Raw genomic sequence first — 56142 nt, forward strand, 5'->3', positions numbered from 1 at the left:
CCGGCTCCATTGCGCGTCGGTCAGCACCGCAGAACGAGACACCAGCCAACAATCCCAGCCAACCACGCCGACCTTTAGGAGACACGCCCTAGCCGACGGTCCCGGATCGAGGTGAGCACGGCGGTCGTGTACGCCGCGGTCTGCAACAGGCCGGGCACCATGGTTTGGCAGTAGGAGCGGTACTGCCTCGTGCGCTCATAGAGATCGCGCACGGAAGCGTTGAGGTGGCGTAGCCCGGTTCGTTCGGCCCGCCGCCAATCCAGCCACATCGAGTCGACGGACCGCAGTTCCGCAATGAGGTCCGCTAGGAGCTCGGGTGAAGAGCAGACAGCACACCACGTGCGCAGATCCGCCTCGGACGGCTGCTGTTTGCCATGCTCGATCTTGGACGTCTTGGCTTCATGCCAACCGGCCGCGGTGGACAGTCCCCGCGCGGTCAGTCCCGCGTCGAGCCGGATATCCCGCAGCCGGTCGGCAAGAGCCTGGCGCGCGCTCTGGGCACTCGAGAATTGCGACGCAGGCATCCAACTGGCTAACGACGAGAAGGCAGGGCTTTACACGGTAACGGAGTAGTCCACGTGGTCGATGCCACGCTCCCAGCTTGCCTCGAACGCCGAGCGACACAGCTTCACCACATCGGGGTCGGTGCTTACCTCATTGCCGACGAACCGCCCGTCACCGGCGAAGAGGCAGAACTGAACGGTGGCTTCATCGAAGATCCAGACGTCGTTACCTGGCAGGGCAACCGCGGACACGCGCGGGCGCGGTACCCAGCGGATCGCCTCTCCGGCAATGACGTTGACGCGCGAAGTCACTGCGTGTTCAAAGGCGATGTAATCCGAGACCGGTTCACTGACGACTCGTACCCGCTTGAGCTCGACGCCTCGCGCAGTTGCGGTGCTGGCCGTCTCCGTCCAGCCGGCGTACTCGCGGACCGCCTGGTCGACGTCACCAGCCTGCCACGCTGCATAGGCGGGGTCTTCGGTCATGTACTGGTCGCGAAACTCCAGCTTCAGCGCAGTTCGACTGGAGCCGGCGAGCAGTTCATCGAACGATGGCTCCAGCACGACAGGCCTCCACAATGATCTCCGCCATCCTGGCGGGTAGCTTCACGACGGACTCCGAGTCCTCGAGCCCACAGTCCTTCGACAGCCTGGCCAGCATCGCCAGATCGACGACCGTCTCACCCTGAAAGTACAGATCGCCGGTCTCCTCGTCTCGGAAGACCGCTGGACAGTTGTTCCCCGGGCAGTTCGGGTCTTTGCCGTAGAACAGTAGTGCCATGATGACCTCCTGTATCAGGTAGCACACTGTGGGTGGTGCTGACCCATCATCGAGGGGACTTCCGTCCGTAGCCAAGCCTTCGGGGCAGCACGCGCAAGTTTGCGCAAGTTGCTTGCGAAAGCCCTGACGGGCTGCACCCTCAGCGTCGGGCTAGCAAGGTTGCTCGTGGCGCTTCACTCGCCGAGCCCGAGTCCTGGCCCGGTCGCAAGGTGCCGGTGGGCCAGCCTGCATCCCCATGGCGTTCCATCCGCCACCGGAGCCGGTGCTCGAGTCCAGTGCCTCGGTCCACAGCTCGTCCGCCGCTCCCAGGTGGGGCGAAGGCCAGTTCGCGGCGCCGCCGGAGGTGGCCGACAGGACAGCCGCCGCGGAGCGGTGTCCTTTGGGGCGGTGTGCTTCGGGTGGTTAGGTGGGGTCGAGGGGGAGGGTGACGGTTACTTGTAGGCCGCCGGATTCTCGGGGGATCGCTGTGACGGTGCCGTGGTGGGCTTCGGCTACTGAGCGGACGATGGAGAGGCCTAGGCCGGCGCCCTTTCCGGTGACCAGGCGTTCGGCGCCCAGGCGGTAGAAGGGTTTGAAGAGGGATTCGACTTCGTACGGCGGGATCTCGGGTCCGGTGTTGGTGACGACCAGTTCCACGTGGTCGTGGGTTGTCCGGCTGACTACTCGGACCCAGGCGGCGGACTCCAGGGCCATCACATTCGCGGAGTCCAGTGCGTGCCCCGCGGCGCCGGTCGGGCGGTGGGCAGTTGTGATGGCCTGGCGGTCCGCGGTGGTGACGTTGTGGCGGATGCCGTTTTCGACGAGGTTGTGGACCAGGCGTTCGAGGAGCAGGGCGTCGCCGGACACGGGGGCGTCGGCGGGAGCGCGGATGAGGTCGACGTGGGCGGCGGTGGCTTCGGGGGTCAGCTGGGTGGCTACGTGGTTGACGATGTCGGCCAGGTTGACGGGGTAGACGGTGGTCAGGGCCTTCTCGGAGTCGGCGAGGATCAGGAGGCCGTCGATGAGTTGTTCGTGGCGGGCGTTGATGGTGAGGAGGCTCTCGCCGAGCTCCTTGACATCACTGGATGCCGTACGGCGATGCATCGCGACCTCGACCAGCGCGCGGCCGAGCGTCAGTGGGGTGCGGAGCTCGTGGGAGGCGTTGGCGACGAAGCGGCGTTGGCCGTCGAAGGAGTGGCCGAGCCGCTCGACCATGGTGTCGAAGGCGTCGGCCAGCTTCACCTCGTCCTGAGGGCCGTCCAGTGCGATCCGCTCATGGAGCGCCGCGGGTGCCGCAGCGATGCGGCGCGCGGTGTCGGTGACTCGGTGCAGGGGTGCCAGGACTCGGCCCGCGACCAGCCAGCCGAAGCCGGCTGCCAGCCCGCCCACCACGACCAGTGCGACGCTGCCCTGGGTCAGGAACGACTTGATCGCGGCCTGGCGGACCTGTTGGCGCTGCTGGTCCAGCACCCGCTCGGCGTCCGAGCCGGTGAGCACATCACCGTCCTTGTTCATCACATAAACCTGGTCCGGCTTCGGTGACGCACCCGCGGACGGCGGCGGGTTGAGGTACGTGCCTTGCACGATCACCCGGTACTGCTGGCCCAGGTTGTTGGTGAACAGCGCATAGGTGACACCGAGCAGCAGTACGCCGGCAACCATGAACAGACCGCCATAGATCAGCGTGAGCCGCCCCCGCAGCGTCAGCCGTCTCACGGGATGCGGTACCCGACGCCAGTGACGGTCTCGACCAGTCCCGGCTCCCCCAGCTTCCTGCGCAGCTTGAGGATGGTCAGCCGGACCGCTCCGGTGAATGGATCCACGTGCTCGTCCCATGCCTTCTCCAGGAGTTGTTCGGCCGACACCGTGGCGCCATCGGCTCGGAGTAGTTCCGCGAGTACGGCGAACTCCTTCTTCGACAGCGGCACGTACCGACCGTCCCGGAACACCTCGTGCCGGGCCGGATCCAGCGTGAGCCCCGCGCGACGCAGTACTGGCGGGTCAGCCGGACGACTCCGCCGCCCGAGCGCCAGCACCCGGGCCGCCAACTCGGCGAAGGCGAACGGTTTGGTCAGATAGTCGTCCGCACCGAGCCCAAGCCCTTCCACTCGGTCCGTCACCGCAGCCGCGGCCGTCAGCATCAGTACTCGCGTGGCCGAGCCGGAGTCCACCAACTGTCGGCACACGTCGTCGCCATGTACGACGGGAATGTCACGGTCCAGGACCAGTACGTCGTACGCGTTCACAGCCAGCCGTTCGAGCGCGGCGCCGCCGTCACCCGCCACATCGACGGCATGCGAGTCGTCGCGCAGCCACTCCGCGATCGCTGCCGCCAGCAACGGTTCGTCCTCGACCACCAGCACACGCACGCCTCCCATGATCCCCGATGCCCGTGTTTCCCCAGCGTTAGCGACTGCGGAAACCGTCTGGAAACGGCATCCGGCGAAGGCTGTCAGCCTGAACCGATCCAAGGAGAGATGATGCGCAAGACCACCCTGGCCGTCGTCCTGGCGGCCGCCCTACTGACGGCCACAGGGCTGACCGGATGCGGCGCGAAGGACCCCGACACCCAGGTCGCCTCGGGCAGTGGCGCCCAGCCTCAGTCCACCGCACCGAGCAGTGCGCCGCCCAGCCTCAGCCGGGACGAGATGGCGGTCAAGTTCACCCAGTGCCTGCGGGAACAGGGTCTCAACGTGCCGGACCCCGAACCGGGCAAGGGTCCGCTGCTCAAGTTCGACAAGAGCTCCGGTGTCAGCCCGGAGCAGGTCCAGAAGGCGATGGAAGCCTGCCAGCAGTACAACCCGCAGGGCGAGAGCAGTGCGAACCCGCAGCAGGACGAGAACGGGCGCAAGTTCGCCGAGTGCATGCGCAAGAATGGCGTGGAGAAGTTCCCGGACCCGACGCCTGGCCAGCGCGGCGTGATGATCGGTCCGGAGGTCGGTGACGACCCCGACTTCCAGAAGGCACAGCAGACGTGCCAGCCGATCCTGGCAGGCCAGTGATGCGCAGAGCCTGGACGGCTGTGGTCGTCCTGGCCGCCGGAGGGGCCGTCAGCGCCTTCCTGGTGAACCGGGGCGACACCAGCCAAGCAGCGAACCAAACCGCGCAGGCACTGCCGGTCAACACCGCCAGAGTCACGCAGCAGACCCTCAAGGACACCGAGACCGAAGACGGCGACCTCGGCTTCGGTACGACGTCCACCGCGGTCAACAGGTCCGCGGGGACGATCACCGGCCTGCCCGACAGCGGACAGGAACTCAGGCGCGGCAACACCGTCTACAGCCTCGACAACAAGCCGACCACACTCCTGTACGGCGCACTCCCGGCGTACCGGCGACTCGCGAACGGCAGCGCGGGCACTGACGTCCTGCAACTCGAGCAGAACCTCAGAGCGCTGGGCTACACCGGCTTCACCGTCGACGACGAGTACACCGCTGCCACAGCGGAGGCTGTCGAGGAGTGGCAGGAGGACCGCGGCCTGGACGAGACCGGTGTCGTCGAACTCGGCAGTGTCCTCTTCGCACCCGGTCACATCCGGGTGGACAGTGTGGACGCACAAGAGGGCGCGCCGCTCGGCCCGGAGCAGAAGGTCCTTACCTACACCGGCACCACCAAGGCCGTCACGGTCGAGCTCGACGTCGCGGACCAGCGCCTGGCCAAGCCCGACGCGGCGGTCACCGTCGCGCTACCGGACGGCAAGACCGTGCCCGGCCGGGTGGACAAGGTGTCGACGAAGATCGTCCCGGCCGAGAGCCCGGACAAGGACCCGGAGACCAAGGTCGAGGTGGTCGTTGCCATCGACAACCAGAAGGCGGTCGCGGCCTGGTCGCTCGCGGCCGTCGACGTCACCTTCACCGCCTCGGAACGCAAGAACGTGCTCACGGTTCCGGTAGCCGCGCTGGTCGCCCTGCGCGAGGGCGGCTTCGGAGTCGAGGTCACCGACGGTACGTCGTCGCACTACGCGCCGGTGAAGACCGGACTGTTCGCGAGCGGTCAGGTCGAGATCAGCGGCACCGGGGTCAAGGCCGGTATCGCGGTGGGGATCCCGAAGTGATCGAACTGACCGAGGTGACCAAGGTGTACCCGGGCGGCGTGACGGCCCTCGGCGGGGTCAGCCTGCGGATCGACCGCGGTGAGCTGGTCGCGATCGTCGGGCCGTCGGGGTCCGGCAAGTCGACGATGCTCAACGTCCTCGGCACTCTCGATCGGCCGACCGCCGGCACGGTCCGGATCGACCGGTACGACGTGGCGCGGCTGTCGGACTCGGGTCTGTCCGCGCTCCGGGCGACCCGGATCGGGTTCGTGTTCCAGCAGTTCCACTTGGCATCCGGCGTACGGGCGCTGGACAACGTCGCGGACGGGCTCCTCTACTCCGGGCTGCGGCCAGCGGTACGGCGGAAGCGGGCGGCGGCTGCGTTGGAGCGCGTGGGGCTCGGCCACCGGATGGATCACGAACCGCATGAGCTGTCCGGCGGCGAGCGGCAACGGGTCGCCGTGGCACGGGCGGTCTCGGGTGAACCCGCCGTACTGCTGGCCGATGAGCCGACCGGAGCACTCGACTCGGCGTCGGGTGCCGGAGTGATGGAACTGCTCCGGGACCTGCACGCCGCCGGTACGACGATCGTCGTCATCACGCACGACCGCGACATCGCCGCGTCCCTGCCCCGCCAGGTGCGAATGCGCGACGGCGTAATCCTCGAGGAGGTCCACGCATGACCGGCGAGCAGAAGCCGGCCGGAGGTGGGCGCAGGAGCGGCGAGCTCAAACCCGCAAGACTCGGGCTACGCGATGTCGTCCGGGTGGGCGCGGTCGGCCTGCGGACCCGGCCGACGCGGGCGTTCCTGTCCGCCTTGGGGATCGCGATCGGGATCGCGGCGATGGTCGCAGTGGTCGGCATCTCGTCGTCCTCGCGAGCCGAGCTCGACGGTCAACTCGATGCCCTGGGCACCAATCTGCTCACCGTCGCGCCGGGCGTCCGGCTGACCGGCGAGCAGGCCCAGCTGCCGCTCACCGCCGAGGCGATGGTCCGCCGGATCGCCCCGGTCCGGGCCGAGTCGGCGGTCGGCAAGGTGGACGACGCCGCGGTGTACCGGAGCAACAAGATCCCGGCCGTCGAGACGAACGGCATCATCGCGTACGCCGCTCGTACCAACCTGCTCGACACCATCGGAGCAACCCTGCGCAGTGGCAAGTGGATCGACGCGGCCACCGGCCACTACCCGGCGACCGTCCTCGGCGCCAGCGCCGCCGACCGGCTGGGCATCACGAAGGCCGGCCCGGACACGCAGGTGCTGATCGGGAACACGTGGTTCACCGTGCTCGGGATTCTCGAGCCGGCCGCGCTGGCGCCGGAGCTGGACAGCGCCGCGCTGATGGGATGGCCCGCGGCGGACACCACGCTGGACTTCGACGGGCACCCGACCACGATCTACACCCGGTCCGACGACGCCCAGGTGGAGGCGGTCCGCTCGGTGCTCGGGGCAACGGCCAACCCAGAGGCGCCGAACGAGGTCGACGTGTCCCGGCCGTCCGACGCACTCGCCGCGAAGCAGGCCGCGGGCCAGGCGTTCACCGGGCTGCTGCTCGGGCTCGGCGCGGTCGCGTTGCTGGTCGGCGGGGTCGGGGTGGCCAACATCATGGTGATCTCGGTGCTCGAACGCCGGGCGGAGATCGGGCTGCGCCGCTCACTCGGGGCGACTCGAGGGCAGATCCGGACCCAGTTCCTCACCGAGTCCTTGCTGCTGTCCGCGTTAGGTGGCGCCGGCGGGGCATTACTGGGATCCGCGGTCACCGCGGCGTACTCGTCGTACCAGAACTGGCTGACGGTCATCCCCGTCTGGTCCCTGGCCGGCGGCGTCGCAGCCACCCTGGTGATCGGCGGACTCGCCGGCCTTTATCCGGCCATCCGGGCTGCCCGCCTGTCGCCTACAGAAGCTCTCAGAACAGGGTGACGCCGATGCCGGTGAGCGCTAGCTGGAGGAGCGCCACCGGCACCAGGCCCTGCCAAGCGAGCTTCTGGAGCTGGTCGGCGCGCATCCGCGGGAACGACACACGGACCCAGATCACCACGACCGACACGAAGGCGACCTTCAGCAGAGTCCAGATCCAGCCGATCGACTCCGGTCCCGGCCCGCTCCAACCACCCAGGAACAGCACCGTCGTCAGACCCGCGAGGATCACGATCCCGGCGTACTCGGCGAGCAGGAACATCGCGAACCGGAGCCCGGTGTACTCGGTGTAAGGCCCGAAGATGACCTCGGAGTCCGCAACCGGCATGTCGAACGGCGGCCGCTGCAACTCGGCCAGTCCGGCGATGAAGAACACGATCATCCCGGGCAGCTGCCAGAGCAGCCACCACGGGTTCCAGGCGTGGGCGATGCCGGTCAGGCTGAGGGTGCCGGCCGCGACCGCGACGCTCGCCGCGGAGAGTACGAACGGGAGTTCGTAGCTCATCAGCTGCGCCGCGACCCGGAGCCCGCCGAGCAGGCTGTACTTGTTGCCGCTCCCCCAGCCGGCCATCAGCGATCCGAGGACGCCGATGCTCATCACCGCGAGGACGAAGAACAGACCGGAGTCGAGGTCCGCGCCGACGATGCCGGGCGCGAGCGGGATCGCGGCGAGCGCGGCCATGTACGGCAGGATCGCCACGATCGGCGCCCACTCGAAGACCCGCCGGTCCGCGGCGGCCGGAACCACGCTCTCCTTCTGCACGAACTTCACGCCGTCCGCGACCAACTGCGCCCAGCCGTGGAACGCACCGGCGTACATCGGGCCGAGCCGCGACTGCATGTGCGCCATCACCTTGTGCTCGGCCTGACCGACCAGCAGAGGCGCCACCAGGAAGGCGACCAGGACGCCCACCACCCGCACCACGAACTCCAGCATGACCGCACCCTATCGACTCCGACTTGACCTCAACCAACGTTGAGGTCGAAAGGTGGGTCGCAGTTACCCAGGTTGAGGAGAATTCAGATGACCACCGTTCTAGTCACCGGAGCCACCGGGCGCGTCGGCCGGCACGTCGTCGAGGGCCTGCGCGCGGCGGGCGTGACCGTCCGGGCCCTCGTGCGTACGCCGGACCTCGCCGGACTGCCGACGGACGTCGAACTCGTGCGCGGTGATCTCTACGACGCGGACGCCGTACGACGAGCCGCGGCCGACGTGGATGCGGCATTCCTGCTGTGGCCGTCGTTCGACGCGTCGGGCGCGGCGGCCGTGGTCGGCCAGTTGCCGCGGCGGGTGGTGTACCTGTCCTCGCTCAACGCCTCGGATGGTGGCGTCTGGGGCGAGGTCGAGGAGCTGCTGCGGAACGCGGGCAAGGAGTGGACGTTCGTACGGCCGGGTGGGTTCGCGGTGAACGCGCAGGCTTGGGCTCGGGAGTTCCGCGAGGGTGACGTGGTCAGGCTGCCGTACCCGGAGGCCGGCCGATCGCTGATTCACGAGCGGGATATCGCCGCGGTCGCCGTACTCGCGCTGCTGGATGATCGGCACGTTGGCCAGAGCTATGAGCTCACGGGGCCGGAGGTGCTGACGCAGGCCGAGCAGGTCGAGACGATCGCGCTGGCCGTCGGCAAGCAACTGCGGATCGAGGGACTCACCGGCGCCGACGCTCGGCAGGCGATGCTCGACCAGGGCGCTCCGCCCGCGATCGCCGACAGCGCAGTCAGCTACTGGTCCACCCTCGTCGACAATCCTGAGCCCGTCACGAACACGGTTGTGCAGCTCACCGGGCGCCCGGCTCTGACGTTTGCCGCCTGGGCCGAAGAACACGCCGACGAGTTCTGCGTGCTGACCACGGCTGAGGTCGCCGACCGCTACGTCAACGCGCTCAGCACCGGCCGTCTCGACCAGGCACTTGCGCTGTCCGCTCCGGAAGTCGTCCGGGTCGCCCCACTCGAAACCGGCGGCGAAGAGATCGAGGTCAAGGGCGTCGACGCCATCCTCGAGAACGCCCGCCGGCTCAACGCCGACGTCGAGTACCTGGCGGTCCAACTGGTCGGCCCACTACTCCTCGACGACCGCTTCGCCGTCCGCTTCAGCTTCGACCAACTCAACGTCCGCACCGGCATCCGCTCCCGCACCACCAAGCTCTCCCTCTGCACGGTGCAGTCCGGCCAAATCACCCGTGAGGAAGTCTTCTACTACACCCCAGTTCACTCCTGAGGCGAGTCCGCAGCCGGCGGGTCGGCGGCGGGTGGTGCCTCGGCTGCTGGTGCCTCGGCTGCTGGCGCCTCGGCTGCTGGTGCCTCGGCTGCTGGTGCCTCGGCTTGTGGTGCCTCGGCTTGTTTGCGGGCTCGTCGTTCCCCAGGAGCTCGGCGGGGGCGAGCCGGTGTCGCGGCGGCCTCGGCGGGGGCCAGCGGGCTGGGGTCGGGGGATCCGGGTGGGCGGGGACCCCAGGTTTCGGGGTCGGGGACGCCGGGGGGAAGGGTGCGGCGGCGGCTGGGGGCGCCGGCGGGGGCGTGGTCGGACTCGCCGGGTTCCTTGGCACCGGGCCACGGCTTGGCGACCCGGGAGGCGAGGATGAACTCCTTGCGGAGCGGGTTGCCTTCGAAGCCGTCGGGGAGCAGCAGCGGGATCAGGTTCGGGTGGCCGGCGAAGGTGATGCCGAACATCTCGAACGTCTCGCGCTCATGCCAGTTCGCACCGGCGTAGAGCTCCGACAAAGTCGCCAGTACCGGCAGGTCGCGCGGGACCAGCGTCCGGACGAGCAGATGGTCGACATGCGATCCGCCCCAGAAATCGGCAAGGTGTGACACCACCCGGAACCCGTCGCCGAGCTCGTCGGAAGCACTCAGGAAATCGAAGAACGTGAACCCGACCGCGTCCCGCAGCACCTCGTGCGCCGCCACCCACGACTCCAGCGGTACGTCGATCGCCGTCGGACCGAAGCTGTCCACCGAAGTCGCGGCGATCCCGGCGCTGGTCAGCGCGTTGAGGGCGTCGTCACTCAAGGCTTCACCAGGCCGCGGGTCAGCGCCGCGGCGGACGGCTCGTCGTACCGGCTTGTCATGTCCTCGCCGGCGATCTTCTCCTGCAGCTTGAGGATCCCCTGCAGCAACGCCTCCGGCCGCGGCGGGCAGCCGGGCACGTACACGTCGACCGGGATGATCTGGTCGACGCCCTTGGTCACGCAGTACGAGTCCCAGTACGGGCCGCCGGAGTTCGAGCAGGAGCCGAACGAGATGACGTACTTCGGCTCCGGCATCTGGTCGTAGAGCCGCTTGATCGCGGGCGCCATCTTGTCCGTCACGGTGCCCGACACCACCATCAGGTCGGCCTGCCGCGGCCCGGGCGCGAACGGGATCACGCCCAGCCGGATGAAGTCGTGCCGGCCCATCGATGCCGCGATGAACTCGATCGCGCAGCAGGCCAGGCCGAAGTTGAACACCCACAGCGAGTACTTGCGGCCCCAGTTCAGCAGGTACCGGACCGGCTCGGGCGCGAGCTTCGCCAGCGCACCCACCGCCGGCCGCACCGTCGGCATCCCCAGCTCGGTCATGGTCTCAGCCTAGTCCGACAATCTCTTCCGCGAGGATCTCCGGGTACTCCAGCGGCGCGTAGTGCCCGACGCCGTCGACATGCCGCAGCCGTACGTCGCTGAAGAAGTCGTCGATCCGGTCCGACCAGGCCCGCGGGAACAGCGGATCGAACTCCGGCCACAGCACCACCGTCGGTACGGCGATCCGGTCGTACGACGGCGGCGCCATCTCCGCCGCTGACACGGCGACCGACCCGGCGCCGGCCCGGTACCAGCTGATCGACGCCGTGAATGCACCCGGCACCGAGTAGACCTCGACCAGGTGATCCAGCTCCGGCTCGAACCCGGGCCCGGACCAATGGGTCCAGAAGTGCCGCAGGTACTTGCGGACCGCGTCCGGGTTGCCGTCGATCAGCTCCTCGATCACGGGCAGCCGGTGAAAGGCCTGGTACCAGAACTCGGCCTGCGCGTGCTCGGAGAACACCCGCTTCCCGATCCCCGGCAAGGGTGGCGCGATCACCATCCCGTCGATGAGATCAGGCCGGCTCCGGGCGATCCCCTGGGCGATCCGGCTGCCGATGTCGTATCCGGCGAGCACCGGCCGATCCAGCCCGAGCTCCTCGATCAGCCCGAGCACGCTCCGCCCCTGCGCGGCGACGCCGTACTCCATCGGATCGATGGACTGTTTGTCCGACTCGCCGAACCCGCGCAGATCCGGGACGACCACCTCGAACCCACGCTCGGCCAGCATCGGCGCCAGCACCCGGTAATCGGTGCGATCACCCGGCCAGCCGTGCAGCAGGATCACCGCCGGGCCGTCGCCGATCCGGTCGTACGCCAGTTGGAACCCGTCCACCGCGTTGCTCAGCATGATTCATTCTTGACCACGTCCGTGCCCGGGCCTACCGTGATTGAACAGGACTGAACAGGTCCATTCTGGGTGGGAGACACCATGGCTGACCAGCTCGAGGTGCAACAGACCCGCGCGCTCTCGGTGGAGAGCAACGGGCTCAACGTGATCGCGGAGGCCGAACGGAAGGGCCGGCCGGCGCAGCTGTTCTGGCCGTGGTTCGCGGCGAACGTCTCCGTGCTCGGCATCAGCTACGGCGCGTTCACGCTCGCGTTCGGGATCTCGTTCTGGCAGGCGGTGATCGCCGGGCTGATCGGGGTCGTCTTCTCGTTCCTGCTCTGCGGGCTGGTCGCGCTGGCCGGCAAGCGTGGTTCGGCGCCGACGATGGTGCTCAGCCGGGCCGCGTTCGGTGTCCGGGGCAACAAGCTGCCGTCGCTGGTGTCGTGGTTGCTGACGGTCGGCTGGGAGACCGTGCTGACGATCCTCGCGACGCTGGCCACGGCGACCGTGTTCGAGCGCCTCGGCTGGGGCGGCGGCAACCTGACGAAGGTGGTCGCGCTGCTCGTGGTCGGCGTACTGATCGTGGCCTGTGGCGTGCTCGGGTTCGACCTGATCATGCGGGCGCAGACCGTGATCACCGTGGTCACCGGCGTGCTGACGGTCGTCTACATCATCCTGGTCGCCGACCAGATCCACTGGAGCACCGTGTCCGCGCTGCCGAGCGGATCTGCCCAGCAGGTGATCGGCGCGCTGGTCTTCCTGATGACCGGCTTCGGGCTCGGCTGGGTGAACGCGGCCGCGGACTACTCCCGGTACCTCCCGCGCCGCGCGTCGAGCCGAGGCGTGGTCGGCTGGACCACGTTCGGCGGCTCGGTGGCTCCCGTCGTACTGCTGATCTTCGGTCTGCTGCTGGCGGGGTCGTCGGAGGACCTGAGCAAGGCGATCGCCGCCGACCCGATCGGTGCGCTGGCGGAGGCGTTGCCGACGTGGTTCCTGGTGCCGTTCGTGATCGTGGCGGTGCTCGGTCTGGTCGGCGGCGCGGTGCTGGACATCTACTCGTCCGGGCTGGCTCTGCTGTCGCTCGGCGTACCCGTGAAGCGGTATGTCGCGGCCTTCATCGACGGCCTGGTGATGATCGCGGGCACCGTCTACGTGGTGTTCTACGGCGGTGAGTTCCTAGGCGAGTTCCAAGGCTTCCTGATCACGCTCGGCGTCCCGATCGCGGCCTGGTGCGGCATCATGCTCGCCGACATCGCGACCCGCCGGCGCGACTACACCGACGACGACCTCTACGCCCCGAACGGCCGGTACGGCGACATCCGGTGGCTGCCGGTGGTCACGATGCTCGTTGCCACCGGCATCGGCTGGGGCCTGGTCACGAACACGCTGGCGTCCTGGCTGACCTGGCAGGGGTACCTGCTCGATCCGCTCGGGCTCGGCGGCAAGACGGGTGACTGGGCATACGCCAACCTCGGTGTCCTGGTCGCGCTGGTGGCCGGGTTCGTCGTACAGCGGTTCGCCGGGGCGGCCGCCGTACGGCAACAGGAGACGATCGCCTGATGGTGCTCGCCCTCATCGACCTGCAGCGGATCTTCGCCGACCCGGCGTCCGGCTGGGCCACGCCGGACTTCGACCGGGTGGTCGAGCCGACCAAGCAGCTGATCGAGCGCTTCGCACCGAACGTCGTCTTCACCCGTTTCGTGGCGCCGGCGCAACCGACCGGTGCCTGGGTGCCGTACTACGAAGAGTTCCCGTTCGCCCTGCAGCCGCCGGATGCGGACGACTACCAGCTCGTCGACGAGTTCAAGGGCGCTCCAACGCTGGACAAGACCACGTTCGGCGCGTGGGGCCCCGAACTCGCGGCCCGGTCGAACGGACAGCTGGTCCTGGGTGGCGTGACCACGGACTGCTGCGTGATCAGTACGGCGCTCGCCGCGGTCGACGCCGGCGTCCACGTGCAAGTGGTCGAAGAGGCGTGCGCCGGGTCCACCGACGACAACCATCGCAAGGCGATCGACATCATGCGGTTGTACGCACCGATGCTGGAGATCGTCAGCCTCGACCAGTGGTGATGATGCGCCGAATCACGTTGAAGCACGAGCGGGTCGCGGCGGTGCTGGCCCGGGAGATCAAGTCGGGCATCGTACGGCGTGGTGCTCAGCTGCCCGGGGAAGTCGAGCTGGCGCGGCGGTTCTCGGTCAGCCGGAACACGGTCCGGGCGGCCCTCGCCGTACTGGCCGACGACGAGTTGATCACCACCCGCACCGGCAAGGGGTCGTTCGTGCTCTTCGACGGAAGGCCGTTGGACGGACGGCTCGGCTGGACCCACGCGCTGTCGGAGCAAGGCGTGGAGACCCGGATGCGGACCGTCCGGATCGAGCTGGCACAGGATCCCGCCCTGGCCGAACGCCTCGGGCTCGACTCCCCGGACGTGATCGTGATCGAACGCGTGCGGCAACTGCTGGACGGTACGGCGATCTCCCTCGAACACAGCCGGATCCCGGCGCTGGACTCACTACGCTCGCTGCCCGACCGGGGCCTGGACAACGGTTCGATCAGCACCACCCTCAACCGCGCCGGGTTGTACCTGGACCACTGCGAGCAGCGCCTCCGCGGCCGCCCCCTGAGCCCCGGCGAAGCCGACCTGCTGAGCCGTCCGGAAGGTGCCTGGTTCCTGCACACCACCCGAACCAGCTGGACCGCCGACGAACGCTTCGCCGAGTACGCCGACGAACTCCTCGACCCCGAACACTACGAACTAAGCCTCTCCTACGGCACCTAACCACGGGGAAAGCCCCCCGCGTGCTACGCAGCCACTCCTCGTCGCCCCGCTCCTCGTCGCAGCCGCTCCGCGCGCTCCCACCCACCCTCCGGCTCATCGCCGGCGCATCCTTGCCAGCTGCCGCCGGCGGGTTTGCTCGCTCCCGCTCGCATCTACAGCCCCGTGGTGGCGAATTCCCGATGCGCCGGGCAATTGGTCGCGGTTATGGTCCGTTCGTGGCCCCGACCGACGATGAGCTCGATGCTTTGCGCCCGGTCTCGATCAAGGACGGGATCGTCACCAGACCCGCCTCTTCCTGGTCGCCGACCGTCCATGCGTTCCTGCGGTACTTGCGCGGCCAAGGACTCACGTGCGTACCAGAACCGATCGCTGTCGACGGTGATGTCGAACGGCTCGTGGTCATCGAGGGTGACGCCGGCGCGGACGGCTGGGCGCACCAGCACTCCGAGGCTGGGCTACGTTCTGCGGCCCGGCTGCTGCGGACACTCCACGACGCGTCCATCGGCTGGGAGCCACCACCGGATGCGGTCTTCTGCGCGCCCGACGTGGAATCCAAGGCGGAGACGGTCTGGTGCCACGGTGATGTCGGCCCCTGGAACATGGTGTGGCACGGCGACGAGGCAGTAGGTCTTATCGACTGGGACTTTCTGCATCGCGGACCGCGGCTCGATGACGTTGCCTACGCACTTCAATGGTTCACACCCGCCCGCAGCGACGAGATGGCGCTGACCTGGCACCACTTCCCGACCGTGCCCGATCGGGCGGCGCGAGTACGCGTCTTCCTGCAAACCTATGGCGGATTGCCTTCCTTCGACGTCGCCGAGGCGATCGCCACCCGGATGGAGGCAACCATGGCCATGGAGTTGTCGCTGGCCGAGGCCCGGTGTCGAGCCACAGAAGACTTGGGTCGCCGAGGGCAGCCAGGAGTGGGCGGCCGGCAAGGCACGATGGGTACGCGAGCACGCCAACCTGCTGACGCCCTGACAACGACATGGTCGGGCGTCCGATCATCGAAGGTACGGACATGCCGCCTATTTCTTGATCTCGTAGCGCAGAAGTGCCACGCCGTTGTCGAACGAGGTGGCCTCGACCAGTTTCAGGTCTTGCCGATCCTCGAAGACGCGCGTTCCCTTGCCGCGGGCCGCCGGGCAGACAAGCATTCGGACCTCGTCCACGACGCCGACGGCCAGCAGGGAGTGCATGAGTTTCAAGCTCCCCCACAGCCAGATGTCCTTGCCGCTCTGCTCCTTGAGCTCCCGGATGGTGGCGACCGGGTCGCGAGTCACGGTAGCGGCGGGAAAGTCGCCCCAGTGGGCGTCATCCAGCTTCGACGAGGCGACGAACTTGGTGAGGTTGTTGAGCTTCTCGCCGTACTCGCCCTGGTCCTTGGCGTACGGCCAGTAGCCCTTCGACTGGTTGTAGGTGTTGGCGCCGAGAATCATCGTGTCGACCGAGTCGATGAAGCCCATCATGTTGTTCTTGAAGGGGTCGTCGGTGACCTCGTCGTCGAACGGTTCCCCCGACACGAAGCTGAGGCCACCGTCCTCCTCCGCGGCGATGTTGTCGACGGTAACCCACTGCTGGACTATGAGCTTTCGCATGACTGTCCTCCCGGTACGTGCCAGGTGCGGCCAAGCTGACCGCATCTACCCCTGGGACGTAGCCGGCACGCCGGTCTCGACATCCCCCGGCCACATCTGACGACCACGAGCAGATCTGACCACGCGGCGGTCGACGCGAGCGGCAGCGAGCAACCCGCCGGCGGGTAGCCGGGAGGGATGCGCCGGCGGTGAGCCGGAGGGTGGGTGGGAGCGCGCGGAGCGGCTGCGACGAGGAGCGGGGCGACGAGGAGTGGCTGCGTAGCACGCGAGGGCTTCCCCGCGGCGAGGAGTGGCTGTGTAGTGCGCGGGGGCTGCGTCTAAGGGGTTTGTTGCCTTGGGCGTAGGGATATGTGCCGATGTGGGGTGGGTCCTCAGGCGCGCACTGTCTTCTCATCGACAAGCTCGCGGAGGAGATCATGCTTTACCACTCACTCGACTCACTCCAGGCTGAGATTCGCTACCGGCAGGACCGTATCCGGCGCGACTTCCAGCGCCCGGCCTGGTTCCAGCGCAAGCCCAAGCAGCAGGCTCCCGAGCCCTGCGCGCCCGAGCTCCGAGCCCGTCCCGCGATGTGACGGCTCGAGCACCGCCCGAAACCCCTTCCCACCCGGCGCGGCCGGCTCTTCCCGAGCCGGTCGCGCCGCCGTCATTTCCGGCAGCAGCCTGCCGCGCGCGAACCGGCATCAGAACCGCTTTCCAGGGTCCCTAGGCGCGGCGTACGGCGTACCTAGGGCGCCTAAGGCCCCCTGGGAGGCGGACATAGGGAGGAGTTCCGATGTGCGTGCCTACCTCAGACGAGCAGATTACGGGTGTCGGCAGGAAGCCGGCAGCAAACAAGGAGAAGCAGATGTTCACCGTAGACACCGCCAAGGCAGAGGTCGACTACCGCAGGGAGCGCCTCGCCCGTGACTACCGGCACCACCGGACCACCCGGACCCGCCGGAACCTCACCCACCTGTTCGGCCGGAAAGCCTGAAGGGAGGCACACCATGTACATCACACCTCAGCTGATCCAGGCGGAGACCGCCTACAAGCAGGAGCGGACCAAGCGTGAGTTCCGGGCGGGGACCCGCCGGCAGCGCGCTGAGCGGCACCAGCCGCGGTACGCGCGCAAGACCGTCCACTACACCACGGCCGCATGAGCGCCCGAACCGCCGTCCCTGATCCCGCAGCTGCGATCAGGGACGGCGTTTTCATGTCAGAGAAGCCACACCGGACGGGATGCCGTCGATTTGTGTCGGCGCCAGGGGCGAAGATGGACGACGTGCCCTGGACTTCGACACCTCTCGTCGGCCGCTCGACCGAGATGGCCGCGCTGCTGAGCGCCGTGGACGACGCCAAAACGCGTCGTGCCGGTGCCGTTCTGCTGTCCGGTGACGCCGGCGTCGGCAAGACCCGACTGCTGGATGAGGTGGCGACCGGCGCGCACGAGCGCGGCTTCGGCGTCCTCGTCGGGCACTGCACCGACTTCGGCGACGCCGGCCTGCCGTATCTGGCGTTCACCGAGATCTTCGGCCGGTTGGCCGGTGACCGGCCCGACCTGGTCGAGAGCGTGCTGACCAACTTCCCGGCGATCGGGCGGCTGCTGCCCACCCACCGCCTGATCGGCGCTCAGCCTGCGCCGCAGGACGGCCAGCTGGACCGCGCCGCGCTGTTCGACGCCGTCCTCGGCGCGTTCACCGCGCTGTCGACGAGCGAGCCGTTGCTGGTGATCATCGAGGACGCGCACTGGGCCGACGACTCGACCCGGGACCTGATCGGTTTCCTGATCACCCGGCTGACCTCGCAGCGCCTGGCCCTGATCGTCTCCTATCGCAGTGACGACCTGCACCGACGGCATCCGTTGCGCCGCCCGATCGCCGAGTGGTCCCGCAACCCGCGGGTGCGTCGGGTCAACCTGCTCCCCCTGGACGCCGACGAGTCCCGCGTCCTGCTGAATTCGCTGATCACCGAGCCGCTCCCGGAGACCGAAGTACGGCGCATCCTCGACCGCGCCGGAGGGAACGCGTTCTTCACCGAGGAGCTGGTCGCCGCGGCGTCGATGGGCGACGGCGACGCCGTGCCGCCGGATCTGGCCGATCTGCTGCTGGTCAGGCTCGACCCGCTGTCCGACGGGGCCCGGCAACTCGCCAAGGTGATCGCGGTCGCGGGCCGGCGCGTCCCGCACGATCTGCTCACGGCCGTCGCCGACCTGCCCGACCGCGAGCTCGACGACGCTCTGCGTGAGCTGATCGACGCCCACATCATCGACGTACCGACCAGCGATCGGTACTACTTCCGCCACGCCCTGCTGGCCGAGGCTGTGTACGACGACCTCCTGCCCGGTGAGCGGGTCCGCCAGCACTCGGCGTACGTCCAGGCGCTGAAGGACCAGACCGTCGCGGGTACGGCGGCCGAGCTCGCCGGGCACGCCACCCGGTCGCACGACCTGGCGACCGCGTTCGAAGCGCGCGTGCGGGCCGGCCAGGAGGCGATCTCGGTCGCCGCTCCGCAGGAGGCTCTGAAGCACTACGAGATGGCCCTCGAGCTGTTCCCGAACGCCTCGCCGGACAACACCATCGACAAGACCTGGTTGATCGTCGACACCGCGTTGGCGGCCACGCTGTCCTCACAGCACCTGCGGGCGCTCAAGCTGCTCCGGAAGGCACTCGCGGACCTGCCTCCCGACGCGCCCAAGCTGCAGCGCGCCCAGTTGTTGTTGCCGCTGGCCGACATCGCGCTGATCATCGACCAGGATCAGGAGGCGAACGAAGCGGTCTCGCAGGCGCTCAAGCTGGTGCACGACGAGCCGTCCACCGTCTTCAAGGCCCAGGTCGCCTCGCTGTACGCGCGGGTGTCCGACGCGCTCGGCCGTCCGCTGGAGGCCGAACGCTGGGCGCACAAGGCGCTGGAGATCGCTCGCGAGGCCGGGCAGGAGTCCGCGGCCAGTGACGCCGGCATCACGCTCGCCCAGCTGCGCCGCCGGGCCGGTGATCCGGAGACCGCCGCGAAGCAGCTGGAGGAGGCCGCCGTCCGGGCGCAGCTCCTCGGAGACCCGGCCGCCGAGGTGCGGAGCCGGTTCCTGCTCGGGTCGACGCATTACGAGCAGGGCGATCTGCTCAACGCGAAGTCCGCGCTGGCGTTCGCGACGAAGCGCGCCGGTGAGCTCGGCCGGCAGTGGGCGGCGTACGGGTTCGACGCGCGGCGGATGCTGGCGCTGACACAGTTCATCCTCGGCGAGTGGAACGACGCGACCGAGACGGCTCGGACGGACTCGATGACTCCGGCCGCGGCCGGAGCGGCGCTAAGGGCGGTGGAGTTCGCGGTCCGGGGCGGGCGCGGTGACACCGCGGTCGCCGAGGAGCTCGAGCGGATGCGCAAGTGGTGGGACCTCGACGTGATGCTGCCGATCCTCGGTCTGCAGCCGGCGGTCGACGCCTACCGGCAGCTGGATCAGCCCGCCGAGGCGGAGAAGCTGATCGCTGATGTGTCCGCGCTGTGTGCCGACATCTTCCAGACCGAGTGGTTCCTGGCCCGGATCCGGTTCGCCACGCTCGGGTTGCAACTGTTGTGCCATCGAGCGGTCGGCGAGCCGGCGGCCGCCGAGGCCCTGGTCGCACGCGGCGCCGAGTTGCTCGCCAGGGGCCAGGCGACGGCGGAGAAGGGTCTGCCGCCTGGCCGGTTGATGGGCGTGGAGGGACTGGCCTGGCTGGCGCGGCTGGAGTCGGAGTGGGAGCGGCTTCGGTGGCTGGCCGGGATCGACCCGCCGACGCCTGAGGAACACGTGGCCGCGTGGGAGCGGACCGTGGACGCCTTCGGGTACGGATACATCTTCGAGCAGGCCTGGTCGCGAGTGCGGTTGTCGGCCGCGTTGCGCGCTGCCGGCCGGGTTGCCGAGGCCAACGAGCAGGCCACACTGGCCGCCGAGGTGGGTCGCGAGCTGGGCGCCAAGCCGTTGCTTGACGAGATCGGCGGCGTCGACACGGGTGGCGCGGGTGCGCTGACGTCGCGAGAGACCGAAGTACTGGCGCTGCTGGCCGAGGGGCGGACCAACCGGCAGCTGGCGCGCGAGCTGTACATCAGCGAGAAGACGGTCAGCGTGCACGTCTCTAACATCCTGGCCAAGCTGGGCGTTCGCTCCCGCACCGAAGCGGCCGCGGTAGCCCGCCGCGACGGCCTGCTGGATCAGTAGACCTACCCACGGCCGCTCACCTTCGGCGCTGTGCGGGCCACCGAACGTGAGCGGCACTGGGCGGAACCCGGGTGGGGACCGGGCGATCGCGGTTGTTGGTGCTAGCCGTGCTTGCGGTGCCGGTCGGGCTCGGGCGGCACGCGGCGCTCCCGGGCTCGAGCGAGCTCGTCACGGGGAAGGTCTGTGCGGCGGTGCTGCGACGGACGGTCGAGACGGACGATGTCGTCGAAGACCTCGCGGGCGTGCCGCATTCGCACCGCGGCCAGCAGCACCAGCCCGGTCGCCGCGAGTGCAATCAACACCCACAGTTGCCACGACATAGCCTCACCACCCCGTACTCACCCCGTATCCCCGCGTAATCACCATAACTCCGAACTGACCGCTTGGCGACCAGCTGTACGCATTCTGTTATCCCCGAGCGATTCAAACTCGCGTTTGTTGCCAACTGCAATCACATACGGTGATCAAGCAACGAAGTCGTGACTCCGAACGCACCTACTCTCAGTTATCGTGGGGCGGGGAATCACTTGCCTCGCCAAAGATACGTCGCGCGACGAGCACCTGGTTCAGATACGCCGCGCGACGAAGACTCGGTTCCCGCAACGCCGGCTTTTCATGCACTCCCCCGCAGCCGCCATATGCTCGGGCCGGTGAAGGTTCTCTCTGCCGAAGACGTCCGCCGTGCGGTTCCGATGAGTACGGCGATCGACGCCGTGCGGGACGCGTTCCGGGAGCTCGCCGCAGGGAACTTCGTGCTCCCGCCGCGGCAGATCTTCGGGGACGGGACGGTGCTGGTGATGTCGGCGTACCACTCGCCGACCGGGACCGCGGTGGTGAAGAAGATCGGCATCGCGCTCGACCAGGTGCCGGCCATCCGGGCGACCGTGATCTGGACCGGCGCCGGTGAGCAACTCGTCGCCGACGGCAGCTCGATCACCACCTTGCGGACCGGCGCGGTCGTCGGGGTCGCCACCGACCTGCTCGCATCGGCTGACGCGTCTCGCCTCACGCTGATCGGGACCGGCGCTCAGGCTCCCGACCAGGTCCGCGCGGTCCTCGCCGTACGACGGATCGCCGCGGTCACCGTCACCGGACGCTCGGCCGATCGCGCGGCGACCCTCAGCCGAGAGCTGGCCCACGAGTTCCCCGACGTGAAGTTCACCCCGAGTACGTCGATCGACGAGGCGATCGCCGACGCCGACGTCGTCTGCTGCGCCACCTCGTCGGCCACCCCACTCTTCACCGCCGACGCTCTCCCGGCCCGCGTTCACGTCAACGCCATCGGCGCCTTCCGCCCCACCATGCGCGAACTCCCCCGCGACCTCCTCACCACCGCGACCACAGTGCTCGTCGACCAGCGGGAAGCCGCACTCGAGGAATCCGGCGAGATCGTCGACGCAATCACCTCAGGCGAACTGGAGACCGCCGACCTGGTCGAACTCGGCCCCGCCCTGTCGGCGCCCCCACCCGCAACCGGCCGCACGGTCTTCAAGTCCGTCGGCATCGGCCCCCAAGACTGGGCCATCGCCGCAGCCCTCGCCCGCGCCTAGACGGCAGACGCGGCTCAGGTCCAGCGGAGGACGCCCTTGCGGTAGGCGTAGAGGAGGCCTACCGCGACGAAGGCCAGGAAGACGAACATCTCGATCAGCGTCGCGAAGCCCAGCTCGGCGAAGATGGTCGCCCACGGGAACAGGTAGATCGCGTCGACGGCGAAGATCACGTAGAGGTAGGCGAACAGGTAGTACCTGATGTGGACCTGCGCCCAGCCCTCGCCGACCGGGTCGACGCCCGACTCGTAGGTCTTGAGCTTGCCCTCGGTCGGATAGGTGACGGTGAGCGCCTTGTTCAGCGCGAGGGCACCGAGTAGCCCGACCAGGCCGAGCGCGACCACCGCGAGGACGACGCCATAGCTCTCCGACACGGACAGCAGCTTAGTTGGTACAGAGCAGGATGGAGTCGACCGCGACGTACGGGCCGTAGCCGGAGCGAACGTCGGCGACCTGCAAGCGCAGCCGGGTCACGCCGAGGATCTTGTAGTTGAGCCAGGTCTCGGTCTCCTGCTTCTGCAGCACCGAGGTCATCGCCTTGGTCCCGTTGTGCAGCGACACCCGGACGGTCCCGTCGGTCAGGTTGCCGAGCCAGTTCCGCACGTAACTGCAGCCGGTCGAGTCGACGTCACCCCAGACGTAGCCGCCCCGGTCGGCCAGTAGGTCGGCCTCGGCGCGCCGTGGCCCCTCCTTCGGCGGCACGACGTTGAACTGCGGCTGTCCCTGACCACCCGCGGCGAGCAGCCCCTTCTTGAAGATCCCGCGCCACACGTAGTGCTTGAAGCTGATCATCGGCGAGATGGCCGCCCCGTACGGCGCTTGCGCACCGATCGCGATGCGATACGTCCGGACCGACCCCGGCTGGACCGTGGTGATCGTCACGCTGCTGCCGGACGAGTACCCGTGCGCGACCTCCCGCCACCGCTTGGCGGACGGAATCCACTGGTGCAGCGGGATCCGGGTCCCGGTCTTCGGCGCCGGCGAGAGCGTGCCGATCACCGTGATCACGCCCTTGGTCGCGTCCGTCGTCCGGATGCTGTAGATCTTCGCGGTCCGCGGTGTCGCGGTCACGGACGCCGGCACCGCCGCGGCCGCCGTACTGCCGAGACTCAGCGCACTGTCCGCCGGGGCCGCAGGAGCGGCGCATCCGGCCGGCCCGAAGGCCAGCAGCGCGACAAGAACACGGATACGGCGAGGGCGACGGCCCATGGGAGAACTCCAACCAGGTGGATCACAACTTGATGCCGACACCCTGCCGTCTCGCACTGCTGATCGCAAGCGAGCGGCTGCGCAGTGTGACACTGGGAGATTTCGTCCTATCCCACGGATGCGGTCCTCTAACACTGCGTCCCAGGCTGTGGACCACCGGGGCTTCTGCATGGTTCTGTTCTAAGGGCGAACTAATATTGGGGTTATCGCCCTGTATGGGGGGATCGACGTGTCGCCCACAACGCGGCAGGCCGACCCAAGCTTCGACTTGGAGATGAAAAGAACAGTGACCATCGAGGTCAAGCAGCTCGACCGCGTGGTGATCCGGTTCGCCGGCGACTCCGGCGACGGGATGCAGCTCACGGGGGACAGGTTCACAGCGGAAACGGCATCGTTCGGCAATGATCTGTCGACGCTGCCCAACTTCCCCGCCGAGATCCGGGCACCAGCCGGGACTCTGCCGGGAGTGTCGTCGTTCCAGCTCCACTTCGCCGACCACGACATCCTGACGCCTGGTGATGCGCCCGATGTGCTGATCGCGATGAACCCCGCGGCTCTCAAGGCGAACCTGCGCGACGTTCCGCGCGGCGCGACCCTCATCGTCGATACCGCCGACTTCACCGCCCGCAACCTGAAGCGGATCGGCTACGACGAGAACCCACTGGAGACCGGCGAGCTCGACGCGTACCACCTGATCGCGTTGAACCTGACCGGCATGACGGTGGAGTCGGTCAAGGAGTTCGGCCTGACCCGCAAGGACGCGTCCCGGGCGAAGAACATGTACGCCCTCGGCCTGGTGTCCTGGCTGTTCCAGCGGCCGGTCGAGTCGACGATCACGTTCCTGCAGACCAAGTTCGCGTCGAAGCCGGCCATCCGGGACGCGAACATCGCGGCCTTCCGAGCCGGCTACAACTTCGGCGAGACCGCCGAGGAGTTCTCGGTCCGGTACGAGGTGAAGCCGGCCAAGATGGCCACCGGCACCTACCGGAACATCTCCGGCAACCTCGCGCTGGCGTACGGCCTGGTGGCGGGCGCCGAGCGGGCCGGCCTGCCGCTGGTGCTCGGCGCGTATCCGATCACCCCGGCATCCGACGTACTGCACGAGTTGTCCAAGCTCAAGCGGTTCAACGTCACCACGATCCAGGCCGAGGACGAGATCGCCGGTGTCGGCGCCGCCCTGGGAGCGTCGTTCGGTGGGGCGCTCGGAGTGACGACGTCGTCCGGCCCGGGCATCAGCCTGAAGTCGGAGACGATCGGTCTCGGCGTGATGCTCGAGCTGCCGCTGGTCGTCTGCGACATCCAGCGCGCCGGGCCCTCGACGGGGATGCCGACCAAGACCGAGCAGGCCGACCTGCTGCAGGTGATGTTCGGCCGCAACGGTGAAGCCCCGCTGCCGGTGCTCGCGGCGCAGTCCCCCGCGGACTGCTTCGCGATCGCGGTCGAGGCGGCCCGGATCGCGATCACCTATCGCACGCCGGTGATCGTGCTGTCCGACGGCTACCTGGCCAACGGCTCCGAGCCGTGGCAGATCCCGGTGATCGAGGACCTGGCGACGATCGACCCGGACTTCACCCTCGAGCCGAACGCGACCAACGACAAGGGCGAGCCGACGTACCTCCCCTACCTGCGCGACCCGGAGACCCTGGCCCGCGCCTGGGCCGTCCCCGGTACGGCGGGCCTGGACCACCGGATCGGTGGTCTGGAGAAGGAGGACAAGACCGGCAACATCTCCTACGACCCGGCCAACCACGACCTGATGATCCGCACCCGGCAGGCGAAGGTGGACGGCATCGCCCGGTCCATCCCGCCGATCGAGGTCGACGACCCGGACGGTACTGCGAAGGTGCTGGTGCTCGGGTGGGGTTCGACGTACGGGCCGATCGGTGCCGGCGTCCGCCGGGTCCGCAAGGTCGGCGGCAAGGTCGCGCAGGCCCATCTGCGGCACCTGAACCCGTTCCCGGACAACCTCGGCGACCTGCTGAACAGCTACGAGAAGGTCCTGGTCCCGGAGATGAACCTGGGCCAGCTGGCGATGCTGCTGCGGTCGAAGTACCTGGTCGACGTGGTGTCCTACGCCCAGGTCCGCGGCATGCCTCTGGGTGCGGCCGAGCTGGCCGAGGTGATCGGCAACCTGGTCGAGGAGACCGAGGGCATCGACGACGACGCCCGGCACATGGGCGAGGCCGCGGCCAGCCTGACGCACGGCGAAGCGCTGCACACCGAGCCGAACGGCCGCTCCAACGGCCAGTTGCACCACCCGGAGGGAGCACGATGAGCACGGTCGACCTCGGCCTGCCGAGTCTGCCCGGCGGCCTGCGCGGCGTACCGGCCGCGACCGAACCGCAGAACCGCAAGGAGTACGTGTCGGACCAGGAGGTCCGCTGGTGCCCCGGCTGCGGTGACTACGCCGTACTCGCGGCCTTCCAGGGCTTCCTGCCCGAGCTCGGGATCAAGCGCGAGAACGTCGCGATGGTGTCCGGGATCGGCTGCTCGTCCCGGTTCCCGTACTACCTGTCGACGTACGGCATGCACTCGATCCACGGCCGCGCGCCGGCGATCGCGACCGGCCTCGCGGTGTCCCGGCCCGACCTCAGCGTGTGGGTCGTGACCGGTGACGGCGACGCGCTGTCGATCGGTGGCAACCACCTGATCCACACTCTGCGCCGCAACGTGAACATGAAGATCCTGCTGTTCAACAACCGGATCTACGGGCTGACCAAGGGCCAGTACTCGCCGACCTCCGAGCCGGGCAAGGTGACGAAGTCGACGCCGATGGGCTCGGTGGACAACCCGTTCAACCCGGTCTCGCTGGCGCTCGGCGCGGAGGCGACGTTCGTGGCCCGCACGGTCGACTCCGACCGCAAGCATCTGACCTCGGTGCTGCGCGCGGCCGCGGAACACCGCGGTACGGCGTTCGTGGAGATCTACCAGAACTGCCCGATCTTCAACGACAACGCGTTCGAGGCGTTCAAGGACCCGGAGACACGGGACGACGCGATCATCCCGCTGGTGCACGGCGAGCCGATCCGGTTCGGCACCGACGGCCGGCTGGGTGTCGTCCGTGATGGCTTCGCTTCGCTGGCCGTGCGCGAGGTCGCCGACCTGCCTGGCGGCGAGGCGGATCTCGTTGTCCACGACGCGCACACCGAGGACCCGGCGTACGCGTTCGCCCTGTCCCGGCTGACGGACGCCGGCGTTCTGCACCGCGCTCCGATCGGCGTGTTCCGCTCGGTCGACCGCCCGGCGTACGACGACATGGTCCGGCAGCAGATCAGCACCGCTCAGGAAGCCCAGGGAACCGGGGACCTTCAGGCCCTCGTCACCGGGGCGGACACCTGGACCGTCAACTGATGCTGAGTTTTTAGCTCAGGAAGGACCCGACGGCTTTCTGAAAGCCGTCGGGATCCTCCACCCACGGGTAGTGCGCGACGCCGTCGAGCACTACCCGTTCTGCGTCCGGGAGCGCTTCGAGGAGGCTGTCGGTCACGTACGGCGGCCTGAGGTCGTCGGAGCCGTGGATCAGCAGCGTCGGTACGGCGATCCGTCGGCAAGCACCCGCCCGGTCGGGCACGGTGAGGAGCTCGGCGCGGAGGGCGTCGGCGCATTCCTGGTTGGGCTCGAAGCGCGGGGTGTTGAGCCGGCGGGCCACGTCGAGTGCGGTCGTTCGGTCGGCGAAACCCGTGGAGAAGCGGGCGATCCAGGGGTCGTCGGACGGTGTGTCCGCGAGGATCTCCGCGACGCGTTGGCGGTAGGTGGGTGGCGGGCCGTCGAGGCCGGTGCTCGAGACCAGGATCAGGTGGCTGAGGTGGTCGAGGTGCGCGTCGGCGTACTGCAGGGCGAGTGCGGCGCCCCAGGAGTGGCCGATGAGGGTGACCTGGTCATGGCCGGTGGTCTTGCGGATTGTTTCGAGGTCGGCGACAAAGCGGTCGAGGACGTAGGGGCCGCGGCGGTCCGAGCGGCCGCAGCCTCGTTGGTCCCAGCGGTGGATGGCGACGTCGGGCAGGGTGAGGTCCTGGAAGACGTCCCACCAACCGGGGCCGCCGTGCACGAGTACGACGGGAGGGCCGTCACCGGTGACCTGAGTCCAGAGGTGGCAGCCGTCGTCGGTCGTCGAGTAGGGCACGGCGGTGTCAGTCGTCGAGCGACGCATACACAGCGGCGCGCAGTTCGCGGCGGACCGGGTAGCTGGCCGAGGGGCGCAGCTGGGTGAGGAAGACTACGACCAGCTCGTCGGCCGGGGAGACGAAGAACGCGGTCGAGGCTGCGCCGCCCCAGAAGTACTCGCCCGGCGTGCCGATGGTCTGGGCGACCACCGGATCGAGCAGCACCCCGAAGCCCAGGCCGAAGCCTTGTCCCGCCCGCTTGGTCTCACCGCCGAAGTCGGCGTACGCCGCGAGATCCTGACCGCCCGGGAGATGGTTGGCGGTCATGAACCGCAGCGTCCGCGGTCCGATGATCCGCACGCCGTCGAGCGAACCGCCACCGGCCAGCATCCGCGTGAACCGCAGGTAGTCCCCCGCCGTCGACACCAGCCCGGCGACCCCGGACAGGAACGACCGCGGCCGGGTGTAGGCACTCGTCAGCGGATCATCGATGAGCCTGAAGCCACCGTCGTCGTACGCATAGTTCGCGGCGAGCCGGGAAATGCTTGCCTCAGGCACCGAAAACCCGGAGTCGACCATCCCGAGCGGCTCGAAGATCCTGGTCCGCAGATAGCGGTCCAGCGGCAGTCCACTGATCACCTCGCACAGCAACCCGACCAGGTCGGTGGAGATCCCGTAGATCCAGCGCGACCCCGGATCCGCCTGCAGCGGCAGCCCGGCCAGCCGCGCCGGCAGCTCCGACACTGATGCGTCCGAATCCATGCCGGTCAGCCCAGCCTCTTGGTACAGCAGGCTGACTGGATGTCTGCCGTTCGACGCCGCGAGGCCGGACGTGTGCATCAGCAGGTCTCGCACCGTCATCTCGCGACTCGATTCCCGCAGGCCGCCGTCGTCGTACACCTTCGGCCGGCCGAGTGCGGGCAGGTAGTTCACCACCGGGTCGTCCAGCTGGAACAGGCCGTCTTCGTAGAGCTGCATCAGCCCGAGACTCACGATCGGCTTGGTCATCGAGTAGATGCGGAAGATCGTGTCCGGGCGCATCGCGCGATCCCGCTCGGCGTCGGCCCGCCCGTACGCGTCGAACAGCAGCACCTCGTCCCGATGGGCGACGACGGTCACCGTGCCCGGATACCGTCCCGCGTCGACGTACCGCCGTACCACCGCCGCGACCCGCTCCATCAGCCCTCCTCTGTAACAAACATTTCAGAGAAGACGATAGCTGGAATAGACGCTACACGGCAATGGCTCGCGAATCCTCAGAGGAGCTCAGTGAGCGTGATCCCGGCGGCGCGGTCCAGGTGCCGTGCGGTCAGACCCGCGGCCTGTGCGGCCACGACGTCCAGTTCGAGGTTGTCGCCGATCATCAACGTGTCCGCCGGATCCACGCCCAGCGCCGCGCACGTGCGCAGGTATGACTCCGGCGCCGGCTTGCTGACGCCGAGGGACTCCGACGTACAGACGACGTCGACGAGGTCGGCCAGCCCGATCGCGGCCAGTTTCGCGTTCTGCTGCGTCGTACTCCCGTTGGTCAGTACGCCGATCCGCCAACCGTTGCTGCGGGCAACTTCCAGCGCGGCCCGGGCGTCCGGGAACGCGGTCCAGCTGCCCTGATAGTGGCGCAGGTAGCCGGTGAACAGCTGGTCCAGCTCCGCGTCGGTCGGCGGTACCGGACGATCGATCAGCGGCAGGAAGTCGCGAAGCCGGCCGCGGCGCTGACCTTGGTGGGTGAGCGCACCGGCCAGCCACTGTGGGTAGATGCGGTCCTCGATCACGAACCACTGCGCGACCAGCTCGTCCGACGGCGTGCCACCGAGCTCCGGGATCCACGCGCGGATCGCGTACGTCGCCGACCCGATATGGTCGAACAGCGTGTCGTCCAGGTCGAAGATGACCGCCTTCACGCCCGAACCACCGAATCCCGGTTCAGCTCGCGATGGTTCGCGTACCCGGCCAGCGCCAGCGTGAGGTCGAGCTCAGCCAGGAAGCACCGCAGAACATGCTCGACCCCCGCCTGCCCAGCCAGCGCGAGACCGTAGAGCAGCGGACGACCGAGCAGCACCGCCTTCGCACCAAGCGCGAGCGCCTTCGCCGCATCGGCACCAGTCCGTACGCCGGAGTCGAACAGAACCGTCAGTTGCTCCCCCACCGCATCCGCGATCGCCGGCAAGGCATCCAGTGAGGCGATCGCGCCATCCACCTGGCGGCCACCGTGGTTCGAGACCACGATGCCATCCACACCGTGCTCGGCCGCGAGCTTGGCGTCCTCGACGGCGGTGATCCCCTTCAGCACGATCGGGCGGTCCCAGTTGTCGCGCAGGAACGACAGGTCGTCCCAGGCCAGACCGACGTTCGGGAACATCTGCGCCCACTGCATCACCGCCGCACCCGGATCCTCGGCGACCGGCTTGGCCAGCTTCGCCTGGAATGCCGGGTCACTGAAGTAGTTCGCCAGCCCTTCACCCTTCAGGAACGGCAGGAATCCGCGGTCCAGATCGGCCGGCCGCCAGCCGATCGTTCCGGTGTCGAGGGTGACGACGAGTACGCCGTACCCGCTGGCCTTCGCGCGTTGCAGGAAGCTGAGGCAGACGTCGCGGTCGGTCGGGTAGTAGAGCTGGAACCACTTGTTGCTCGCCTCGATCTGCTCGATCGCGTGGCTGGCCTGGGTGGAGTGCGTGTAGGTCAGGCCGAGGGTGTCGGCGGCGCGGGCAGTCGCAAGCTCGCCGTCGGCGTGGGCCAAGGTCTGGACACCGATCGGTGCGACCAGCACCGGCGCGGGCATCGCCGTACCGAGGATGGTGCAGGAGAGGTCGCGTTCGGTGCTGCCGCGGAGCATCCGGGGCACCAGCCGCCAGCGATCGAACGCCACCTGGTTGGCTCGCGCCGTCGCTCCGCTGCCCGCGCTCGGCACGATGTACCCCATCGCCTCCACCGGCAGCTTCCCGGCCGCCTGCGACTCCAGCCGGGCCAGGTCGGTCGTGATCTCCGGCCGCGTCCCCTGCAACATCCCCTGCAGGTAGATCTGCAGCTGAAAGTCCCCAAAGTTGGCCATGCCGGATGCTCCCACAACGGCATGACATCCGTCAGCCGTGGATCGGGATGGATCGCATCGGTACGGACACTCGCCGGCCGCGAGAGTTGTCAGCGTGACCGATGAGAGAGGTGTGGGAGTGATGAAGCGGACCCTGCCGGCGCTTGGACTGTTCTTCCTGTCGCCGTTGGTAGCTGAGTTCCTGCTGGGGAACATCCCGATCAGCAAGCTGTTCGCGCTGCTGTTCCTGGCACCGCTGTACGGCGGCGGCGCGGTGGTGATCCGTGAGGTCGTCCGGCGACGCGGCTGGGGTTATCCCAGTGTCATGGTGCTCGCCCTGGCGTACGCCGTACTCGAGGAAGGCATCACCACGCAGTCGTTGTTCAACCCGAACTACGCCGACCTGCGACTCCTGGACCCCGGCCACATCGGGTTCCTCGGCATGGGTGCGCCGTGGACCCTGTTCGTACTCGCGCTGCACACGGTGTGGAGCATCACCGTGCCGATCGTGATCGTGGAGTCGATGTCGCGCCGATCGCGGGAGCCCTGGCTGGGGAAGATCGGCTTCAGCGCGTACATCGCCGTCTTCCTGGCCGGGATCGTCGCGACCACCGCCTTCGGGATGAGCAGTGACTCGTTCGTCGCGTCACCGGCCCAGTTCGCCGGCGTCGGCGTCGCGATCGTCGTACTCGTTGCCCTCGGCGCCTGGATCGGTGGCCGCACACCTCGTCACACTGCCGGTACGGCGCCGAAAGGCGTGGCTGGTCGGGATCACCGGGCTGGTGCTGACCTCGGCGTTCATGCTGGTGGACGATCTGGTCTCGAACGGGTGGCTCGAGGCCGGCCTGATTGCGGCGATCCAGGTCCTCGGGGCGATCGTGATCGTGCGCTGGTCCCGGCGTACCGGCTGGACTCAGCTGCACTCGCTCGCCCTCGCGGGTGGTGCGCTGCTCACCTACGCGTGGCACGCGTTCCCCGAGGCGCCGGTGATGGATGCCTCGCACACGGTCGACCTGATCGGGAACGCGGTCTTCGGCCTGTTGGCGGTGATCCTGCTGGTGAATGCGACAATCATGCGTGAAAAGTTCGGTAACTCCTGACACTCGCATCACCACGCGGCACGTCGGGCTGGCGTTGTTCGCGCTGGCGACCGGTGGTTTCGCGATAGGGACCACCGAGTTCGTCACGATGGGGCTGCTGCCGCAGATCGCCGACGGGGTGAACATCTCGATCCCGACGGCCGGCCACGTCATCTCGGCGTACGCGCTGGGTGTGGTGGTCGGCGCGCCCGTGATCGCAGCACTGGCCGCGCGGACCGGGCGGAAGCGGTTGCTGCTCGGGCTGATGGCCGTCTTCGTGCTCGGCAACGTACTCTCGGCCGTTGCCTCCAGCTACGAGTTCCTGCTGGCCGCCCGGTTCCTGACCGGCCTGCCGCACGGCGCGTTCTTCGGGATCGGCGCGGTCGTCGGCGCCTCGCTGGTGCCTGCCAACCGGCGGGCCTGGGCGGTCTCGATGTCGATGCTCGGACTCCCGGTCGCCAACATCATCGGCGTACCGGTCACCACGCTGATGGGCCAGCGGCTCGGCTGGCAGGCACCGTTTCTCGCGGTCGGCGTACTCGGACTGCTCACCCTGGTGGCGGTCTGGTTCTGGGTCGCACCGCAGCCGGTCGGCAGCGACGTCAACATCCGCAGCGAACTGAGTGCGCTGTCCCGGCCGCAGGTGTGGATGGCTCTGCTGGTCGGGATGGTCGGCTTCGGCGGCATGTTCGCCACCTACTCCTACATCACCCCGACGATGACGGAACTGGCCGGTTTCTCCGAGGCCGCGGTCACCATCGTGCTGGCCGTGTACGGCGTGGGCATGACGTGCGGGACCGTGGTCGGCGGCCGGCTCGCCGACCGCAACCTGATGGCGAGCGTGTACGGCGGACTGGTCGCGGTCGGCGTGGTCCTCGGTACGTTCGGGTGGCTGGCGCAGTCCAAGCCGGGTGCGTTGATCGGGGTGTTCGCGATGGGCTTCTCCGCCAGCATCCTGGTCCCGGCGCTGCAGACCCGCTTGATGGACGTCGCCCACGAGGGCCAGTCGCTGGCGGCGTCGCTCAACCACTCCACCCTGAACATCGCCAACGCACTCGGGGCCTGGCTCGGCGGCGTCGTACTGGCCGCCGGCTTCGGCTACGAATGGCCCAGCCGACTCGGCGCCGCGCTCGCCGCTGCCGGCCTGGTCCTCGCGCTGATCTCGGGCCTGATGGATCGCCGGGGTTCGAATCAGGTGCTTGCCTGAGGGTTTGATCACCAGCGACTTGGTTAGATCAAGGTATGGCGACCATGACTTTGGGCGCCGCTGACCTGGTTCGGCGGCGTGGGCTGCGGCAGATGCGGTTGGTGGCGTTGTCGCTGCTGATACTCGCCGCGGTGATCTACGTGGCCACCTTGCACCTCAGCGGCGGCTGGGCGTACCTGAACGCGGCGTCCGAGGCGGCGATGGTCGGTGCGCTGGCGGACTGGTTCGCGGTCACCGCGCTGTTCCGGCGACCGCTCGGGCTGCCGATCCCGCACACCGCGATCGTGCCGACCCGCAAGGACAGCCTGGCCGAGAGCCTGGAGCAGTTCGTCACCGAGAACTTCCTCTCCGAACAGGTAGTCGCCGAGAAGATGCGTACCGCCGAGGTGAGCCGCCGGGCCGGTGAGTGGCTGGCCGACGGTACTCATGCCGAGCGGATCGTGGCCGAGGGCGCCCGGACCATCGGCGCGGCGTTGCCGAGACTCGGCGACGACGACGTGACCACGTTCGTCCGCGGCTCGTTGCTGCCCCGGTTCGTACAGGAGCCGCTGAGCCCGATCGCCGGGCATTTCCTGCAGGGCGTGGTCGAAGACGGCGCCCACCACGCCCTGTTCGACCTGCTCATGGTCGAGGCGTACGACTGGCTGCGGGACAACCGCGACCTGCTCGCCGACGTGGTCGGCCCGCGGGCGCCGCGCTGGTCACCGCAGTGGGTGGACCGGTTGGTGATCGACCGGATCCACCGCGAGGCGCTCGCCTGGCTGGCCGACGTACGGGACAACCAGTCGCACCCGGCCCGCAAGGCCATCGACCGGCTGCTCAGCCAACTCGCCGACGACCTGCAGCACGACCCCGAGATGATGGCCCGGTTCGAGGCGTTCAAGGCCCGGATGCTCACCCATCCGGACATGGGCTCCAGCCTGACTGCCGTCTGGGACGCCGTACGCACGGCGCTGATCGAGGCGATCGCGGACCCGTCGAGCACGCTGCAGGTCCGCGCCACGGCGGCCCTGCAGGATCTGGGCAAACGGCTCCAGAACGACGATGGCCTGCGGTCGAAGGTCGACGCCCGCGCCGCCGAGGCCGTCGGGTACGTCGTCCGCACCTACGGCAACGAGATCGTCTCGGTCATCTCCGACACGATCGAGCGCTGGGACGGCCGCGAAGCCTCCGCGCGGATCGAACTGCACGTCGGCCGCGACCTGCAGTTCATCCGCATCAACGGCACCGTCGTCGGCGCCCTCGTCGGCCTGGTCATCCACACCGTCAGCCAACTGCTCTAGATTCCGCAGTTCGGGGCGCTCCAGGAGTTCGAGGTCCTGATGTCCACGTGGGTGTGGTCGTCGTGGCCGGGGTAGCCGGGGCCGAAGATTCCGCCGAAGCCGTGGTTGCGGGCCTGCTTGGCGAGCGTGCAGAACGAGTGGACGCCGGTGAGGTCTGCGGAGCGCCCGTACAGGTGCTGGCTGTTGCTGGCGCCGCCGACCGAGTTGTTGCACGGGATGCTGCGGAAGCCGCTGGAGATGTTCAGCGCCTGGTCACCTAGTGCGTGCCGCATCGCTTCCAGCTGCCACATGGTCTGCAACGCGTTCGCCTTCGTCGCCGCCGCGGACAGCGGCCCGCCGTCCCACCCGGATCCACCGCAGCCGTCGTCCAGCTCGGCGTAGGTGAAGTGGATCGGCGTGCAGTCGTCGTCCTGCAGCGCGTAGATCTTGGTGAACGTGGCTGGTCCGGCGACGCCGTCCGCCCCCAGCCCGTACGCCGACTGGAACCGCTGCACCGCCGCCTTCGTGGCCGGCCCGAAATCACCGTCGGTGGCCAGGTGAGCGCCGTACCCGGGATACCCGGCGACCCGGATCTGCAACTGCCGCACATCCTCGCCGGTCATCCCCTGACTGAGCGTGCGCCCCCAGGTATAACACCCGTCCGCGTGCGCCTCGATCGTCGTGACGACCTGGCTGGTGGTGAGTGTCGCGGCGAACAGCAGCAGTACGGCGAGCAACCTGGGCAGCGGCTTGAGCATGGGCTTGAGCAGTGGCTTGAGCAGTGGCTTGAGCAGTGGCTTGAGCATGGGCTTGGCGATGGACATCGAGACCTCCGGGGCGGTGAAGGAACCTGTCACCGGCCAGCATTCCGTCACCATCCACCGCTTGGCCAGTACTCAGCGGAACTTTCTGACAACCCGCGGCGACCGGCAAGGCAACCATCGGGCGGACCCAGCCGGTCCAGGAGGATGTGAGCACCGAGAGCGGCACGTTGTGTGCACGGGAGACGGGGGTGCGGGTGCGGGCTGCGGAGAGCTTCGACGCGTTCGTCGCGGCGCGATCGCGGGCTCTCGTGCGGACGGCGTACCTGCTGACGCGCGATCACTCGCTCTCCGAGGACCTCGTGCAGACCGCGCTGGCCAAGGCCTGGTTCCAGTGGTCGCGGATCCGTGCGGACAACCCGGAGCCGTACGTACGGCGGATCCTCCTCACGACGTACTCGTCCTGGTGGCGACGCCGCTGGACCGGCGAGATCCCGACCGAGGAACTCCCGGAGTCCGTGGCTCCGGCCGGTGAAGACCGGATCGACCTGTGGGACGCCATCGGGCGGTTGCCTCGCCGCCAACGGGCTGTCGTGGTGCTCCGGTTCTACGAGGACCTGACCGAGGCCGAGACCGCGCGCCTGATGGGCAGCACGGTCGGCACCGTGAAGAGCCAGACCGCCAAGGCCCTCGCCAAGCTCCGCCTCGACCCGGCGCTCGCCTCGTCCACCCCTGCAGACCTGGAGACCCCGCGATGAACCTCCAAGACCTGCGCGACGAACTGACCACCCGCGCCACCACCACCGACGAGCGTCCAACCGACCTCCTCCCCGGCATCAAGACCAAGATCCGCCGTATCCGCCGGCGCCGGGTCGTCACCGCCACGGGCATGGCGGCGGCCGCCGTGGCGCTGGCTGTGACGATCGTGCCCGGCGCGCTGACGAACTCGTCCCCCGAGCCCGCCGAGCCGACGCCGTACACCCAGAACGGCTTCACCGTGCCGGGCCGGCTCAACGCCGGGCCGCTCCTCAAGGGCTGGGTGGGCACGCTCGGGGAGAGCCGGGTCGAGTTCGACTGGACGCCGACGACCAAGGCGATCAACTTCGTCGGCCTCTGCCGGGTCAGCAGCGAGGCGCTGATCTGGGTTCGCGTCAACGGCTTCACCGTCGACCACAGGCCTTGCACGAGCGAGCCCGCGCCGATCACGAACGGACTGACGAGCGAGAGCGCGCTCTGGGCCGATGCACCGGTCGGCCGACCCGCCAAAGTCACGCTGGACCTGCTCAGCCTGCAGGGCCGCCCGCTGCACGACGCGGCGCAACAACTCGCGGTCGGCATCTACTCCGACGAGACCCAGTACGGCTCCGCGCCTTGGGGACCGACGCAGCCGGACGATTACGTGCGTGACGGTTTGCGGTTCCGGCAGCGGGTCGGCCTGCAGACCCGGCTCGCCGCGACAATCGGCGACCGCGGCGCGATGCAGGTCGGCACCAGCTTCGTCGCCCCCAGCCGGTCCGTCGTCGTGCAGACGCTCGGGACCCCGGAGGACTACGTTGTGAACGACGTCGAGTACCGGATCCAGGTGCGGCTCAGCGACGGGAACTCGGTCAACGGTTACCCCGCGATCGGCGACCAGGGCCAGCTCGACACGAGTCAGCCCATCCAGCTGTCCGTGCCGGCCGGTCGGCGCGTTCAGGTGACAGCACGCCTGGTGGACAAATTCGGCACGGCAGTTTCGGTTCCGAGGGCAAGGATCGGGGTGGCGATCTACGACTCAGGCCCGCAGGTCACCGTGAACGGGATCGACCTCGACCAGGAGAAGGAGGTCGACGGAACCCGTTACCGGTTCGACCACGCGGTGGTCGTCCCTGCCACCCAGGGCAAGGTGCAGCTCACCACACCGGTCGGAAAGCCGTTCTTGTGGGCCTACGGCAACACGAATCTCGGCCCCGGGGTGACGACCCGGTTCGACGGGCTGACCGCGCACCAGGACGGTCCGCCCGCGAGCAGTGGGTTCGGCTGGATGACCGAGGACGCGCGGCCGGCGCCGAAGACGGTCAGCTACCAGATCAACGCGGGCCGCCCCACCGGCGGCAAGCTCGTCATCGCGCTGTATCTGCCCGTGCCCTAGTGTCCTGAGGACACTAGATCCAGCTGTGCAGGTCGGCTGCATCCTTGGCGAGTTGTTCCGGGGAGTCGTCGGCGACGAACTCGAGGAGGGCGTTGATCTCTCGGGGTTCGGCGGCGAGGCGGTCGATGACCGGGCGCCAGAGCGACGCCCGCCCCGCGAGCGGTAGGCGGTTGTTGGACGGCCACCAGGAGAAGACGTGCACGGTGCTCAGCCACGGCATCAGGGACTCGAGCTGTTCGAGACACTCGGCGTCGCCCAGGTCGACCGGCGGCTGCCAGTAGGTCTTGAGATTCGGCGCACCGACGTCGAGCAGCAGGGTGATGGTCGAGTCGACCTCGTCGGTGAGCGTGTTGCGGTGGAACTCCAGCGCGATCTCGATCCCCGACGACGCTGCCACGTCGGCCAGCTCGGCCAGCCCGCGGGTCACCGCCATCCGGTCCCCTACGCCGGCTTCCGCCGTACCGACGTTGCCGGCCCAGACCCGGATCCGGGGCGCCCCGAGCGCGACCGCCGTGGCGACCGCGGACCGCATCTCCTCGCGGTCGACGCTGCCGGCCCGCAGGTACGAGCCGTACGCCGCGATCTGCAGCCCGTGGATCTCGGACAGCGCCTTCACCCGCTTGGCGGTGACCAGATTGCCGAGCGGGACATGCACGTCACCACCCCACTCGATCGCCGCGAGCCCGGCCTTCGCGGCCACTTCCACCACCTCGTCGGCCGGCAACTGGCGGAACGTCACCGAGACCAGACCGGTCCTCACACCCACGCGAGCCTCCTCGTATCCACCTCTCTATCCAACCGCATGGCACCAGCCAGCCAACCCGCTGGCGCCAGCCCGTCTCACGTCATGAGCAAAGCAATTGGATGCCACTGTCACGCGGGCTTAGTCTGACGGCGTGCCAGAACAGCGAAGAGGATTCACCTACGGCTTCACCGCGTACCTGATCTGGGGTCTCTTCCCGCTGTACTGGAAGCTGCTGGACCACTCCGAAGCGATCGAACTCCTCGCCCATCGTGTCCTCTGGTCACTGGTGACCATCGCGATCCTGGTCGCCGTACTGCGGAAGTTCGGCCAGGTGAAGGCACTCCTGCGCGAGCCGCGCCGGCGCTGGCCGCTGATCGCGGCGGCGTTCCTGATCTCGGTGAACTGGGGCACCTACATCTGGGCCGTGAACCACGGCCGGGTCGTGGAGACCTCGCTGGGGTACTTCATCACTCCGCTGTTCACGGTGCTGCTCGGCGTCGTCGTACTGAAGGAGCGGCTTCGGCCCGCGCAGTGGACCGCGCTGGCGATCGCGTTCGTCGCGGTTGTCGGGCTGACCATCGAGAACGGGCGGCCGCCATGGGTGGCGATCACGCTGACGTTCTCGTTCGGGTTGTACGGGCTGGCGAAGAAGCAGGCCGGCGCCGGGGCGATCGAGGGGATGGCGATCGAGTCCGGCACCGTGGTCCCGCTCGCGCTGGCGGCGATCGTCGTACTCGGACTGCAGGGTGACGCGACGGTCACGCACCTCGGGACCGGATACCTGGTGCTCGTGTTGCTGACCGGGCCGATCACCGCCGTACCGCTGCTGCTCTTCGGCGCTGCGGCCACGCGGGTCTCGATGACGACGCTGGGACTGCTGAACTACATCGCGCCGATCATGCAGTTCACCGTCGGGGTGCTGGTGTTCCACGAAGCCATGTCGTCGATGCGGTGGGCCGGCTTCGGGCTGGTGTGGATCGCGCTGGTGATCTTCACCTGGGACAGCATGAACCGCCGTCGCCGCTCGATCGCCCTCGAACGAGCCGCGATGACCGCCTCCGCCGTCTGAGGTTGACGTCGGGCATTCAGGATATTTAGTATCCAGGTTATGAAGATGAACGAGGGCGTCGAGTGGGCGATGCACAGCTGCGTGAACCTCAGCTGGCTGCCCGGCGAGGCGGTCACCGCCAAGCGACTCGCCGCCTTCTACGACCTTCCCACGGCGTACCTGAACAAGCAGCTCCAGGCGCTGACCCGAGCCGGCATCCTCTCCTCGGTGTCCGGACCGAAGGGCGGCTTCCAGCTGGCCCGCGATCCCCGCAACATCACGCTGCTGGACATCGTCGTCGCGATCGACGGGCCCGACGACGCATTCCGCTGCACCCAGATCCTGAAGGCCGGCCCCGGTGCCGATCCGCACGTCGATTACCGCAAGACCTGCGTTGTTTCCCAGGCGATGCGAGCCGCGGAGCTGACCTACCGCCGCGAGCTGGCCGGTACGACGATCGCCGACATCGCCGGCCGCGTCGAGAAACAGTTCCCGGCTACCCCCGACAGCACCCGCGCCCGGTTCGCCAACCTCAAGTCCTGACCCCTCTCAGTTCCGTCCAGACCCAGGAGCTAATTCAAGATGTCTAATGTCCAGAACTCTTCCATCGTTCTTGTCCGCGCGACCGACGCCGAGGTCCTGTCGGCCAGCGGTGTCACCCTGTTCGCCGACGTACCCGAGACCGGCGGCCACCTCACCAGCCACCGCTCGATCTTCCAACCCGGCAAGGAAGGCGCTCCCCCGCACCTGCATCACGAGGCGTCCGAGCTCTTCTTCGTCCTCACTGGCACCCTCCGCGTCCTGACCGGCGACGACCTCATCACCCTGGCGCAGGGCGACTTCCTCGTCGTCCCGCCGAACACCCCGCACGCCTTCGAAGCCGCCGGCCCTTCGGCCACCGAGGTCCTCTTCGTCCTCACCCACGCCAAGCCGCGCTTCGACTACTACCGCCTCCTCGAGTCCGTCTACCGAGGCGAAACCAACCCCGCCGAACTAGCCAAGACCAGCAACCTCTACGACAACCACTACGTAGAAAGCCCCACCTGGCAAAACCGCTGACGCCTACCCGTTTCGGGCTGCTGATCGGTGTGACATTAGTTTCTGTGGACAGCCAGAATCCCCTTGTTTTACAGGGGATTCCGGCTTGGGAACTGTCCGTGGGGGTGTCTAGAGTTGCGGGCATGGAGATCCTCGGCGAGCGGCCCGCGTGGTCGATGACCGACAGCGAGAAGCTGTCGCGACTCGATGCGACCGTCGCCGAGATCGCTCGCCAGAAGACCTACTACCTGCAGCTGACGGCCGACCTCGACGCTTCCGGCTACGCCAAGGATATCGGCGCCGGCGACACCGCCCGCTTCCTGTCCACGCGCTACCGCATCGACCCGGCCGAGGCCCGCCGCGATGTCCGCCTCGCCAGAGCCCTCAGCAAGTACGACGCTGTCGCCGCCGCGCTACCGGTCCCAGGCGGCTCGCCCGAGGACTCGGACAGCACCGCACCGACCCGTCCGATGCATCCCGCCCAGGCCGCCGTCATCGTCTCCGAGCTAGAGAAGGCTCCGGCAGACACCCCACCAGAGAACCTCGCTGTCGCCGAGCAGCAGCTGATCAATCTCGCCCGCACCTTCACCCCCGCCGAACTGCGCCGCGCCGGCCACCGCATCCGCGCCATCCTCGACCCCGACGGCCCCGAACCCGACGAGAACCGCGCCTACAAACGCGAATCCCTCACCCTCAACTCCGCCGACAACGGCGTCACCTTCCGCGGCTACCTCGCCAACGACAACGCCGAGCTCTTCCGCACCCTCATCCACGCCGGCGCCAAACCCCACAGAACCGTCGACGGCGCCCGAGACCCTCGCGCCCGAGACAAGCGCCAAGCCGACGCCCTCACCACCCTCCTCAACGTTGCTGCCGGCGTCATTCACACCAATAGCAAAGGCACGCAGGACAGCGGGATCGTGGCGAGCACCAGCGGTGCGGTGAGGAGTACGAACGACGAGGCTTCGAAGGTCACAGAGGACAACATTCCCGGCCACGGACCGAAGGCCCACCTCACGATCACTATCGACTACGAAGCCTTGAAGGCCGCGACGGCGGACGCGCTCGGCGACACCGTCTTCGGCGACGACCTCTCCGCAGCTGCGGTGCGGAGGCTGGCCTGCGACGCACAGGTCATCCCAGTGGTTCTCGGCTCAAAATCCCAACCCCTTGACGTCGGCACAACCAAACGCCTCGTCACCGGCCCCATGCGCTTAGCTCTGAACGCCCGAGACCGCGGCTGCGTCGTCTGCGGCGCCCCGCCGATCCAGTGCGAGGCACACCACCTCGTCCACTGGATCGACGGCGGCCGGACGTGCATCTCCAACCTCGTACTGCTCTGCAAACGCCACCACATCGACCTCCACGCCGGCCACTGGACAATCGCCGTCATCGACGACGTCGTACAGGTCACCCGGCCCACCTGGGCAACCCCCGACCCGCCACCACCCGGCAGATACAAACCCACTACCTACAACGATGCGGCGCGCGAACCCTCGCCCTCCGCGACCCGAACCTGGGCGCCCAACCACCTCACCGCCCACAACGCCACCCGGGACGTCACCCGCCACTCCATCTGGGGCAACGACAACCCACCACCTACCCTCCAACCCGATCAACCAGAACCAGCCCCACCACCCACGACGACCAGCACGTCCGGCTCAGGTTCCGGTTCCGAGAGCCCGCGGGGCGAACGCGCTACACCCCAAGCAGCCTTGCGGGTGTCAAGCCGACGAAGAGCCACATCCACGGTCGCGGACCGGTGATACCGCGGGACTCGGTGCTGTTGGGGTCTCCCCGGGACTCGGTGCTGTTGGGGTCTCCGCGGGGCTTGGTGTTGTTGGGGTCAGGTGAACGTGACAACTAGGACGGCCGCGGCGAGGAGGGCATCCAGGACGGCGCAGAACTCGGCCATGGAGCGGACGACTACCCGGTTGGGGTGATGGTGGTAGGTGTCCCAGGCGACGTGGGCGAGCACGGCCACGAGCACTCCGGCCAGGGTCTGCTTCGCCTCGACCGCCACCAGAGCAGCCGCGGCCAGCACCACCAACGCACCCGCCTGCAACGGCAGCCCCCAGGACGGCCGGAGCGCCCCGCGGATCACCCCGTACACAGCGAGTACGGCGGCGAGCGCCACCATCACCCAGGTCGCGTTGACCCCGTCTACGTTCGGCCCAACCCCGACCACCACACAGCTGACGGCGAACACCGGCCACGCAGCGGTACGTCGTTGCAGCGCCGCTGATCCCAGATACACAAAGGCGGTGTGCTCACGATCGACCCGAAGAAGGCGAACGGCCACGCCGGCGCGAGCCTGAGCACGCATCTCGGTAACTCGACCGGATCACCGATCAGGAGATCAGGACGAGCGCATTGAGGCCGTCACGATCGGTGCGACGTCGATGCCGTAGGCGACCATGGCGACGCCGGCGATCGCTGGCCCAGCGCCGCGCGATCCAGGGTCGTTCGCTGGATCTGACCGGTTCCACTGTGCTCATCCAGTACCTCCCGCGCTGCCGGCTGGTGAGCGCAGCTGAGCACGCCAGCCTTTCACTTCGCTTTCACCGGCTCATGTGTTCGGGATTCGTGGGCACCGTGGGTGGGTGAAGCGCGAATGGTTCCTGACTGCCGAAGAACGCGGTAACCCCGCCACGGACATCGACGCCGATGGCTCCTGGACCGAGGGCAACCTGGTCCGGCCGTTGGTGCACGGTACGACGTACTTCCGGCGCCTGTACGACGAACTGTGCGCACTGCGCTCCGGTGATCGGATCTACTTCACGGACTGGCGTGGTGATCCGGACGAGGCGCTGGTCGGGGACGGTCCGAGCATCGGCACGGTGCTGTGTGATCTCGCCCGCTCCGGTGTGGAGATCCGGGCCCTGCTGTGGCGGTCGCACTCCGATCACCTGAGTTTCAACGCCCAGGAGAACCAGCGCCTCGGCACCGAACTGAACGAGGCGGGTGCGGAGGTGTTGCTCGACCAACGGGTCCGCAGACTGGCCTCGCACCATCAGAAGCTGTTCGTCATCCGGCATCGTGACGACCCGGCCGCCGACGTCGCGTTCGTGGGCGGGATCGACCTGTGCCGCGGCCGGCGCGACGACGCGGCCCATCTGGGCGATCCGCAGCAGGTACCGATGGATCGGCGCTACGGGTCCCGTGCGCCCTGGCACGATCTCACGCTCGAGATCCGCGGCCCGGTGGTGGGAGATCTGCTGCGCTGCTTCGTCGAGCGCTGGAACGATCCGCATCCGCTCGACCGGCGGACGCCGTACCGGATGTTGATCCAGCGGTTGGCGCGGATGCCACGGCATCCGTCGAACCTTCCGGAGGCTTTTCCGGATCCAGCTCCGGCGGGTCAGCACGCCGTTCAGGTACTGCGGACTTATGCGCACAAGCACCCGGGATTCCCGTTCGCGCCGCGCGGGGAGCACAGCGTCGCGCGTGGGTACTTGAAGGCGTTCGCTCGGGCTCGATCGCTCATCTACGTGGAGGATCAGTATCTGTGGTCCGCTGCGGTGACGCGGGGTCTCCGTGAGGCGCTGGTGCGATCACCCGAGCTGCGCGTGATCGCCGTCGTACCGCGGTATCCGGATCAGGATGGCCGGTTCAGCGGGCCGCCGGCTCGGTACGCCCAACTGGAGGCGCTGCGGTTGCTCGAGTCGGATCGCGTGGCGGTCTACGACCTGGAGAACGAGGCCGGCGTACCGATCTATGTCCATGCGAAGGTCTGCATCATCGACGACGAGTGGTTCACCTGCGGCTCGGACAACTTCAACCGCCGGTCCTGGACGAACGACAGTGAGTTGACGTGCGCGGTGGAGTCACCCGAGCTGGCGCGAGCACTGCGGTCGGAGCTGTGGTCGGAGCACCTGGGGATCGACGACCCGGAACTCGACCCGGTCGCCGGTTTCGACCAGTGGCGGGACAGTGCCGATGAACTCGACGACTGGCACGCAACTGGTTGTCATAGGCCACGACCTGCGGGCCGGATCCGTCCCCACCGTCCCGACCCCGTCACCGGCGTCCAAGCCATCTGGTCCCGCTGGCTCGCCAACCACGTCTACGACCCCGACAGCCGCCCCCGCGCGCTGCGGCGCCGCAACCGCTTCTAGCCCAAGCAGGCGGCGACTCTAGACCGAGCGGGTGGCGACGAGGTCGCAGAGGGAGTCGAGGGCTTCTCGGGCGGGGCCTTGGGGCAGGGTGGCGAGGAGTTTGCGGGCGTCCGTCGCACGACGGCGTACGTCGTCCTCCGCCTGACGGAACGCCGGGTGGGCGCGGAGCAGGTCGAGGGTCTCGGCCAGGCGAGCATCGTCGGACAGGTCCGAATCGAGAAGCTCGAGCAGCCGGGCGTCCGTCGAGTCCGACGGGTCGGCCTGGGCGCGGAAGATCAGGACCGGGAGGGTCGGGACACCCTCGCGCAGGTCGGTGCCGGGAGTCTTGCCGGACTGGTCGGACTCCGAGGCGACGTCGAGGATGTCGTCGGCGAGCTGGAAGGCTACGCCGATCTCCTCACCGAACGCCCGCAACGACTCCTGGATCTCCTCGGAAGCACCGGCGTACCGGGCACCGAAGAGCGCCGACGTTGCGATCAGCGAGCCGGTCTTGTCGGCAACGACCGACAGGTAGTGCTTCAGCGGATCCTGGCCCTCGCCGACACCCAGGGTCTCCCGGATCTGGCCCTCGACCAGGCGGCCGAAGGTCCGGGCCTGGATCCGGACCGCCTCCGGTCCGAGGTCGGCGACCAGGTCGGAGGCCCGGGCGAACAGCCAGTCGCCGGACAGGATGGCGACCGAGTTGTCCCAGCGGGCGTTCGCGGTGGACGAGCCCCGCCGGAGCGCGGCCTCGTCCATCACGTCGTCGTGATGCAGGGTCGCGACGTGGGTGAGCTCGACCACGACGGCCGCCTTCACCACGTCGTCAGCCCCGGCGTCCGGCCCGAACTCGGACGCCAGCAGGACCAGCAGCGGCCGGAACCGCTTGCCACCGGCAACCATGACGTGCTGCGCCGCCGCGGTGACGAACGGCGCCTCCGACTGGGTCGCGTCGCGCAGCGCCTGCTCGACGGTCTCCAGCCCAGCACGAACCCGGGACTCGAGCGCCTCGTCGGCGAACGCGAATCCCAGGCTCTCGGCCGGCAGCGGGGTCGGGCTCAACGGATGAACTCACCTGCGCGGGCCGCCAGGTCGAGCACCGGTCCGGGGACCAGGCCGAGAACCACGGTAGCGGCGAGACCGAGGGCGACGGCGGTCGTGGTCTGCCAGCCGGGCAGCGCCACGTCCGGCGCGTCGGCCGGGAGGTCGGAGAAGAACATCAGCACGATCACGCGGACGTAGAAGAACGCTGCGACCAGGCTGCACAGGACGGCGACCACCACCAGCGGCCACGCGCCGCCGGTCCACGCCGCGCTGAACACGGCCCACTTGCCGGTGAAGCCCGCGGTCAGCGGGATGCCGGCGAACGAGAGCAGGAAGAACGCGAAGATGCCGGCCAGCAGCGGCGACTTCTTGCCCAGCCCGGCCCACCGCGACAGGTGGGTCGCCTCGCCGCCGGCATCCCGCACCAGCGTGACGACGGCGAACGCACCGATGGTCGGGAAGCCGTAGGTGACCAGGTAGAACAGCACCGCCTGGGTCGAGGTGATGCCGGTGGTGACCCCGTTACCGGCCTGCGCCAGCCCGATGAACGCGGTCAGCAGGAAGCCCGCGTGTGCGATCGACGAGTACGCGAGCATCCGCTTCACGTCGCTCTGGGTGATCGCGACGACCGAGCCGACCACCATGGTCAGGATCGCGACGATCCACATCATCGGCGCCCAGTCCCACCGGGTCCCGCCGAGGGCGACGTAGAAGACCCGCATCAGGCCGATGAACGCGGCGATCTTGGTGCAGGCCGCCATGAACCCGGTGACCGGCGTCGGTGCACCCTGGTACACGTCCGGGGTCCACGAGTGGAACGGTACGGCGCCGACCTTGAACAGCAGGCCGACCGCCACCAGACCCGTGCCGGCCAGCAGGATGGTGTCGCCACCGACCTGGGTGGACAGCGCGTCCGAGATCCCGCCCAGCGACATCGTCCCGGCGTACCCGTAGAGCAGCGCGATGCCGAACAGCAGGAACGCCGAGGAGAACGCGCCGAGCAGGAAGTACTTCATCGCGGCTTCCTGCGAGATCAGCCGGCGACGACGCGCCAGGCCGCAGAGCAGGTACAACGGCAGCGAGAACACCTCGAGCGCGACGAACAGCACCAGCAGGTCGTTCGACGCGGCGAACAGCATCATGCCGAAGACCGCGAACAGGGTCAGCGGGAAGATCTCGGTGTGCTCGACCTTGGCCGCCGTGCCCTCCCGCTCGGCCTCGGACCCCGGTACGGCGGCCGCCTGGCCGGCGAACGCGGACAGGCCACCGTCGACCGACCGCTCGGCGAACAGCAGCAGGCTGATCAGCGTCAGCGCCAGCAGCAGGAGCCAGGTGAACAGCGCCGGGCCGTCGACCGAGATCTCGCCCTGCGCCGCGATCAGCTCCTTCTTGTCGGCCAGCAGGATTCCGCTGAGCACGCCCGCGGCGACCAGGGCCACCACGGCGATCGCCAGCTGCACCAGGTGCCGCAACTGCCGGGGCAGGAACGCCTCGACCAGTACGCCGACACACGCCGCACCGAAGACCACGAGCAGCGGAGCCAGCTCGTTGTACTCGATCTTGGGCGCCGTGAAATCCGCCAGCGGCAGGATGTGCGCGATCACTTCTGTCCCTCCGTCACGGGGATCTGCGGAGCCTTGTCGGTGACGCCCACCCGCTGCATGGTCGACTCGACCGCGGGCTTGATGATGTCGACCACCGGCTTCGGGAAGATGCCGAGGCCGACGATCAGGACCATCAACGGTGCGATCGCGAGGATCTCACGCGCGTTCAGGTCCTTGAGCTTCTCGATTCCGTCCCGGACCGGTCCGGTCATCGTGCGTTGGTACATCAGCAGGATGTACAGCGCGGCCAGCACGATGCCGACGACCGCGATCACCGCGATCACCTTGTGCCGGCTGAACGTCCCGGCCAGCACCATGAACTCGGAGATGAACGGCGACATGCCGGGCAGTGCCAGGCTGGACAGGCCGGCGAACAGGAACGTTCCGGCCAGCACCGGCGCCACCTTCTCCACCCCGCCGTAGTCCGCGATCCGCGCGGATCCGCGCCGGGAGATCAAGTACCCGGCGACCAGGAACAGCGCCGCTGTCGAGAGACCGTGGTTGAACATGTACAGCGTCGATCCGGTCAGGCCCTGCGACGTCAGCGCGAAGATGCCCATCACGATGAAGCCGAAGTGCGAGATCGAGGTGTACGCGATCAGCCGCTTGATGTCGGTCTGCCCGATCGCCAGCAGAGCGCCGTACAGGACCGAGATCAGCGCGAGGACCAGGACGACCGGGGTGGCCCACTCGGACGCGTTCGGGAACAGACCTAGGCAGTACCGGATCATCCCGAAGGTGCCGATCTTGTCCAGGATGCCGACCAGCAGGACCGACGTCCCCGGCGTCGCCTCGCCGGCGGCGTCCGGCAGCCAGGTGTGGAACGGCACCATCGGCGCCTTCACCGCGAAGGCGATCATGAAGCCGAGGAACAGCCAGCGCTCGGTGTTCTGGCTCATGTCGAGCTTCATCATGTCGCTCAGCAGGTACGACGGCTCGCCCTGCCTGGCCGACACGACGTACAGGCCGACCACCGACGCCAGCATCAGCAGACCGCCGAGCAGCGAGTAGAGCAGGAACTTCACGGCGGCGTACGAGCGCTGCGGACCGCCGAAGCCGCCGATCAGGAAGTACATCGGGATCAGCGTGGCCTCGAACAGCACGTAGAAGAGGAACACGTCGGTGGCGCTGAACACGCCGATCGACAGGGCCTCCAGGCCGAGGATCCAGGCGAAGAAGGACTTCTCCGACCAGCGGCCCTTCTGCGCGTCGTTCCAGGACGCGATCAGCACGACCGGGGTCAGCAGCGCGGTCAGCACCAGCAGGACGACACCGACACCGTCCAGGCCGAGCGCGTAGTGCGCGCCGAAGGCCTTGATCCAGGTGTAGGTCTCGGCGTAGTCCTCGGCGCCGTTGCGCTGGTAGCCGATCGCGACGATCGCGGTCAGCACCAGCGTGACGAGCGAGAAGCCGAGCGCGACCTGCTTGGCCAGCAGGGCCTTCGCCCCGGGGACCAGCATCGTCGCTATCGCCCCCACGAACGGCAGGAGCAGTAACAGGGTCAGCCAACCGATGTTCACGACAACCTCACCGCGAGGAGGGCGACGACCACGAGTGCGGCGCCGAAAACCATGCTGAGTGCGTAGGAACGGACGAAGCCCGTCTGGAACCGGCGGAGCCGGCCGGACAGTCCACCGAACAGTGCGGCCAGCCCGTTCACGAGGCCGTCCACACCACGGTTGTCGAACCAGACCAGCGTCCGGGTGAGGTACTGGCCCGGGCGCATGAAGACCGACTCGTTGAGCGCGTCGCCGTACAGGTCACGGCGGGCGAAGGTGGTGACCGGCGAGACCCGGACGGGCGCCTCGCGCGGGATGTCCCGGCGGAACAGCACGACTCCGATCGCGGCGCCGACGACCACCACCGCGAGGATGATCAGCGTCATCGGCAGCGCGCCGATCGGTGGCTCGGCCTCCTCGAAACCGGTGACCGGCTCCAGCCAGGTGACGATCCAGTGGTTGACGAAGTAGAGCGCGCCGCCGACCAGCGACAGGATCGCCAGGATGATCAGCGGACCCGTCATCACGTTCGGAGACTCGTGCGGGTGCACGTCCTTCTCCCAGCGCTTCTCGCCGAAGAAGGTCATCATCATCAGCCGCGTCATGTAGAACGCGGTGATCCCGGCGCCGAGCAGCGCACACAGACCGACCACGGTGTTCTCCGCGAAGGCGACCTCGATGATGTGGTCCTTGCTGAAGAAGCCGGAGAACGGCGGGATGCCGAGGATCGCCAGGTAGCCGAAGGCGAACGTCACGAAGGTGACCTTCATGTACTTCGCCAGGCCGCCGTAGCGCCGCATGTTCACGTCGTCGTTCATGCCGTGCATCACCGAGCCGGCACCGAGGAACATGTTGGCCTTGAAGAAGCCGTGCGTGAGCAGGTGGAAGATCGCGAAGGCGTAGCCCACCGGGCCGAGACCCGCGGCGATCATCATGTAGCCGATCTGGCTCATCGTCGAACCGGCCAGCGCCTTCTTGATGTCGTCCTTGGCGCAACCGATGATCGCACCGGCCAGCGCGGTGACCGTCCCGACGATCACCACCGCCGTGGACGCGGTGTCGGTGACCTCGTAGATCGCGTTCGAGCGGACCACCAGGTAGACGCCCGCGGTGACCATGGTCGCCGCGTGGATCAGCGCCGACACCGGGGTCGGGCCTTCCATCGCGTCCAGCAGCCAGGACTGCAGCGGCACCTGCGCGGACTTTCCGCAGGCGGCCAGCAGCAGCATCAGGCCAAGCAGCGTGGCCCAGGTGCTCGACAGGTGCTCGGCGCCGGCGTCCACCGTGGCGAAGGCCGAGGAGCCGAACAGCGCCCACATGCTCATCACCGCGAGCGACAGCCCGATGTCACCGACCCGGTTCACCACGAACGCCTTCTTCGCGGCGACCGCGGCCGAGTTCTTGTGCTGCCAGAACCCGATCAGCAGGTACGACGCCAGGCCGACACCCTCCCAGCCGACGAACACCAGCAGGTAGTCGGCCGCGAGGACCAGCAGCAGCATCGAGGCGATGAACAGGTTCAGGTAGCCGAAGAACCGGCGCCGCCGCGCGTCGTGCTCCATGTAGCCGATCGAGTAGATGTGGATCAGCGAACCCACACCGGTGATCAGCAGCACGAACAGGATCGACAGCGGATCGATCAGCAGGCTGAACTCCACCTTGATGTTGCCGACCGAGAACCACTCGAACAGGTTGATCGTCTCGGACCGCTGGTCGCCGGCCTTGGCCTGCATCTGGAAGAACAGGACGACGCCGAAGGCGAAGGAGATCAGCGGTGCCAGCGTGCCCAGCAGGTGACCCCACGCGTTGGTGGCCTTGCCACCCAGCAGCAGGATCGCCGCGGACACGGCCGGGACCGCGACCAGCAGCCACGTCAGCTCATGACTCATCGGTGCTTACCTCAGTACTTGAGCAGGTTGGCGTCGTCGACCGAGGCCGAGCGACGGGTGCGGAAGATGGCCATGATGATCGCCAGCCCGATCACGACCTCGGCCGCGGCCACCACCATCACGAAGAAGGCGGCGATCTGACCGTCGAGGTTGCCGTGCTGGCGGGCGAAGCTGACGAACGCGAGGTTGGTCGCGTTCAGCATCAGTTCGACACACATGAAGACGACGATGGCGTTGCGGCGCACCAGCACGCCGAGCGCGCCGATGCTGAACAGGATCGCCGCGAGGATGATGTACGGCTCTGTGGTCATGCCCGACCTCGCTTCGCTCCGGTCGCGCAGGACCAAGGGGTGCTGCGTTGATTGGTTCGCTCGCTCCGCTCGCTCACAGCTTGTCCTCCTCGCCAAATCCGGAAAGGTCGGTGCTCTCGGCCTCGGACGGATAGTCCTCGCCCGCTTCGAGCTTGCGCACCTCTTCGATGTCCGAGCGCTCGTCGGCTTCGGGGAACACCGTGCCACGCGCCTGGAGCACGCGCGAAACCGAGGTCGGTGCGATCGACCCGTCCGGCAGCAGCGCCGGGGTGTCGACGGCGTTGTGCCGCGCCAGTACGCCGGGAGTCGGCAGCGGACCCGGGTGGATCCCCCGCTCGGCGTACTTGCGGATCCGCTCCTCGGCGTGGTCGCGCTGCGTCCGCTTCTTGGTCAGCCGCTCACGGTGGGCCAGCATCATCGCGCCCAGCGCCGCGGTGATCAGCAGCGCGGACGTCACCTCGAAGGCGAACACGTACTTACCGAACAGCAGTTGCGCGATGCCCTTCGGGTTCCCGTCCGGCTGCGCGCCGGCCAGCCCGACCGGGTTGCCGTAGATCGCGTTGCCGACGGCGGCAACCAGCAGGATCCCGAAGCCCAGGAAGGCCAGCGCGGCCAGCAGCCGCTGGCCGCGAATCGTCTCCACCAGGGAGTCGGACGCGTCCACACCGACCAGCATCAGCACGAACAGGAACAGCATCAGGATCGCGCCGGTGTAGACGATGATCTGTACGGCGAACAGGAACGGCGCGTCCAGAGCGGCGTACTGCACCGCGAGGCAGATCATCACCGTCGCGAGCAGCAGCGCCGAGTGCACCGCCTTGCGGACCAGAACCATCGCGATCGCGGCCAGGATCATCACCGGCGCCAGCAGCCAGAAAGCGAAGTGCCCACCGGTGACCAGGGGGACCATCATTTGGCCTCACCACTCTCAGCCGGTACGGCGGCACCGGTCAGACCGAGGTAGTAGTCCTTCTCGGTGGTGCCGAGCTGCATGTCGTGCGGCGGCTCCTGCATCCCGGGAAGCATCGGCGCCAGCAGGTCCTTCTTCTCGTAGATGAGGGACGCGCGGGTGCTGTCGGCCAGCTCGTACTCGTTGGTCATCGTGAGCGCCCGGGTCGGGCAGGCCTCGATGCACAGACCGCAGAGGATGCAGCGCAGGTAGTTGATCTGGTAGACGCGTCCGTACCGCTCACCAGGGGAGAACCGGCCGGAGGCGCCGTCGGCGTCGTCGACGTTGGACGCGCCCTCGACGTAGATCGCGTCCGCGGGGCACGCCCAGGCACACAGCTCGCAGCCGATGCACTTCTCCAGGCCGTCCGGCCAGCGGTTCAGCTGGTGCCGGCCGTGGAAGCGGGGAGCGGTCGGCTTCTTCTCGAACGGGTACTCCTCGGTGAACACCTTGCGGAACATCGTCCGGAAGGTGACCCCGAAGCCCGCTACCGGGTCCCAGAGGGACTCTTTGACACTAGCCACGACGTGCTTCCTCGCTTCGGCTCGGAGTCTTGACGAGCGGTGGTGGCACCGGGAAGCCGCCGGCGAAGGCGTCGAACTCCTCGCCGTCGTCGACCTCGGTCTTGTCTTCTTTGGGCTTGCCCGGCACGAACAGGCTGATCACCGCGAACACCAGCACGATGCCGGCGGCGACCAGCAGCGTGGTGCGGCTGAAGGTGGTCTCCCGGCCGACCGCGCGAACGGTGGCGACCAGCAGGATCCACGCCAGCGAGATCGGGATCAGGACCTTCCAGCCGAGCCGCATGAACTGGTCGTAGCGCAGTCGCGGCAGCGTGCCGCGCAGCCAGATGTAGAAGAAGATGAAGCACATCATCTTGCCGACGAACCACAGCACCGGCCAGAAGCCGGAGTTCGCGCCGTCCCAGATCGAGATCGGCCACGGGGCCCGCCAGCCGCCCAGGAACAGTGTGGTGGCCAGCGCCGACACGGTCGCCATGTTGATGTACTCGGCCAGGAAGAACATCGCGTACTTCATCGACGAGTACTCGGTGAGGAAGCCGGCCACCAGCTCGCCCTCGGCTTCCGGCAGGTCGAACGGCGCCCGGTTCGTCTCGCCGATCATCGAGATCACGTAGATCACGAACGACGGGAAGAGCAGGAACGCGTACCACCCGGGCAGCGAGATCGCCGTACCGAACAGGTGCACGGTCTGGTGCGACTGCGCCGCGACGATCTCCGAGGTGGACATCGAACCGGCGAACAGGAACACGGTCACCAGCGCCAGGCCCATGGCGACCTCGTACGAGATCATCTGCGCGCTGGACCGCAGGCCGCCGAGCAGTGAGTACGTCGAGTTGGACGACCAGCCGCCGAGCACGATGCCGTAGATGCCGATCGAGGCGACCGCCATCACGTACAGCACCGAGACCGGCAGGTCGGTGATCTGCAGCCGGGTGTAGGTGTCGGTGAACGGGATCTTCACCGTCGGCCCGAACGGGATCACCGCGAAGGTCAGGAAGGCCGGGATCGACACGATCACCGGCGCCGCGACATAGACGAGCTTGTCCACGCCCTTCGGCATCAGGTCTTCCTTGAACATCAGCTTCATACCGTCGGCCAGCGACTGCAGCAGGCCCTGCGGACCGTGCACGTTCGGACCGATCCGGTGCTGCATCCGGGCCACGACCCGGCGCTCCCACCAGATGTTGAACAGCGTCAGCACGATCAGGAAGACGAAGACCAGCAGCACCTTGAGGCCGACGACCCACCAGGGGTCGTGGCCGAAGCCCGCATCCGGCACCGCAAGCGGGATGTTGGTCATGCGTTCCCTCCGGCGATCGTGACGATCGAGCCATGGTCTGCGTGCAGAGACCGTCGGACGTGGGAGTCGGCCGAGTTGGCCGGCAGCCAGACCACGTTCTCGGTCATCGGGGTGATCACGACCGGCAACCGGATCGAACCGGCGTCGGTGCTCACCACCAGCTCGTCCCCGTCGGCGACACCGACCCGGCGCGCCGTGGTCAGCGACACCCGGGCGACCGGCTTGCGCGCGGTCGCGGTCAGGTGCGGCTCACCGTCGTTCGCACGGCTGTCGTCGATCAGCATCCGCCAGGTCGCCAGCCGGGTGGAGTCGAACGCCCCGAGCGACGGACCGGCGTGGTACGTCGGCTCCTGCGCGCGATCGCCGTCCCAGCGGCCGAGCTCGTCGAGCTCTTTCTTCGCCCCGGCCGGAGTACCGAACCCGAGCGAGCGGTCCATCTCCTGCGCCAGCGCGGCCAGTGCCCGGACATCGGGCATCGCGGTCGGGACCTTCAGCACCACCGGGAACGGCCGCTCGCGACCCTCCCAGTTGACGAAGGTGCCGTCCTTCTCCGCCGGCGGAACCACCGGGAAGATCACGTCGGCGTGCTCGGTCACCTGCGAGCTGCGGACCTCGAAGCTGACCACGAACGGCGCGGCCTCGAGCGCGGCCAGTGCGGCGGCCGGGTCGGGCAGGTCGTCGATCTCGACGCCCGCGACCACCAGTGCCTGCAGCGATCCGGCGTTGGCGATGATCTCGGTGAGGTCTTTGCCGACGTTCGACGGCAGGTTCTCCACACCCCAGGCGGCCTGCATGTCGACCCGCGCCTGCGGGTCGGTCACCAGCCGGCCACCGGGCAGCAGCCCCGGCAGACATCCGGCCTCGAGGGCAGCGCGGTCACCGGCACGCCGCGGGATCCAGGCCAGCTGCGCACCCGTGTCGAGCGCCAGCCGCAGTGCGGTCGAGTAGCCACCCGGTGCACTGGCCAGCCGCTCGCCCACGATGATGATCGAGTCCGCACCGAGCGCCGCGCGGGCAGCCGCTCCGGCCTCACCGGCGCTGCCGAGGTCGGCCAGTACGGCGGCCTCCGTGCCAGGCGATGCGTGGACGACGACACCGTTGAGCTTCTCGACTCCGCGGGAGCCGTATGCCGCGACCGTGAAGACCTTGGTCCCGCGAGCCTTGACGGCCTTGCGGAGCCGCAGGAACACCGACGGCGCTTCCTCTTCGGGCTCGAACCCGACGAACAGCACGGATCCGGCCTGCTCCAGGTCGGCGAACGTCGTACCGAGACCGGTGCCGGCCACCGCGGCGGCGAGGAAGTCCGCCTCCTCGGCGGAGTGCGGCCGGGCCCGGAAGTCGATGTCGTTGGTGCCGAGGGCGACCCGGGCGAACTTCGAGTACGCGTAGGCGTCCTCGATGGTCAGCCGGCCACCGGTCAGCACCGCCGCGTTGCCGCGGGCCTCCGTCAGCTTCTCCGCCGCGAAGGTCAGCGCCTCCGGCCAGGACGCCGGCCGGAGCTCGCCGTCCTCGCGGATCATCGGGTGAGTCAGCCGGTCGCCGGTGGTCGCGTAGTTGAACGCGAACCGGTCCTTGTCGGAGATCCACTCCTCGTTGACCTGCGGGTCGTCACCGGCGAGCCGGCGCATCACCTTGCCGCGCCGGTAGTCGACCCGGATCGCCGCGCCGGAGGAGTCGTGCTCCGCCACCGACGGAACCGAGACCAGGTCGAACGGCCGGGACCGGAACCGGTACGCCGCACTCGTCAGCGCACCGACCGGGCAGATCTGGATCGTGTTTCCGGAGAAGTAGCTCTCGAACGGCTCCTTCTCGTAGATGCCGACCTGCTGCAGCGCACCGCGCTCGATCAGCGCGATGAACGGGTCACCGGCGATCTGCTCGGAGAACCGGGTGCAGCGGGCGCAGAGGATGCAGCGCTCGCGGTCCAGCAGCACCTCGGCCGAGATGTTGATCGGCTTGGGGTAGGTCCGCTTGATCTCGTGGAAGCGGCTCTCACCGCGGCCGTTGCTCATCGCCTGGTTCTGCAGCGGGCACTCGCCACCCTTGTCGCAGACCGGGCAGTCCAGCGGGTGGTTGATCAGCAGGAACTCCATGTTCCCGTGCTGGGCCTTGTCCGCCACCGGCGAGGACACCTGGGTCCGGACCACCATGCCGTCGGCGACGGTGATCGTGCAGGAGGCCTGCGGCTTCGGCATGCCCCGGCCGTTCCCGGCGTCGGTGATCTCGACCAGGCACTGCCGGCAGGCGCCGACCGGGTCGAGCAGCGGGTGGTCGCAGAATCGCGGGATCTGGATCCCGATCTGCTCCGCGGCCCGGATCAGCAGGGTGTTCTTGGGAACCTTCACCTCGATGTCGTCGATGGTGACCGTCACCAGATCGGTGCGCTCCACCTCCGCTGACGGGTTCACTGTGTTGTTAGCGATCGTCATGCGCTTGCTCCAGCGGTAGCGAAGACAGTGCTTGCCATCGGGTCGAACGGGCAGCCGCCGTTCTCGAAGTGCGCCAGGTACTCGTCCTTGAAGTGCTGGATCGAGCTGGTGATCGGCGCGGTCGCGCCGTCGGCCAGCGCGCAGAACGAACGGCCGGTGATGTTCTCGCACAGGTCGAGCAGGGTGACCAGGTCTTCCTCGGTGCCCTTGCCGTGTTCCAGCCGCTCGAGGATCTGCACCAGCCACCAGGTGCCCTCACGGCACGGAGTGCACTTGCCACAGGACTCGTGCTTGTAGAACTCGGTCCACCGCAGGACGGCGCGGACCACGCAGGTGGTGTCGTCGAAGATCTGCAGTGCCTTGGTGCCCAGCATCGAGCCGACCGAGCCGACGCCCTCGTAGTCCAGCGGGACGTCGAGGTGCTCCGCGGTCAGCAACGGCGTGGACGAACCACCCGGCGTCCAGAACTTCAGCTCGTGGCCCTGACGGACACCGCCGGCCAGGTCGATCAGCTGCCGCAGCGTGATGCCCATCGGCGCCTCGTACTGCCCGGGGCGAGTGACGTGCCCGGACAGCGAGTACAGCGTCATGCCCTTGGACTTCTCGGTGCCCATCGAGGAGAACCAGTCGGCGCCGTTCTTCAGGATGACGGGAACGGACGCGATCGACTCGACGTTGTTGATCACTGTGGGGGAACCGTACAAACCGGCCACCGCCGGGAACGGAGGACGCAGCCGAGGTTGACCGCGACGTCCTTCCAGCGAGTCCAGCAGCGCCGTCTCCTCGCCGCAGATGTAGGCGCCCGCGCCGGCGTGCACGATCACGTCCAGGTCGTAGCCGCTGCCGAGGATGTTCTGGCCGATGAAGCCGGCTTCCTTGGCCTCGGCGACCGCCTGCTGCAGCCGGCGGACGACGTGCAGGACCTCACCGCGGACATAGATGAACGCGGCACTCGCGCGGATCGCGTAGGACGAGATGATGACGCCCTCGACCAGCGTGTGCGGCGAGGCGAGCATCAGCGGGATGTCCTTGCAGGTGCCGGGCTCGGACTCGTCCGCGTTCACCACCAGGTACTTCGGCTTCGGGTTGTCCTGCGGGATGAACGACCACTTCATCCCGGTCGGGAAGCCCGCGCCGCCACGGCCGCGCAGACCGGAGTCCTTGACGGCGGTGACCACGTCGGCCGGCTGCAT

56 protein-coding genes and 1 pseudogene (1 of these 57 only partly in view) are annotated in these 56142 nt (G+C 68.3%); 26 read left to right on the top strand and 31 right to left on the bottom strand.

Going from position 1 to position 56142, the window contains the following annotated elements; translation table 11 throughout:
* Positions 1–74 precede the first annotated feature (74 nt).
* The 5 genes from AB0E63_RS01560 to AB0E63_RS01580 all read right to left on the bottom strand — a co-directional run bounded on the left by AB0E63_RS01560 (position 75) and on the right by AB0E63_RS01580 (position 3632).
* On the bottom strand, positions 75–524 hold the full coding sequence (locus tag AB0E63_RS01560) for a helix-turn-helix domain-containing protein (protein WP_360359634.1): 450 nt from the start codon (positions 522–524) through the stop codon (positions 75–77).
* Between the two features lie 30 nt (positions 525–554).
* Positions 555–1067: a DUF6879 family protein gene (locus AB0E63_RS01565; protein ID WP_360359637.1), complete on the bottom strand. Its 513-nt coding sequence runs from the start codon at positions 1065–1067 to the stop codon at positions 555–557.
* Positions 1045–1284, bottom strand: coding sequence for a hypothetical protein (locus AB0E63_RS01570; RefSeq protein WP_360359639.1), 240 nt, complete (start codon positions 1282–1284; stop codon positions 1045–1047). Before AB0E63_RS01570 ends, AB0E63_RS01565 begins: the two co-directional genes overlap by 23 nt.
* A gap of 402 nt (positions 1285–1686) precedes the next feature.
* The gene (locus AB0E63_RS01575) at positions 1687–2979 is read right to left on the bottom strand and encodes a HAMP domain-containing sensor histidine kinase (RefSeq protein WP_360359642.1); all 1293 of its coding nucleotides are present in this window, start codon (positions 2977–2979) and stop codon (positions 1687–1689) included.
* On the bottom strand, positions 2976–3632 hold the full coding sequence (locus AB0E63_RS01580) for a response regulator transcription factor (protein ID WP_360359645.1): 657 nt from the start codon (positions 3630–3632) through the stop codon (positions 2976–2978). Before AB0E63_RS01580 ends, AB0E63_RS01575 begins: the two co-directional genes overlap by 4 nt.
* A 111-nt stretch (positions 3633–3743) precedes the next feature.
* Between AB0E63_RS01580 and AB0E63_RS01585 the strand changes: the two genes are divergently transcribed.
* The 4 genes from AB0E63_RS01585 to AB0E63_RS01600 are packed head-to-tail and all read left to right on the top strand — an operon-like array spanning position 3744 to position 7214.
* Positions 3744–4265, top strand: a complete 522-nt coding sequence (locus tag AB0E63_RS01585; RefSeq protein ID WP_360359648.1) for a hypothetical protein — start codon at positions 3744–3746, stop codon at positions 4263–4265.
* Positions 4265–5317 carry a peptidoglycan-binding protein gene (locus tag AB0E63_RS01590; RefSeq protein WP_360359651.1) on the top strand — a complete coding sequence of 351 codons (1053 nt, stop codon included), beginning with the start codon at positions 4265–4267 and terminating at the stop codon, positions 5315–5317. Before AB0E63_RS01585 ends, AB0E63_RS01590 begins: the two co-directional genes overlap by 1 nt.
* Positions 5314–5979, top strand: coding sequence for an ABC transporter ATP-binding protein (locus AB0E63_RS01595; RefSeq protein WP_360359654.1), 666 nt, complete (start codon positions 5314–5316; stop codon positions 5977–5979). The genes AB0E63_RS01590 and AB0E63_RS01595 overlap by 4 nt, the downstream gene beginning before the upstream one ends.
* Positions 5976–7214: an ABC transporter permease gene (locus tag AB0E63_RS01600; RefSeq protein ID WP_360359657.1), complete on the top strand. Its 1239-nt coding sequence runs from the start codon at positions 5976–5978 to the stop codon at positions 7212–7214. Before AB0E63_RS01595 ends, AB0E63_RS01600 begins: the two co-directional genes overlap by 4 nt.
* On the opposite strand, the gene AB0E63_RS01605 is transcribed toward AB0E63_RS01600, so the two are convergent.
* Positions 7201–8148, bottom strand: a complete 948-nt coding sequence (locus AB0E63_RS01605; protein WP_360359659.1) for a complex I subunit 1 family protein — start codon at positions 8146–8148, stop codon at positions 7201–7203. The genes AB0E63_RS01600 and AB0E63_RS01605 overlap by 14 nt on opposite strands.
* An 87-nt stretch (positions 8149–8235) precedes the next feature.
* Between AB0E63_RS01605 and AB0E63_RS01610 the strand changes: the two genes are divergently transcribed.
* Positions 8236–9426, top strand: coding sequence for an NAD(P)H-binding protein (locus AB0E63_RS01610; RefSeq protein WP_360359662.1), 1191 nt, complete (start codon positions 8236–8238; stop codon positions 9424–9426).
* Here AB0E63_RS01610 and AB0E63_RS01615 read toward each other — a convergent pair.
* The 3 genes from AB0E63_RS01615 to AB0E63_RS01625 are packed head-to-tail and all read right to left on the bottom strand — an operon-like array spanning position 9417 to position 11612.
* Positions 9417–10214, bottom strand: coding sequence for an NADH-quinone oxidoreductase subunit C (locus tag AB0E63_RS01615; protein ID WP_360359664.1), 798 nt, complete (start codon positions 10212–10214; stop codon positions 9417–9419). The genes AB0E63_RS01610 and AB0E63_RS01615 overlap by 10 nt on opposite strands.
* Positions 10211–10762 (bottom strand): NADH-quinone oxidoreductase subunit B family protein, encoded by a 552-nt coding sequence (locus AB0E63_RS01620; protein ID WP_360359667.1) that lies wholly within the window; start codon positions 10760–10762, stop codon positions 10211–10213. The genes AB0E63_RS01615 and AB0E63_RS01620 overlap by 4 nt, the downstream gene beginning before the upstream one ends.
* A 4-nt stretch (positions 10763–10766) precedes the next feature.
* Positions 10767–11612, bottom strand: a complete 846-nt coding sequence (locus AB0E63_RS01625; protein ID WP_360359669.1) for an alpha/beta hydrolase — start codon at positions 11610–11612, stop codon at positions 10767–10769.
* Between the two features lie 81 nt (positions 11613–11693).
* On the opposite strand from AB0E63_RS01625, the gene AB0E63_RS01630 reads away from it, so the two are divergent.
* From AB0E63_RS01630 to AB0E63_RS01645, 4 genes and pseudogenes are all read left to right on the top strand, one after another.
* Positions 11694–13151, top strand: a complete 1458-nt coding sequence (locus AB0E63_RS01630) for a cytosine permease (protein ID WP_360359672.1) — start codon at positions 11694–11696, stop codon at positions 13149–13151.
* Positions 13151–13663, top strand: a complete 513-nt coding sequence (locus AB0E63_RS01635) for a cysteine hydrolase (RefSeq protein ID WP_360359676.1) — start codon at positions 13151–13153, stop codon at positions 13661–13663. The genes AB0E63_RS01630 and AB0E63_RS01635 overlap by 1 nt, the downstream gene beginning before the upstream one ends.
* A complete protein-coding gene (locus AB0E63_RS01640) occupies positions 13663–14373 on the top strand; it encodes a GntR family transcriptional regulator (RefSeq protein ID WP_360360300.1) in 711 nt (236 codons plus the stop codon). Before AB0E63_RS01635 ends, AB0E63_RS01640 begins: the two co-directional genes overlap by 1 nt.
* A gap of 179 nt (positions 14374–14552) precedes the next feature.
* Positions 14553–15107 (top strand): annotated as a pseudogene (locus tag AB0E63_RS01645) (aminoglycoside phosphotransferase family protein); the annotation flags it as partial.
* 297 nt (positions 15108–15404) lie between these two features.
* Here the strand turns inward: AB0E63_RS01645 and AB0E63_RS01650 are convergent.
* Positions 15405–15974, bottom strand: a complete 570-nt coding sequence (locus AB0E63_RS01650; RefSeq protein WP_360359679.1) for a dihydrofolate reductase family protein — start codon at positions 15972–15974, stop codon at positions 15405–15407.
* Positions 15975–16390: 416 nt separating this feature from the next.
* On the opposite strand from AB0E63_RS01650, the gene AB0E63_RS01655 reads away from it, so the two are divergent.
* From AB0E63_RS01655 to AB0E63_RS01670, 4 genes are all read left to right on the top strand, one after another.
* Positions 16391–16549, top strand: a complete 159-nt coding sequence (locus tag AB0E63_RS01655; protein ID WP_360359681.1) for a hypothetical protein — start codon at positions 16391–16393, stop codon at positions 16547–16549.
* Positions 16550–16821: 272 nt separating this feature from the next.
* Positions 16822–16950, top strand: a complete 129-nt coding sequence (locus AB0E63_RS01660) for a hypothetical protein (RefSeq protein ID WP_360359684.1) — start codon at positions 16822–16824, stop codon at positions 16948–16950.
* 13 nt (positions 16951–16963) lie between these two features.
* Complete coding sequence (locus tag AB0E63_RS01665; protein ID WP_360359687.1) at positions 16964–17116, top strand: hypothetical protein; 153 nt, start codon at positions 16964–16966, stop codon at positions 17114–17116.
* Positions 17117–17229: 113 nt separating this feature from the next.
* Positions 17230–20145, top strand: coding sequence for an AAA family ATPase (locus AB0E63_RS01670; RefSeq protein ID WP_360359690.1), 2916 nt, complete (start codon positions 17230–17232; stop codon positions 20143–20145).
* Positions 20146–20246: 101 nt separating this feature from the next.
* Here AB0E63_RS01670 and AB0E63_RS01675 read toward each other — a convergent pair whose 3' ends face one another.
* The gene (locus AB0E63_RS01675) at positions 20247–20465 is read right to left on the bottom strand and encodes a hypothetical protein (protein ID WP_360359692.1); all 219 of its coding nucleotides are present in this window, start codon (positions 20463–20465) and stop codon (positions 20247–20249) included.
* Positions 20466–20795: 330 nt separating this feature from the next.
* Between AB0E63_RS01675 and AB0E63_RS01680 the strand changes: the two genes are divergently transcribed.
* A complete protein-coding gene (locus AB0E63_RS01680) occupies positions 20796–21695 on the top strand; it encodes an ornithine cyclodeaminase family protein (RefSeq protein WP_360359695.1) in 900 nt (299 codons plus the stop codon).
* Between the two features lie 14 nt (positions 21696–21709).
* Here the strand turns inward: AB0E63_RS01680 and AB0E63_RS01685 are convergent, their stop codons facing one another.
* Together AB0E63_RS01685 and AB0E63_RS01690 are read right to left on the bottom strand one after the other, a co-directional pair.
* Positions 21710–22066, bottom strand: coding sequence for an NADH-quinone oxidoreductase subunit A (locus AB0E63_RS01685; RefSeq protein ID WP_360359698.1), 357 nt, complete (start codon positions 22064–22066; stop codon positions 21710–21712).
* Positions 22067–22076: 10 nt separating this feature from the next.
* Positions 22077–22901 carry a hypothetical protein gene (locus AB0E63_RS01690; RefSeq protein WP_360359701.1) on the bottom strand — a complete coding sequence of 275 codons (825 nt, stop codon included), beginning with the start codon at positions 22899–22901 and terminating at the stop codon, positions 22077–22079.
* A 274-nt stretch (positions 22902–23175) separates the two neighbouring features.
* Here AB0E63_RS01690 and AB0E63_RS01695 point away from each other — a divergent pair, with 274 nt between their 5' ends.
* Both AB0E63_RS01695 and AB0E63_RS01700 read left to right on the top strand, forming a co-directional pair.
* Positions 23176–25176, top strand: coding sequence for a 2-oxoacid:acceptor oxidoreductase subunit alpha (locus AB0E63_RS01695; protein WP_360359704.1), 2001 nt, complete (start codon positions 23176–23178; stop codon positions 25174–25176).
* Complete coding sequence (locus AB0E63_RS01700) at positions 25173–26252, top strand: 2-oxoacid:ferredoxin oxidoreductase subunit beta (protein WP_360359706.1); 1080 nt, start codon at positions 25173–25175, stop codon at positions 26250–26252. The genes AB0E63_RS01695 and AB0E63_RS01700 overlap by 4 nt, the downstream gene beginning before the upstream one ends.
* A 10-nt stretch (positions 26253–26262) precedes the next feature.
* On the opposite strand, the gene AB0E63_RS01705 is transcribed toward AB0E63_RS01700, so the two are convergent.
* From AB0E63_RS01705 to AB0E63_RS01725, 5 genes are all read right to left on the bottom strand, one after another.
* Positions 26263–27024, bottom strand: a complete 762-nt coding sequence (locus tag AB0E63_RS01705; protein ID WP_360359709.1) for an alpha/beta fold hydrolase — start codon at positions 27022–27024, stop codon at positions 26263–26265.
* Between the two features lie 7 nt (positions 27025–27031).
* The gene (locus AB0E63_RS01710) at positions 27032–28183 is read right to left on the bottom strand and encodes a serine hydrolase domain-containing protein (RefSeq protein WP_360359712.1); all 1152 of its coding nucleotides are present in this window, start codon (positions 28181–28183) and stop codon (positions 27032–27034) included.
* A 77-nt stretch (positions 28184–28260) separates the two neighbouring features.
* The gene (locus AB0E63_RS01715; RefSeq protein WP_360359715.1) at positions 28261–28905 is read right to left on the bottom strand and encodes an HAD family hydrolase; all 645 of its coding nucleotides are present in this window, start codon (positions 28903–28905) and stop codon (positions 28261–28263) included.
* Positions 28902–30053: an alpha-hydroxy-acid oxidizing protein gene (locus AB0E63_RS01720; RefSeq protein WP_360359717.1), complete on the bottom strand. Its 1152-nt coding sequence runs from the start codon at positions 30051–30053 to the stop codon at positions 28902–28904. Before AB0E63_RS01720 ends, AB0E63_RS01715 begins: the two co-directional genes overlap by 4 nt.
* Before the next feature lie 372 nt (positions 30054–30425).
* Positions 30426–30755: a hypothetical protein gene (locus tag AB0E63_RS01725; protein ID WP_360359720.1), complete on the bottom strand. Its 330-nt coding sequence runs from the start codon at positions 30753–30755 to the stop codon at positions 30426–30428.
* Here AB0E63_RS01725 and AB0E63_RS01730 point away from each other — a divergent pair.
* Genes AB0E63_RS01730 through AB0E63_RS01740 form a run of 3 tightly spaced genes read left to right on the top strand, consistent with a single transcriptional unit; the run spans position 30746 to position 33601 of the window.
* Positions 30746–31132 carry a hypothetical protein gene (locus AB0E63_RS01730; RefSeq protein WP_360359722.1) on the top strand — a complete coding sequence of 129 codons (387 nt, stop codon included), beginning with the start codon at positions 30746–30748 and terminating at the stop codon, positions 31130–31132. The two genes, AB0E63_RS01725 and AB0E63_RS01730, sit on opposite strands and share 10 nt — an antisense overlap.
* Complete coding sequence (locus AB0E63_RS01735; protein WP_360359725.1) at positions 31110–32318, top strand: MFS transporter; 1209 nt, start codon at positions 31110–31112, stop codon at positions 32316–32318. The genes AB0E63_RS01730 and AB0E63_RS01735 overlap by 23 nt, the downstream gene beginning before the upstream one ends.
* 35 nt (positions 32319–32353) lie before the next feature.
* On the top strand, positions 32354–33601 hold the full coding sequence (locus tag AB0E63_RS01740) for a DUF445 domain-containing protein (RefSeq protein ID WP_360359728.1): 1248 nt from the start codon (positions 32354–32356) through the stop codon (positions 33599–33601).
* Here the strand turns inward: AB0E63_RS01740 and AB0E63_RS01745 are convergent.
* On the bottom strand, positions 33598–34404 hold the full coding sequence (locus AB0E63_RS01745; protein ID WP_360359731.1) for a D-Ala-D-Ala carboxypeptidase family metallohydrolase: 807 nt from the start codon (positions 34402–34404) through the stop codon (positions 33598–33600). The two genes, AB0E63_RS01740 and AB0E63_RS01745, sit on opposite strands and share 4 nt — an antisense overlap.
* 146 nt (positions 34405–34550) lie before the next feature.
* Between AB0E63_RS01745 and AB0E63_RS01750 the strand changes: the two genes are divergently transcribed.
* Complete coding sequence (locus AB0E63_RS01750) at positions 34551–35099, top strand: SigE family RNA polymerase sigma factor (RefSeq protein ID WP_360359734.1); 549 nt, start codon at positions 34551–34553, stop codon at positions 35097–35099.
* Positions 35096–36472, top strand: a complete 1377-nt coding sequence (locus AB0E63_RS01755; protein WP_360359736.1) for a hypothetical protein — start codon at positions 35096–35098, stop codon at positions 36470–36472. The genes AB0E63_RS01750 and AB0E63_RS01755 overlap by 4 nt, the downstream gene beginning before the upstream one ends.
* 13 nt (positions 36473–36485) lie before the next feature.
* Here AB0E63_RS01755 and AB0E63_RS01760 read toward each other — a convergent pair whose 3' ends face one another.
* Positions 36486–37238, bottom strand: a complete 753-nt coding sequence (locus tag AB0E63_RS01760; protein ID WP_360359739.1) for a TIM barrel protein — start codon at positions 37236–37238, stop codon at positions 36486–36488.
* A 130-nt stretch (positions 37239–37368) separates the two neighbouring features.
* Here AB0E63_RS01760 and rarD point away from each other — a divergent pair, with 130 nt between their 5' ends.
* The 4 genes from rarD (at position 37369) to AB0E63_RS01780 (ending at position 41069) form a co-directional block, all read left to right on the top strand.
* A complete protein-coding gene (gene rarD, locus AB0E63_RS01765; RefSeq protein ID WP_360359742.1) occupies positions 37369–38286 on the top strand; it encodes an EamA family transporter RarD in 918 nt (305 codons plus the stop codon).
* A gap of 39 nt (positions 38287–38325) precedes the next feature.
* Positions 38326–38808 (top strand): Rrf2 family transcriptional regulator, encoded by a 483-nt coding sequence (locus AB0E63_RS01770; protein ID WP_360359745.1) that lies wholly within the window; start codon positions 38326–38328, stop codon positions 38806–38808.
* A gap of 39 nt (positions 38809–38847) precedes the next feature.
* The gene (locus AB0E63_RS01775) at positions 38848–39324 is read left to right on the top strand and encodes a cupin domain-containing protein (protein WP_360359748.1); all 477 of its coding nucleotides are present in this window, start codon (positions 38848–38850) and stop codon (positions 39322–39324) included.
* A gap of 122 nt (positions 39325–39446) precedes the next feature.
* Positions 39447–41069 (top strand): DUF222 domain-containing protein, encoded by a 1623-nt coding sequence (locus AB0E63_RS01780; RefSeq protein WP_360359751.1) that lies wholly within the window; start codon positions 39447–39449, stop codon positions 41067–41069.
* 80 nt (positions 41070–41149) lie between these two features.
* On the opposite strand, the gene AB0E63_RS01785 is transcribed toward AB0E63_RS01780, so the two are convergent.
* Positions 41150–41629 (bottom strand): hypothetical protein, encoded by a 480-nt coding sequence (locus AB0E63_RS01785; RefSeq protein WP_360359753.1) that lies wholly within the window; start codon positions 41627–41629, stop codon positions 41150–41152.
* 277 nt (positions 41630–41906) lie between these two features.
* Between AB0E63_RS01785 and AB0E63_RS01790 the strand changes: the two genes are divergently transcribed.
* Positions 41907–43421 (top strand): phospholipase D-like domain-containing protein, encoded by a 1515-nt coding sequence (locus AB0E63_RS01790; protein ID WP_360359756.1) that lies wholly within the window; start codon positions 41907–41909, stop codon positions 43419–43421.
* Between the two features lie 18 nt (positions 43422–43439).
* On the opposite strand, the gene AB0E63_RS01795 is transcribed toward AB0E63_RS01790, so the two are convergent.
* The 10 genes from AB0E63_RS01795 to nuoF form a co-directional block, all read right to left on the bottom strand.
* Positions 43440–44462 carry a polyprenyl synthetase family protein gene (locus AB0E63_RS01795; RefSeq protein WP_360359759.1) on the bottom strand — a complete coding sequence of 341 codons (1023 nt, stop codon included), beginning with the start codon at positions 44460–44462 and terminating at the stop codon, positions 43440–43442.
* Complete coding sequence (nuoN, locus tag AB0E63_RS01800; RefSeq protein WP_360359762.1) at positions 44459–46048, bottom strand: NADH-quinone oxidoreductase subunit NuoN; 1590 nt, start codon at positions 46046–46048, stop codon at positions 44459–44461. Before nuoN ends, AB0E63_RS01795 begins: the two co-directional genes overlap by 4 nt.
* Positions 46045–47568 (bottom strand): NADH-quinone oxidoreductase subunit M, encoded by a 1524-nt coding sequence (locus AB0E63_RS01805; RefSeq protein ID WP_360359765.1) that lies wholly within the window; start codon positions 47566–47568, stop codon positions 46045–46047. The genes nuoN and AB0E63_RS01805 overlap by 4 nt, the downstream gene beginning before the upstream one ends.
* Positions 47565–49436, bottom strand: coding sequence for an NADH-quinone oxidoreductase subunit L (gene nuoL / locus AB0E63_RS01810; RefSeq protein WP_360359768.1), 1872 nt, complete (start codon positions 49434–49436; stop codon positions 47565–47567). Before nuoL ends, AB0E63_RS01805 begins: the two co-directional genes overlap by 4 nt.
* 11 nt (positions 49437–49447) lie before the next feature.
* Positions 49448–49747, bottom strand: coding sequence for an NADH-quinone oxidoreductase subunit NuoK (gene nuoK / locus AB0E63_RS01815; RefSeq protein WP_360359771.1), 300 nt, complete (start codon positions 49745–49747; stop codon positions 49448–49450).
* 73 nt (positions 49748–49820) lie between these two features.
* The gene (locus AB0E63_RS01820) at positions 49821–50657 is read right to left on the bottom strand and encodes an NADH-quinone oxidoreductase subunit J (RefSeq protein ID WP_360360303.1); all 837 of its coding nucleotides are present in this window, start codon (positions 50655–50657) and stop codon (positions 49821–49823) included.
* Positions 50657–51220, bottom strand: a complete 564-nt coding sequence (gene nuoI / locus AB0E63_RS01825) for an NADH-quinone oxidoreductase subunit NuoI (protein ID WP_360359773.1) — start codon at positions 51218–51220, stop codon at positions 50657–50659. The genes AB0E63_RS01820 and nuoI overlap by 1 nt, the downstream gene beginning before the upstream one ends.
* Positions 51213–52520: an NADH-quinone oxidoreductase subunit NuoH gene (nuoH, locus tag AB0E63_RS01830; RefSeq protein WP_360359774.1), complete on the bottom strand. Its 1308-nt coding sequence runs from the start codon at positions 52518–52520 to the stop codon at positions 51213–51215. Before nuoH ends, nuoI begins: the two co-directional genes overlap by 8 nt.
* Entirely contained in the window at positions 52517–54949 is a 2433-nt protein-coding gene (locus AB0E63_RS01835) for an NADH-quinone oxidoreductase subunit G (protein WP_360359776.1), read from the bottom strand. Before AB0E63_RS01835 ends, nuoH begins: the two co-directional genes overlap by 4 nt.
* A protein-coding gene (gene nuoF, locus AB0E63_RS01840) for an NADH-quinone oxidoreductase subunit NuoF (RefSeq protein WP_360359777.1) crosses the window boundary here: on the bottom strand, positions 54946–56142 show its 3' portion. The gene runs 105 nt beyond the window's last position; 1197 of the gene's 1302 nt are visible here — the last part of the coding sequence; the start codon falls outside the window, past its right edge; it ends in the stop codon at positions 54946–54948. The genes AB0E63_RS01835 and nuoF overlap by 4 nt, the downstream gene beginning before the upstream one ends.

The organism is Kribbella sp. NPDC026596 (assembly GCF_040638415.1).
GTDB lineage: Bacteria > Actinomycetota > Actinomycetes > Propionibacteriales > Kribbellaceae > Kribbella.

Coding starts and splice junctions, on each gene's coding strand:
- AB0E63_RS01625 (WP_360359669.1), bottom strand. CDS start 11,612: ATGCTGAGCAACGCGGTGGACGGGTTCCAACTGGCGTACGACCGGATC.
- AB0E63_RS01820 (WP_360360303.1), bottom strand. CDS start 50,657: ATGGTCCCCCTGGTCACCGGTGGGCACTTCGCTTTCTGGCTGCTGGCG.
- AB0E63_RS01835 (WP_360359776.1), bottom strand. CDS start 54,949: ATGACGATCGCTAACAACACAGTGAACCCGTCAGCGGAGGTGGAGCGC.
- AB0E63_RS01660 (WP_360359684.1), top strand. CDS start 16,822: ATGTTCACCGTAGACACCGCCAAGGCAGAGGTCGACTACCGCAGGGAG.
- AB0E63_RS01770 (WP_360359745.1), top strand. CDS start 38,326: ATGAAGATGAACGAGGGCGTCGAGTGGGCGATGCACAGCTGCGTGAAC.
- AB0E63_RS01780 (WP_360359751.1), top strand. CDS start 39,447: ATGGAGATCCTCGGCGAGCGGCCCGCGTGGTCGATGACCGACAGCGAG.
- AB0E63_RS01785 (WP_360359753.1), bottom strand. CDS start 41,629: ATGCGTGCTCAGGCTCGCGCCGGCGTGGCCGTTCGCCTTCTTCGGGTC.
- AB0E63_RS01720 (WP_360359717.1), bottom strand. CDS start 30,053: ATGGCCAACTTTGGGGACTTTCAGCTGCAGATCTACCTGCAGGGGATG.
- AB0E63_RS01690 (WP_360359701.1), bottom strand. CDS start 22,901: ATGGGCCGTCGCCCTCGCCGTATCCGTGTTCTTGTCGCGCTGCTGGCC.
- AB0E63_RS01570 (WP_360359639.1), bottom strand. CDS start 1,284: ATGGCACTACTGTTCTACGGCAAAGACCCGAACTGCCCGGGGAACAAC.
- AB0E63_RS01745 (WP_360359731.1), bottom strand. CDS start 34,404: ATGTCCATCGCCAAGCCCATGCTCAAGCCACTGCTCAAGCCACTGCTC.
- AB0E63_RS01740 (WP_360359728.1), top strand. CDS start 32,354: ATGGCGACCATGACTTTGGGCGCCGCTGACCTGGTTCGGCGGCGTGGG.
- nuoH (WP_360359774.1), bottom strand. CDS start 52,520: ATGACCAACATCCCGCTTGCGGTGCCGGATGCGGGCTTCGGCCACGAC.
- AB0E63_RS01665 (WP_360359687.1), top strand. CDS start 16,964: ATGTACATCACACCTCAGCTGATCCAGGCGGAGACCGCCTACAAGCAG.
- AB0E63_RS01635 (WP_360359676.1), top strand. CDS start 13,151: ATGGTGCTCGCCCTCATCGACCTGCAGCGGATCTTCGCCGACCCGGCG.
- AB0E63_RS01700 (WP_360359706.1), top strand. CDS start 25,173: ATGAGCACGGTCGACCTCGGCCTGCCGAGTCTGCCCGGCGGCCTGCGC.
- AB0E63_RS01655 (WP_360359681.1), top strand. CDS start 16,391: ATGCTTTACCACTCACTCGACTCACTCCAGGCTGAGATTCGCTACCGG.
- AB0E63_RS01560 (WP_360359634.1), bottom strand. CDS start 524: ATGCCTGCGTCGCAATTCTCGAGTGCCCAGAGCGCGCGCCAGGCTCTT.
- AB0E63_RS01630 (WP_360359672.1), top strand. CDS start 11,694: ATGGCTGACCAGCTCGAGGTGCAACAGACCCGCGCGCTCTCGGTGGAG.
- AB0E63_RS01605 (WP_360359659.1), bottom strand. CDS start 8,148: ATGCTGGAGTTCGTGGTGCGGGTGGTGGGCGTCCTGGTCGCCTTCCTG.
- AB0E63_RS01610 (WP_360359662.1), top strand. CDS start 8,236: ATGACCACCGTTCTAGTCACCGGAGCCACCGGGCGCGTCGGCCGGCAC.
- AB0E63_RS01670 (WP_360359690.1), top strand. CDS start 17,230: ATGGACGACGTGCCCTGGACTTCGACACCTCTCGTCGGCCGCTCGACC.
- AB0E63_RS01620 (WP_360359667.1), bottom strand. CDS start 10,762: ATGACCGAGCTGGGGATGCCGACGGTGCGGCCGGCGGTGGGTGCGCTG.
- AB0E63_RS01650 (WP_360359679.1), bottom strand. CDS start 15,974: ATGCGAAAGCTCATAGTCCAGCAGTGGGTTACCGTCGACAACATCGCC.
- AB0E63_RS01600 (WP_360359657.1), top strand. CDS start 5,976: ATGACCGGCGAGCAGAAGCCGGCCGGAGGTGGGCGCAGGAGCGGCGAG.
- AB0E63_RS01695 (WP_360359704.1), top strand. CDS start 23,176: ATGAAAAGAACAGTGACCATCGAGGTCAAGCAGCTCGACCGCGTGGTG.
- AB0E63_RS01710 (WP_360359712.1), bottom strand. CDS start 28,183: ATGGAGCGGGTCGCGGCGGTGGTACGGCGGTACGTCGACGCGGGACGG.
- AB0E63_RS01755 (WP_360359736.1), top strand. CDS start 35,096: ATGAACCTCCAAGACCTGCGCGACGAACTGACCACCCGCGCCACCACC.
- AB0E63_RS01675 (WP_360359692.1), bottom strand. CDS start 20,465: ATGTCGTGGCAACTGTGGGTGTTGATTGCACTCGCGGCGACCGGGCTG.
- AB0E63_RS01640 (WP_360360300.1), top strand. CDS start 13,663: ATGATGCGCCGAATCACGTTGAAGCACGAGCGGGTCGCGGCGGTGCTG.
- AB0E63_RS01585 (WP_360359648.1), top strand. CDS start 3,744: ATGCGCAAGACCACCCTGGCCGTCGTCCTGGCGGCCGCCCTACTGACG.
- AB0E63_RS01590 (WP_360359651.1), top strand. CDS start 4,265: ATGCGCAGAGCCTGGACGGCTGTGGTCGTCCTGGCCGCCGGAGGGGCC.
- AB0E63_RS01775 (WP_360359748.1), top strand. CDS start 38,848: ATGTCTAATGTCCAGAACTCTTCCATCGTTCTTGTCCGCGCGACCGAC.
- nuoK (WP_360359771.1), bottom strand. CDS start 49,747: ATGACCACAGAGCCGTACATCATCCTCGCGGCGATCCTGTTCAGCATC.
- nuoL (WP_360359768.1), bottom strand. CDS start 49,436: ATGAGTCATGAGCTGACGTGGCTGCTGGTCGCGGTCCCGGCCGTGTCC.